Here is a 56,369-nt window from a genome sequence, read left to right as displayed (position 1 = left end):
TATTCCACCGCCTCTCGGCCGTCGCGGCGGCGCAGATAGGGATGCACCATGTCGCCCTGGATCGGGCCGGGGCGGACGATCGCCACCTCGATCACCAGATCGTAGAAATTGCGCGGCTTGAGGCGCGGCAGCATGGTCATCTGGGCCCGGCTCTCGATCTGGAACACGCCGATCGTGTCGGCCTTGCAGATCATGTCGTAGACGGCCGGGTCCTCGGCCGGGATGTCGTCGACGCCCATCGGCCGGTCATAGTGTTCGGCCAAGAGGTCCAGCGCCCTGGCGACACAGCTCAGCATGCCGAGACCCAGCACGTCGACCTTCATCAGGCCGAGCGCGTCGATATCCTCCTTGTCCCATTCCAGCATCGTCCGGTCGGGCATGGCGGCATTGTGCAGCGGCACCATCTCGTCGAGCCGCGCGCGGGTCATCACGAAACCGCCCGGGTGCTGCGACAGATGGCGCGGGAAACCCATCAGCTCGCGGGCATAGCGCAGCGTCATCGACAGCGCCGGGCTGTCGGGGTCGAGGCCGAGCTCGTCGCGCATGCGCTTGGCGTGCAGCTCCTTGTCGAGCTCGCTGGAGGACCAGCCCCACAGGCTTTTCGACAGGGCCGAGATGACGTCGCCGGTGAGGCCGAACACCTTGCCGACCTCGCGGATGGCGCCGCGCGGGCGGTAGCAGTTGACGGTGGCGGTCATGGCGGCGCGGCGGCGGCCATACTTCTCGTAGACGTACTGGATCACCTCCTCGCGCCGCTGGTGCTCGAAATCGACGTCGATGTCCGGCGGCTCGCCGCGCTCGGCCGAGACGAAGCGCTCGAACAGGAGGTCGATGCGGGCCGGGTCGACCTCGGTGATGCCGATCATGTAGCAGACAGCGGAATTGGCCGCCGAGCCGCGCCCCTGGCACAGGATGCCCTGCGAGCGGGCGAAGCGGACGATGTCGTAGACGGTGAGGAAATAGGACGCGTAGTCGAGCCCCTCGATCAGGTCGAGCTCGGTCGCCACGGCGCCGCGGATGCGCTCCGGGGCGCCGTCCGGATAGCGCGTCTTGAGGCCTTCGCGGGCCAGCCGGCGCAGGGTCTGCATCGGCGTCTCGTTCTCCCCGATCACCTCGTCGGGATAGTCGTAGACCAGCTCGTCGAGGCTGAATTTCAGGCGCGCCGCGATCTCGGCGGTGCGGGCCACGGCATCCTCGTAACCGCGGAACAGGCGGACCATCTCGTCGGGTGCCTTGAGGTGGCGCTCGGCATTGGCGGCGACGTGCCAGCCGGCTTCGTCGATGCGGACATGCTCGCGGATGCAGGTCACGACATCGGCCAGCGCCTTGCGTCCGGGGGCGTGGTAGCGCGCCTCGCCGGCAGCCACCGGGTCGAGGCCGAGCTGGGCGGCGCAGGCGGCGTGACGGTGCAGGCGTTCGCCGTCGCGGCCGTCGAAATGGCGGATCAGGGCGAGCCAGGTGTCGGCCTTGCTGGCGGCCAGCAGGTCGCTGATGGCGGCCATCCAGCCGGTGCCGCGAATGGCCTCCGGATAGTCCGCGTCGAGATCGAGGCCGAGCCCGGCGGGCGGGACGAGGATGAAGACGTGGTCGTCCGACAGGGCGACGACCTCGTCGATCGCGAGGTCGCAGCGGCCTTTCTCGGCGCGGAAATTGGCGTCGGTCAGGGTGCGCGTGAGGCGGCCCCAGGCGGTGCGGTTTTTCGGGTAGGCGGCGATCTCCAGGCCGCACTTCGTGACCAGGCGCACGCCGGGGAAGAAGGGCAGGCCGGTCTCCTTCGCGGCCAGGTGACCGCGCACCAGCCCGGCCGCCGAATTGCGGTCGGCCAGGCCCAGACCGGCCAGGCCCAGACCGGTCGCCTGGGCGACCATCTCGTCCGGGTGCGAGGCCCCGCGCAGGAAGGAGAAATTGCTGGCCGCGAGGAGTTCGACATAGCTGGTCATGACGCTCCCCTGCTCTGCGGGGGAGCTGGCGGGCGACAGCCCGACTGAGGGGGCAAGTGGCGGTGGATTTCACGCACCACCCGATCCAGATCATCCAGCACTTCAACATTGCGAAACCGGATCACCCGCCAGCCGGCCTGGCGCAGAATCCGGTCGCGGACGATGTCGTGCTGGCGCGCCTTCGGCGTGTCATGGGAGGGGCCGTCGATCTCGACGGCGAGGCGGGCGGACAGGCAGGCGAAGTCGAGGATGAACGCCCCCACCGGGTGCTGTCGGCGGAAGCGGAAACCGTCGAGGCGGCGGGCGCGCAGGCTTTGCCACAGGACGCGCTCGGCATAGGGCATGTCATGGCGCAGGCGGCGGGCTTTGAGAGTTGAGGTTTTGACAGTGTCACGCATGGTTTTCATCCTTTGACTTCCCCCTCCGTCGTCGCTCCGCTCGACACCTCCCCCGCTTGGCGGGGGAGGGGCTAACTCGCCCCGTGCACGAACCAGCGGGGGGTGCGGGTTTCGAGGGCGTAGAGGCCGTCGCGGAAGAGCCAGAAGCGGCGGCCCTCGACGGTCTCGACGCGGAAATAGTCGCGGGTGCGGGCGGGGCTCTCGGGACTGGCGCGCCACCAGTCGGGGGCGAGGCGTTCCGGGCCCTCGGCGCGGTGCACGAGATGGCGGACGCGGCGCCACACGAAGCTGCGCGGCGGACCGTCGGGGATCTCGGCCACGGCTTCGGCGGGTTCCGGCCGGGTGAGGACGAGCAGGGGACGCTCCGCCGTGATCGGGCGCAGGGCCGGCGGGCCGGTCTCGGCGACGGCGAGCGGCGGGCCACCGGGATGCCATCGCGCGGCACGCTCCGGCTGGTGGCTCTGGCGTCTGGCGACGCGCTGGACCTGGCGGTCGCCGAGACGGACGCTGAGCCGGTCGGTGAGCACGGCCAGGTCCTCCGCCTCGACCGCGTCGCCGCCGGTCAGGGCCGACTGGCGACCGTCGAGGCGGCGCGCCTCGCGGGCGACCAGTTCGACCGTCTCTATGCCGAAACCGATATCGATCTCGGCCCGGTCGAGCTTTTCCTCGAACAGGCGCGAGACGTGTTTCGCATCGCGCGCCGGGGCGGCCAGGCCGAGGCTCAGGAGATGGGTCTTGCCGTCGACGCGGTAGAGGTGGAGCTCGACGCGCAGCAGGCCGAGCCCGTGGGTTTCGAGCAGGCGGGCGAGGTCCCCGGCAGTGTTGGCCACGGCCTGTTTGAGACCGTCGAGCAGGAGCAGGGGTTCGGCGAAGTGGAGGCGGGCGCGCAGGGCGGTTTTCGGCTGCAGCGGGGCCAGGCTCTCCGCTTCCGAGCCGCGGGCCTGGTCGAGCCGGCGCACCAGTTCGCGGCCGAAGCGGCGGGCCAGCTGGGCGCGCGGAATGCGGGCGATATCGCCGACCCGGCGCAGGCCGAAACGGTGCAGCCGGGCCGCGGTGTCGCCGATGCGCAGGCCTTCCACCGGAAGCGTGTCGAGCACCGGCTGGACGGTGTCGGTGAGGACCCATCCCTCGGCCCGGCGCGGCGCCGCGTGGCGGGCCAGGGCCCAGGCCAGGCCGAGGGTCGGAGCGATGGCGGCGTGGGCGCTCAGGCCCTGGGCCCGGCAGCGCGCGATCACTTCGGCCAGCAGGGCCGGCTCGCCGCCGAACAGATGGGCGCAGCCGGTCACTTCGAGCAGCACGCCGTCCTCGCCCGGCGCGCCGGGATCGGGTGCGGTCCAGGGCGACCAGCGGCCACAGCCGCGGGCGAAGGCGGCGAGCAGGCGGCGGTCGGTCTCGGGGGTGGCGCTGTCGATGACGAGGGTCGGTTCGATCGCTTTGGCCGAGGCCAGGGCCTGGCCGAGTGCGAGGCCGCGCCGCGCCGCCTCGGCGTCGAGCGCGTACAGGCGCTCGCCGCCGGCCGTGCTGTGCACCAGGGCGAAGGGGCGGGCCGGATCATCCGGTGCGGCCGAGCCGGTGCAGCGTGGCGCCGCCGGTGCCCTGGCCGGGGCGGGACGTCGATGCCGCCGCTCGGTCGGCCACAGGGGCAGGCTCAAGGACATGAAGCGTTTCATTCTTCCACTCGATTTCGAAGTCCCGCGGGCGGTCGCCGCGCATGCGTTCCAGGGCGGCATGAAAGCGCGGCGGTCCGAGCCCGGGCAGGCCGCTGGCGCCCATCCAGGCCTGCGCCGCCGAGGGGCGGGCGGCGATGCGCCAGCGGGTGCGGGCGGCGGACGGCACGACGCCGTCATGGCTGCGCAGCACGAGGACCAGGCTGTCGCGCGCCCGGGCGGCGCGGTCGAGGCGTTTCGAGGCGGTCAGGTCATAGCGCGCCGAGCGACCGGTCTCGCCGACCACCCAGGCCCCGGCCCTGAGCCCCTCTTCCATGGCCCACAGGGCCTGGCCCGGATCGCCGGCCTCGACCAGGAGGACGCTGTCCGGGTCGAGCCCGAAAGCCCGGAGGGCCGGCGGGTAGGGGCGGCCGAAATCCTGTTCCGGCGCGCCGGCCGGCGGCACCACCCAGACCAGCGGCCGCGGGGTCTCGCACCGCCGGGCGTGAACCGCCATCAGGGCGGTCTGGAAGAGCAGCGCGGCGGGGGTGTCGAGATAGCTGGCCGGGCAGGTTTCGTGCAGGCCGCTGGCGATCTGGGGCAGGCGCGCTGCAGCGCCCCGGCCGGAGGTTTCAAAGGGGCTGTGAGCCTGCGCAGCGCCGCCATCCGCCGCCCCGCCGGATGCGGGGGCGACGCTGGCGTCACGGCCCTCGAGGGCCTTGATCTGGCGGCGCAGTTCGTCCAACTGCGACCGCCCCGTGGTGGGTGCCGGTACAGCACGCATGCTCAGACCTCATCAGGATGTTCTCCTAATGTTCCGGTCTGGGCGGGCAAGAGTCAAGCGGCGAATCCGGGGGGCACGGTGTGCTAGCCCGCCGTCTCCGCCTGGCGTTCGAAGAAGTCCTTCACGCCCGGATACTTGTCGTCATAGATCGGCTTGATCGCCGCCATGTGACGCCAGAAGAAAGGCGGCTCCTCGTCATTGAGGCGGGCCAGCAGCACGTCGAGATGGGCGTGCCAGCCGATCGAGACGTCCTTCTTGCCTTCCGGGCCGGACAGGCGCTCGTGGGTCAGGGTGAGGCGGACGCGGCTGTCGACCGCCTCCAGCTGGAAGGTGACCTGCGAGGTGTCGCTGGCATCGCCGTCCTCCGGCTCGCTCCAGGAAATCACCAGGCGGTGCGGCCTGTCGACCTCGAGCACGGTGCAGGGATGGGCGCCCTCATAGTTCTGGTGCTCGGGCCTGGGCGGTTCGGCCGAGAGCTCGGAGTGCTTGAAATAAAACTTGAAATGGCTGCCCTCGGTCTCCTCGATATCACCGCCGGCCAGCCAGGTGCGGCGCTTTTCGCCGTCGACCAGGTATTGCCAGACGCGGTCGATCGGGCCGGGCAGCAGGCGCTCCACGCGGACACTGTCCGGGCCGGTTTCGTGGACCGGCTCAGCCGGTCTTGTCTGGGTCGTCTCCATGATGCTGATCCTCTTCCAGGAGCACGGTTTCCAGCCGGTCCAGCGCGTCGCTCCAGAAGGCGCGCTGGCGGTCGATCCACTGCCCGGCCTGCTCCAGGCCGGCCGGGTCGGCAGAGAGAAAATGCTCGCGTCCGGCGCGCCGCCGCCTGACCAGGCGGGCGCGCTCGAGGATGCGGATATGCTTGGACACCGAATTGAGCGAGATCTCGAAGGGCGCCGCCAGCTCGGTGACCCGCGCCTCAGCCCCCGGATCGCGCGCCAGGCGGGCCAGGATGGCCCGCCGGGTCGGGTCGGCGAGCGCCAGGAAGGCGTGGTCGAGATCGGGGGCGGGCTGTGGCTGCATTCATATTCACCTTTGAGGGTGAATATCTGCCTGGCGGACCAGAGAGTCAAGCTGGACGTCGCGTGCCGGGGCGTTAGGCTGGCCGGCATGTGTGGACGCTACGCCCTCGGCAAGCTGGAATGGTGGATCCTGCAGCAGAGCTTCAAGCTGCAGCAGGGCGCGCTCAATCTCGAGCCGCGCTGGAATATCGCGCCGACCCAGATGGCGCCGATCATCCGGCGCGAGGACGGCCAGTCGGAAGCGGTCATGGCGCGCTGGGGACTGGTCCCGGCCTTCTGGTCCAAGCCGCTGAAAGAGATGAAATTCTCAACCTTCAACGCGAAGGCCGAGACGGCGGCCGAAAAGCCGTTCTTCCGCGGACCCTTCCAGCGCCGGCACTGCATCGTGCCGGCCATCGGCTTTTACGAATGGACCGGGCCGAAGGGCGAGAAACAGCCCTGGTTCATCTCGCTGGAAGGACAGGACTGGTTCGGCTTTGCCGGGCTCTGGGACACGGCGGAGGTCGAGGGCGAGACCATCGACAGCTTCACCATCCTGACCACGGCGCCGAATGCCGCCATGGCCGAGATCCACACCCGCATGCCGGTCATGCTGGGACCGGAGGATTTCGAGGCCTGGCTCGACCCGCAAAGCCCGCAGAGCGAGCTCCTCCTGCAGGGCCCGCCGGCCGAGGCGATGCGCATCCGCGAAGCCAACAAGGCGGTCGGAAATGTGCGGGCCGAGGGCGAGTGGCTGACCGAGCCCGGTGACGGGCCGCAGCGGGCGCTGGTCTAGGGGCGCTTCCAGGGCGCATTGGCGAAAACGGGGAAAACTTTCGCTGTATCCCCGGGAGTTCAGAAATTATTTATCGCTAATTCAATGGCTTGTGATTCTTCTGGTGCGAACAATCCGACGGGGTCTGTCCGGGGTTAGACTCGGGCAAGGTCGAGAAGTCTGCAGCGGCGGGGGCACTATGGAAGCCAGGACACGCGTCGGGCCGGGAGGGGGCGGTCGAGAGTGCGGACCCGGGCTCAATCGCACTCGAAATCGTCGGCCCCGAGCGGCCGGCATTGCGGCGGAAAGCCGTGCTGTCGCCAATAGGGGTGAACATTGGCGACCTCGAGCATGCGGTGGCGGGCGGCACTGGAGGCCAGGCCCGGATAGCCCGGTGCCCACCACCAGGGCGCCTGGCCGCTGCCGAGCTCCGGCAGACGGTGATAGGCCCGGAAAGCCAGCAGATAGGCGGAGATCAGATAGGGATCGCCATAGGCTCCCTGGCCCTCAAAGCCCGCTAAGCGGGCCTCGAAACGGTCAAGCGCTGCCGCCCGGTCATAAACCTCGTCGCTGAGCGCACGTCGCAGATCATGGACCATCCAGCGTGCATTCGGACTGATGAGATCGGCCATCTCGCGCAGCATCAGGGTCAGCAGGACTTCATCGCCCTGCGCGGCCGCGCCGCCAAGCATGGTCGGATAGGCCTCGGTGTGGCTGGTCGCGTAGACCGCCAGCAGATGGGCTGTCGCGGTCGGGTAATCGCCCTGGAACAGGTCGGCCTCGGCGCGGGTGAACAGGCAGACCGGGTAATCCGGATCGATGGCCAGGCAGGCTTCCACCGAGGCCTGCGCCCGGTCGAAGAAACCGAGATTGCGCCAGGCCTGGCCGAGCCAGAGATGGGCCGTGGTGGCTTGCGGATCGGAGGCGATGGCGTTCTGGAAGGCTTCGATCGCCGCGTTGTAATCGGCGACATCGGCGAATTCGTGGAGCACACCCATGGCCGTGAAGGCGTCGGCATTGTCCGGGTCGATGGCGAAGGCCCGGTTCGCGGCGTCCTCGGCCAGCGTGTAATAGGGACGGTCGACGAGACCCCATTGCGGTGCGACCACATAGGCCATCGCCAGCACGCCCCAGGCGCGGCCGAAGTCCGGATCGAGCTCGACCGCCTGCTCCAGTGCCGTGATCGACAGGCGCAGGTTGTCGTAATTGCGGTTGATGAAGAGCGTGCGTCCTTGCAGATAGGCCTCATAGGCGCTGACCTCGCTGGTGCCACCGGCAGCGGGGCCGGCCGTCGCCGTGACGGTGATGCCGAGGCGCTGGGTCAGCTGGGCGGTGATCGCGCTGGCGATCTCGTCCTGGATGGCGAACACGTTCTCGGCCGTCAGGGCCCGGTCATAGGTCTCCGACCAGACATGGGTGTCGGACGCCGCATCGATCAGCTGGGCGGTGACGCGGATATTGCCGCCGGCGGTGCGGATCGAGCCTTCCAGCACATGCCGCACGCCGAGAATTTCGGCGATGTCCGGGATCGACAGCGCGCTGTCGCTGCGGAAGGCGAAGGCGGAGGTGCGCGAGGTCACGTCGAGCACCTCGATGCGGGCCAGAACGTTGAGGATTTCCTCGGCAATGCCGTCGCCGAAATACTGCTTGTCGCCGTCGGCCGACAGGTCGGCGAAGGGCAGGACGGCGATCGACGTGTCGAGGGCACCGGCGATGCGCGAGCGGGTTTCGGTGGTGCCGCCCGGGCGGTCGGCGATCTGCGGGCCGGGGGCCGCAGGGCTGCCGGTCAGGGCCTGGACCGCCGCCACGGCGAGCACGACCGCCACGCCGGCCATGAGCACCCAGTCGCTGGGGCCCAGCGGCTTGAAGCCGGCGGCCGCGCCGGACGCCTCGGTCTGCTTCAACCCGTCGGGGCTCAGCTCGAAGGCCCAGGCGATGAAGAGCACGATGGGAAAGCCGGTGAGGAGCAGGATCAGGGCGAAGCTGTCGGTCCAGTCGGGCAGGCCGGCGGCGGTGCCGATGGTGGCGACGACCTGCATGATCAGCCAGCCGGCCACCAGGTAGGCGGCGGCGACGCGGAAGATGCTCCGACGCCGCAATTCCCCGATCAGTTTGTTCATGTGGCCTCCCGCCTCGGGCGAAGCTACATGGTTTCGTGGGCGAACGGGAATTATTTGGCGCGAGCGCGGGCAGGGGTTTTGGTCCCCACGCTCCGGTCGGCCTGTGCAAGTCATGCGGCCGGATTGGCAATACTTGAGACGTCTCGCGCCGGGCGCGGAGAGGACCATTGATCTCTTGTCGGCTAGCGGGCCTCAGAGGGTTCATTGTGTCAAGGGCGCGCAGCGCCGCTACGCGGTTGAAACCCTTGACACAATGGACCCTCTGAGGCGGACTCTCGGCAAGAGATGAATGGGCAGGAGCGGGCGCTGGCGCGTCCGCTTGTTCGGAGCGGCAGACGGTCCGGTGACGGGCCAGAGAAGGGCCGGCCCGGCGCGTCCCCTCACTCTGCTGGCGGCGCGGTCTCCGGCGGCTGGCAGGGTCGGCGCGTGGTGTCGGCCAGGGCGTCGCACATGGCCTGTGCCGCCTCCAGCGTTTCCCGGGTCCAGTCGGTGACGGCGCGCTGGGCGTTATTGCCGAGCAGCAGGCGCTGGATGAAGGCCTCGTCGCGGCTCAGGGTTTCGTAATCGAACTCCCAGCGGCGTTCCCGCACGGTGCCGGGTCGATAGACCACGCGGGCGCCGGGTTGTCCGACCACAAGCGGGTCCTCGATGCGCATCCGGATATAGTCGATCTGCGCCTGCAGGAAGGTCAGCTGGGACTGGTAATGGCCAATCGCGCCACGCAATTCCGGTGAACCGAGCTGCGCGAACTCGCCATTGCTGATCAGCTCGTCATAGACCGAGCGCGGCGGATAGGCGGCGGGCAGGATGCCGACCGAATTGAGCCCCTGCGCCATGTCGCCCCGGTCCGCATCGGCCCAGTCATTGGCGATCAGGCGCTCGATGGCTTCTGTCCGCAGTGCATTCATGTCTTCGTGCAGGCGGACATGCCGCTGGTGATAGGCGACGACCTGTTCGGCCTCGCCATGCAGCCGTTCCAGCGCCGCCTCCCGGCGCTCGGCGGCGGCCCGGTCGTCCGCCCACTGCGCGATCTGGAAACCGATCACCACGCCAGCGATGACGATCACGAATTCGAGGACGACCGCGAACCAGTTCTGGGTCCGGATGGCATGGGTGATGCGGGCGAGGATCATGGTGCGCTCCCGGTTTCCGCGAGGGCGGTTTCGGCGTGGTCGCGGATGTCCTGCAGCGTGACGAGCAGTTCCAGGCTGTTGAAGCGCACCAGGGTCAGGCCGTTGCGGATGCGCTGGCTGGAGCGGGCGCGGGTGACGATGTCGGGTGTCAGGGCCGGGCGGTCGGGATTGCCGGTCCAGGCGTCGATGGCGAGCTGGAAGTCGCCGATGTCGGCATAGGTCTCGTAGAGATAGGCCCACAGGTCCTGGTAGAGATGGTCCTGGGTGAACTGGAGGTCGGCATAAAGCACCTCGATGTCGAGAATCTGGGTGACCAGCCGGTCGTTCGACAGGAGGCCGAAATCACCCGAGCTCTTGAGCGCCTCGACCGAGCTGTAGTTCGGCCGGTGCGGGGCGAAGTAGAGGACTTCCAGCAGGTCGCTGTAATAGGCCGCGAGGTCGGGCAGCGCCTCGGCCTCGTGATAGGCAATCATGCGCTCCGCGGCGGCGGCCTTGTTGCGGATGCGGGCCATGTAGGCGTCGATCTGCGCGATGTCGTGCCGCAAATCGCCCGCGAGGCGGGCCAGATAGGTGTGCTCGCGCGCCTCGGTCTCGTGGTCGGCCTTCCAGGCGGTGACCTGGAAGGCGAGCAGCACGCCGGCCACGACGATGACGAATTCGAGGGCGACGGCGAACCAGTTCTGCTGGCGCACGGCGCGGGTCAGGCGTGACAGGATCATGGCAGGCGGCCCCCCTTTCGGCCCTCCGCCCGGGCCCTCATCCGGCCCAGTTGTCACAGCATGACTTGAAACCCGGCCAGTCCCAAGAGGAAACCGGGTGTCCGTTTTCCCGCATGGTGGCGGGATTGGCCCCTCAGGGCTTTTCGTAGAGGGCTTCCAGGGCGGCGACGACCGGGGCCCGGATGATCTGGGCCGCGGTGAAGCGGAAGACGCGGGCGATCGGCGCGTCTTCGACCAGCTCCATCAGGTGGGCCATGCCGGAGGTCTCGCCGGGGCCGAGCTCGACATAGCTGGGGTCGCCGGTCAGCACGATGCGGGCATTCTGGCCAAGCCGGGTCACCGCCATGCGGGTCGTCGGCACGCTCATGTCCTGGGCCTCGTCGATGATCACGAAGGTGTTCTGGAAGGTGCGGCCGCGCATGTGGCTGACCGGCATGATCTCGAGGCGGTGCGCGGTTTTCAGGCTGCGCACCTCGTCGGCGCCGACCAGGTCGTGGAGCTCGTCGCGGATGGCCGCGTAATGCGGGTCGAAAGAGGTGTCGGGTGTGTCGCCGGGGGCATGGGCGCCGCCCGGCCGGGCGATCACGAGATGCTTGTAGCGGCCCTCATTGAGCATATCGATGCCGGCGGCAAGGGCGAGGTGCGACTTGCCGGTGCCCGTCGGGCCGGCGGCGATGAGCACCGGGGGCTCGCGGTCCAGCAGGGCCGCCATGAAGGCGTGCTGCATCATGGAGCGCGGCCGCACGGCCTGGCGCAGGCCGGCCACCCGGAAGGCGAGGTCGCGCTGCAGCGTGTCGGCAATGGCCTCCGCCACGCGGCCGGGCGCCCAGGCCGCCTCGGCATCTGCGCTCTCCGTCCAGGCCGCACCGGCGGCCAGGATGACATTCTGCAGGACGCGGACCGCGGCTTCGTCACCGGCCAGTTCGAGGCGCGTGCCGGCCAGGCGCAGGGCGGCATGATAGGGCGCCACACGGGGCATCAGGAAGGCGGAGAGGCGGCTGTGCTCGGCCGCGAGGTGAGCGGCGAATTCCGGTGACAGGTCGAGGGCGGAGCGAAAGCTGTCCGGCGCGCTGAAGGGGGAGGTGTCTGACATGCGGCGAGGGCCCCTCGGTCTGGTTCGGGGGAAAGCATGGCAGTGACAGGGTTAAAGGCGCGTTCAGGGCGACCGGACGGTGGCGTGGGCGCCGGGCTTCACCCCTTCCGGCCCGGGGCCTTGCCTCGGCCCACTTTCCCATCAAGGGGAAGGGCCTGGGGTGGCGCTTGGTCGAGGCGGGGCTAGTGGTACCTGCCCTGTCATCCCGGCTGTCGCCGGGACCGGGGGATGGCGACGGTGTAAAGTGATCGCGCGCGGCGCGGAGAGAGTCATTGATCTCTTGTCAACCAGCGGGCCTCAGGGGGAAGTCCAAGTCAAGGCCGCCTTCGGCGCCGCGTAGCGGGCATGCGCCTTGACTTGGACTTCCCCCTGAGGCGGCATCTCGGCAAGAGATGAATGGATAGGTGCGGGCGCGGTGCGTCCGCTTCATTGCAATAGCCACCGCCAAGGCAGAGGCAGTATCCCCGTATAAGCACCGTTTCCCCCGGCGCATGCCGGGGCCTTCAATCCGGCCCGCAAGCCAGTCGCCCGCAGCGTTTCGGGCTCCAACCGAGCCATACTCCGGCTGCCATTTCCCGCGGAACAAGCGATCACAGGCCCCGCCATGAAGGCGGGGGAAACGGGTGGGTGGGAAGAGGGAGGGGCCTCAGTCCTGTTCGTGCAGCCAGGCGGCGTGCTTGGGGGCGCGCTTGGTGACGCTCCATTCCTCGATCATGGCCGGGGCGACCTCCTTGAGCTGGGCCATCTGCTCGTCGGTGGCGGTGTTGGCGGCCAGTTCGAGGCGGTGACCGTTCGGGTCGAAGAAGTAGATCGACTTGAAGATGCCGTGATTGACCGGGCCCAAGACCTCGATGCCCTCACCCTCGATGTGCTCCTTGGCGGCCATCAGGGCGTCCATGTCCTCGACCTCGAAGGCGATGTGCTGGACCCATTCCGGCGTGTTGCCGTCGCGGCCCATTTCCGGCGAGTTGGGCAGTTCGAAGAAGGCCAGGACATTGCCCGATCCGGCGTCGAGGAAAACGTGCATGTAGGGGTCGGGCGCCTTGGTGGAGGGGACCTCGTTCTCGGCGATGGCCAGCTTGAAGTCCATGTTCATGACGCGCTGGTAGAACTCGACGGTCTCCTTGGCGTCCTTGCAGCGATAGGCCACGTGGTGGATGCGGGACAGCTTGACGGTCATGACGGGACTCCGGTGAGGCAGGTGGAGGGGCAGGGCGCCGGGCCGAAGCCCGGCGCAGGTCGGGTTACGCGTCTTCCTTGGTCTTCAGGACGCCGCGCTTGATCTGGTCACGCTCGATGGACTCGAACAGGGCCTTGAAATTGCCCTCGCCGAAGCCCTCGTCTTCCTTGCGCTGGATGAATTCGAAGAAGATCGGGCCGATCGCCTTGGCCGAGAAGATCTGCAGCAGGAGACGCGGCTGGCCGCCCTCGGTGGTGCCGTCCAGCAGGATGCCGCGCTTCTTCAGCTCGTCCGCCGGCTCGCCATGGCCCGGCAGGCGCTCGTCGAGCATCTCGTAATAGGTCTCCGGCGGAGCAGTCATGAACTCGACGCCGAACTCGTTGAGGCGGTCCCAGCATTCCAGGAGATTGTCGCAGGAGAAGGCGATGTGCTGGATGCCTTCGCCCTTGTACTCGCGCAGGTATTCCTCGATCTGGCCGACGCCATCGGATTTTTCCTCGTTGAGCGGGATGCGGATCAGGCCGTCCGGGGCGGTCATGGCGCGCGACAAGAGGCCGGTATACTCGCCCTTGATGTCGAAATAGCGGATCTCGCGGAAGTTGAAGAGGTCCTCGTAATACTTGGCCCAGTAGTCCATGCGGCCCTTGTAGACGTTGTGGGTCAGGTGATCGATGACATTGAAGCCGGCGCCCTTGGGATGGCGCTCGACGCCGTCGAGGTATTCGAAATCGATGTCATAGATCGACTGGCCGTCCTGGAAGCGGTCGATCAGGTAGACGGTGGCGCCGCCAATGCCGCGGATGGCCGGCAGGCGCAGCTCGGAGACGCGGGTCTCGGTCACGACCGGCTGGGCGCCCTTGGACAGGGCCAGCTCGTAGGCGTCCTGGGCGTCCTGGACGCGGAAACCCATGCCGGAAGCCGACGGGCCGTGCTCGGCGGCGAAGAAGGCGGCCGGGGTGTTGGGCTCGTAATTGATCAGGAAATTGATGTCGCCCTGGCGCCACAGCTCGATGTCCTTGGAGCGGTGATTGGCCACGTGGGTGAAGCCCATGGTCTTGAACACCGGCTCGATGATGCCGCGCTCCGGGGCGGTGAATTCGACGAACTCAAAGCCGCAAAGGCCCATCGGATTCTCGAAAAGGTCTGCCATGGAAAGTCTCCTGGATCGGGGGTGGCGGCCGGCGGGCCCGGGGGTAGCGGCCGAATTCAGCGTCTCGGTAACATTATGGTTGCTATTGCGTCAAGTTGTGATTGCAACTAAAATGCCGAAGTCAGTGCCGTGTCGGGCCCGGGGCCGGACTCCAGCGCGGCGACTGACGAAGACCGCCCTGATATAGACGAAACGGCCACGAACGCCAGCACCGCCGAACCCGAAGAGCCGAGACCGCCATGACCCCGCCCGAGCCCGATACCGCCAGCCAGACCGACGTCGCGACGCCGCGCGCGGTGATCCGTCTGGACGCGTACTGGCCCTATCAGGTCACGGTCCTGGCCGAGCTGGTGGCCCGACGCACGGCGGCGATCGTGCGCGAGCAGGGTGATCTCAACCTGTCACAATGGCGGGTGCTGGCGGCGGTGGCCGAGCGCCCGGGGCGCACCGCCAACGAGGTCGTGGCGATGACGCCGATGGACAAGGGCATCGTCAGCCGGGCCACCAAGGGCCTGCTGGAAGCGGGGCTGGTGGTGCGCCGCGCATCGCAGTCGGACGGCCGGGTCAGCCATCTCTTCCTGACCGAAAAGGGGGCGCGTCTCTACCAGACCCTGCGCCCGGCAGTCGAGGCCGTGCCGATGCCGGCCGATGCGCTGCTGAGCCCGGCCGAGCAGGCGCAGTTCTGCGCCCTGCTCAAGAAGCTGGCCGAGGCGATGCCGCGCAACGACTAGCGGCTGGCCCCGAAGCCCGCATGATTTATCACTACATCCGGCGGGCAAAGCGGCTATACGAGCGGGTTCAGGTTTCAGGATCCGCGTACGTGACATCCAGGCAAATTTTCGTCATCGGCTTGCATGTCGCCGTTACCGCGGCGCTGGCCACCGTATCGGCCCTGGCGGGCTATGTGATCCTGTTCGAGGCGCTCAAGTCGGAACGGGTCGGTGTCCTGCAATCCTATATCCGCGTGCGCGCCGAGCGCGAGCAGATCCTGTTTGACGAGGCGCTGGCGTTCAACGAAGCCGCGACACTGGCCTTTCAGCGGCGGGTAGCAGCGCTCGATGACGACGCCCTGGTCGCCTCGCAGTTCGACGCCCTGTATCCGCATTTCGGGGACGGCACGCGGCGCAGCGCGCCGGGCCTGTACGACGGCATGACCCTGCCCGGTGGCGATCATGTCTATGGCGTCGGGGCCTTCCTGGCCGACGCGGGGATGATGACACTCGAGGACAAGCGGCACTTCCTCGCGGCCTTCCACACCGTGCGCACGGTCGGCGAAGCCCATCTGGCCCGCTTCACCAGCCTCTACTACTTCACCCCGGACAGCCGGGCGGTGCTGTTCGCGCCGCTGCGCGAGGACCGGCTGGAGTATTACCGCCTCGAAGCGCCGTCCGATTTCCGCCTCGTGGCGGACGAGGATCCGCGCCTGTTCGGCGCGGCCACCAATCCGCAGCGCGCCATGCAGTGCACGCGCCTGTCGCGCTATGTCTATGCCGACAATGGCGAGCGGGCGGCCACGGCGTGCCGGCTGCCGATCTATGAGGGCGATCGCCTGATCGGGGCCTTCGGCACCTCGATCCAGATGAATGACCACATCACCCATGCCTTGAGCGCGCCGCCGCGCGACGGCGTCAACCTGCTGTTCGACCGGGAGGGCCAGGTCATCGGTCGCGGCGAGCCGGCCGGGCGCGAGCTGGTACCGGTCGACCCGCGCGAGGTGATGGCCCTGCTGGCCGATGACCCGCGCCCGAACGGCGTCGTCATGGGGCTGGACTCCGGCCATGTGCTGGCGTTCAGCAGGGTGGCCGGCCCGGACTGGTACTTCGTGTCGGTGGTCAGTCTGGAAGCGCTGCGGGGGACAGCCGGGCGCTGGGCCTGGGCGCTTTTCTTCACCGTCTTCTTCGCCTCCCTGGTATTCGCCTCGGTGCGCGGTGTGCTGAGCAATTGGCTGCCGATCGCCGCGAATGGCTTCAACGGCCGGGCCCGACCCAGCGAGACCTGATCCCACCAGCCGCCCGCCGCTCGCGGAATAAGGGGTGGCCACAACGCGCGTCCCGGCGTAAGAGGGCGCGCCTTTCACTACAGGAATGATCCCATGAGCGCGTCCCTCGACAAGCTGCGCAATATCGCCATCGTGGCCCACGTTGACCACGGAAAGACCACGCTGGTCGACCAGCTGCTTCGCCAGTCCGGAACGCTCGGTGACCGCGCCGACGCGTCCGAGCGCCTGATGGACTCCAACGACCTCGAGAAAGAGCGCGGGATCACCATCCTGGCCAAGAACACGGCCGTGACCTGGGGCGACTGGAACATCAACATCGTCGACACGCCGGGCCACGCCGATTTCGGCGGCGAGGTGGAGCGCGTGCTGTCGATGGTGGACGGCGTACTGCTTCTGGTCGACGCGGTCGACGGCCCCATGCCGCAGACCTCTTTTGTCACCAAGAAGGCGCTGGCCCGCGGCCTCAAGCCGATCGTGGTGATCAACAAGGCGGACCGCCCCTCGGCCCGTCCCGACTGGGTGGTTGACCAGACCTTCGACCTGTTTGACCGTCTCGGCGCCACAGAGGAACAGCTCGACTTCCCGGTCGTCTACGCCTCGGCGCTGCAGGGCTGGGCCGCCAGCGAGGCCGGCGAGATCGGCACCGACATGACACCGCTGTTCGAGATGATCACGGCGCACACGCCGAAGCCGGACGTCGATCCGGACGGCCCGCTGCAGCTGCAGGTTTCGGCGCTGGACTATTCCAGCTTCACCGGCGTCATCGGCATCGGCCGCGTCGCCCGCGGCCGGGTCAAGCGCAACCAGCCGGTCACCGTGGCCAAGGCCGACGGCCGCCAGGTCAAGGGCAAGGTCCAGCAGATCTTCGGTTTCCACGGCCTCGAGCGGGTCGAGCGCGAGGACGCCCAGGCCGGCGACATCATCACCTTCACCGGCATTGACGAGCTCAAGATCTCCGACACGCTGTGCGATCCCGATCATGTCGAGGCGCTGCCGCTGCTGTCGGTCGACGAACCGACCCTGTCGATGACCTTCCAGGTCAATGACAGCCCGTTCGCCGGCCGCGAGGGCAAGTTCGTGACTTCGCGCAATCTCAAGGAACGCCTCGACCGCGAGCTCATCCACAATGTGGCGCTGAAGGTCGAACAGCAGGACAATCCGGACAAGTTCACCGTGTCCGGACGTGGCGAGCTGCACCTGTCCATCCTCATCGAGACGATGCGCCGCGAGGGCTTCGAACTGGCCGTGGGCCGGCCGCGCGTGGTCATCAAGGACATCGATGGCGTGCCCAGCGAGCCGTATGAGAGCCTGACCGTCGATCTGGAGGAAGAACACCAGGGCGGGGTCATGGAAAAGCTCGGCCAGCGCAAGGCCGAACTCAAGAACATGGTGCCGGACGGGCATGGCCGGGTGCGCCTGGACTATGTCATCCCGACCCGCGGCCTGATCGGCTTCCGCTCCGAATTCCTCACCCTGACCTCGGGCTCCGGCCTGATGTTCCACACCTTCGACCACTACGCCCCCAAGACCGGCGGCGAGATCGGCCAGCGCCACAACGGTGCCATGGTGTCGATGATCGACGGCAAGGTGCTGGGCTTCGCCCTGTTCAACCTGCAGGAACGCGGCAAGCTCTTCGTCGGTCACGCGGTGGATGTCTATGAAGGCATGATCATCGGCGTGAATGCCCGCGAAGAGGACATGATCGTCAACCCGACCAAGGGCAAGAAGCTGACCAATATGCGCGCCTCGGGCACCGACGAGAACATCGTCCTGACCCCGCCGGTCAAGCTGACCCTGGAATACGCGCTGGAATTCATCAATGACGACGAACTCGTCGAGGTGACCCCGCAGTCGATCCGCATCCGCAAGGTGTTCCTGAAGGAGCACGAGCGCAAGAAAGCGTCGCGCGGCTAGGGCTGCCGACGGCTTGTGCGAGTATCGAATGGCCCGGTTCGTCCGGGCCATTTTTTGCGTGGAGCTGGCTGCAATGAACCCGCTGTCATCCCGGCCGGATGCCCTGCGGATGCGGGGCGGAGGGCCGGGACCTATACGCGCCGACGCCGGCCGATTGGAGCTCGATGCGGCGCACTCCGGGAAGATGGGTCCCGCACTTTCGCCCCGCCTGCGCGGGGCATGCATGCGGGATGACAGGCAGAGAAGCCTTTCGAGAACAAGCGCAACCGGCGCGGAGAGAGCCATTGATCTCTTGTCAGCCAGCGGGCCTCAGTCAGCTTTCCAGGTCAAGGGCGCGCACCGCCGCTTCGCGGTCAGGACCCTTGACCTGGAAAGCTGACTGAGGCGGCATCCCGGCAAGAGATGATTGGGGTGGTGCGGGCGCGGCACCCCGTTTTCTCACAGGCTCTATCCATGTTTTCCCCGCCTTCATGGCGGGGCCTCGAAACCTGTCAGCTCCAAAGATGGCTGCCGCCTCGAATGCGAAACCAGATCAGAGGCCCCGCCATGAAGGCGGGTAAAACGGATTGGAGCGGTGGGCAATTGCGGGCGGCCTATTTGCCTGCCTGCGCCGCTGATGGCCCGCACTGAAGCCTGCTTGGCCACACTTGCCAAGCCGCATGCGACGTCAGGTTTCAGGGTGAAATCAGGCGCGCGTCAGGCCGCGCCCCTCACAGCGCCGCGCGCACCACCTGCGCCACATTCAGCACCACCGCCGCGTTGAACAGCAAACCCGCTGTGGTCATGGCGGCGGCGAAGGCGGCGACGAGGGTGAGCAGGACGGCGCGGATCGGCAGCATGGCGAGGGCGCGCAGGCGGTCGGCGCGGGTCCAGCGCGGGCGGGTCAGCTGTTCGACCAGGTCGGTAAAGCCGCCGCGCCACAACGAGACGCTGATCAGCAGCCACAGGGCGGCGGCCACCACCGGGGCGGCGCGCAGGCTCCAGGACATGCCCGGAACGGCCAGCAGGGCAGAGATGTCTTCCACGCGGCAAGGGTCCCGTTTCGTGCCGGCCCCGCGCCGGCAGTGCGTGTGCCGTGCAGATGGCGTGCCATGGCGGGGATACCTGCTGAACGGGTTGGATTTGAGCTTGCCCCGTCGCGCCCTATTGTCGTCCAATGAACCGCAGGGAGGTGCGTGGACGGGCTGAATCGCCGGCGACGGAAAAGTCGCGCAGCAGCGTTCAACCAACGTGCTTTCAGACCGTCAGCCGCGCCGCGCGAGGATAGTGCATGTCGAGATTTCTCAAACCGGGCCTGGCCCTGGCGGGGCTGGTGGTCCTGGTTGTCGCCGCATGGTGGATGTTTGGCCGCGGGGCCGGCGATGGCGGCGAGGTGGTGGTCGAGACCGAGACCGTGGCGCGCGGCGAGGTGCGGCGCACGGTGGCGGCGTCGGGCGCGGTGCGGGCGCTGGTCACGGTCGAGGTCGGCTCGCAATTGTCGGGACAGATCTCCGAGCTGCTGGTCGATTACAATGACCCGGTTGAGGCGGGCCAGGTGATCGCCCAGCTCGACCCGCAGAGTTTCCAGATCCGGGTGCGCGAGGCGGAGGCGTCGCGGGCCACGGCGGCGGCGACCCTGGCCCTGCAGCGCGCCAGCCTGGCCCGGGCCCAGGCCAATGCCCGCGAGGCGCAGGCCGAGCTCGACCGGGTCAGGACCTTGCAGGAGCGGGGCATTGCGGCCCAGTCAGCGCTCGACACGGCACAGGCCGGCTATGACGCCGCGCAGGCCGATCTCGGCGTCGCCCGGGCCCAGATCCAGAACGCCCAGGCGGTGCTGCAGCAGCGCGAGGCGACGCTGGAGAATGCCCGCGTCGACCTCGAACGCACGACGATCCGGGCGCCGATCAGCGGCATTGTCGTCGACCGGGCGGTCGATGCCGGCCAGACCGTGGCCGCCTCGATGTCGGCCCCGACCCTGTTCACCATCGCCCAGGATCTCGGCCAGGTGCAGATCGATGCCCAGGTCGACGAGGCCGATATCGGCCAGATCCACGAGGGCCAGAATGTGCGCTTCACCGTCGATGCCTTCCCCGGGGTCGAACTGACCGGGCAGGTCGAGCAGATCCGCCTGGCGCCGATGACGCTGAACAATGTGGTGACCTATACGGTGGTGGTGTCGGCGGCCAATCCGGGCCAGCGCCTGCTGCCCGGCATGACGGCCAACATGGACATCATCACCGGCGAGCGCAGCGATGTCCTCGTGGTGCCGAACGGGGCGCTGCGTTTCCGGCCCTCGCCGGCGCTTGCGGCGCGCAGCCGGCCGATCGAGGACGAGGCGGGTGGCGCGCGCGGCGGCCAGGGCGGGGGCCCGGGTGGCGGTGGCATGATGGGGCGCCTCATCGAGGAGCTCGAACTGAGCGACAGTCAGGCCGAACAGGCCCAGCAGGTCCTCCGCACGGTGTTCGGCCAGGCCCGGGCCCGTGCCCAGGCCGGCGGCGAGTTTGACCGCGACGCCCTGCAGGCGGACATCCAGCGCGGCCTGCAGGCCGTGCTCAGTGACCAGCAGATGCAGCGCTATCGCGAGATGCAGCGTGAGGCGCGCGAGACGCGGCTGGTCACGGTCTGGGTCGAGGAAGCGGATGGCGTGCTGGCCGAGCGGCGCGTCCGGGTCGGTATCGGCGACACCCAGACGACCGAAGTCGTCGGCGGTGACCTGGAGGCCGGCGACGCGGTCGTGACGCGGGCCCGCGAGGTGCGCGAGTGAGCGGGCTGATCGAATGCCGCGACCTGGTCAAGACCTATACCATGGGCGGTCAGACGATCCGCGCCCTGGACGGCGTGTCGCTGACCATCGAGGCGGGTGACTACGTGGCCATCATGGGCGCGTCCGGCTCGGGCAAGTCGACGCTGATGAACCTGATGGGCGCGCTGGACCGGCCCAGTGCCGGCGAGATCCGTATTGCCGGGCAGGATATCGGTGCACTGAGCGGCGATGCGGTGGCCCGGTTTCGCAACAGTACGATCGGCTTCGTGTTCCAGCAGTTCAACCTGCTGGCGCGCACCACGGCGGTCGAGAATGCCGCCCTGCCGCTGGTCTATTCCGGACTGCCGCACGACGAACGGGTGCGCCGGGCCCGGGCTCGGCTCGAGCAGGTCGGGCTGGGCGAGCGCATGGACCATCATCCCTCCCAGCTCTCCGGCGGCCAGCAGCAGCGCGTGGCGATCGCCCGGGCGCTGGTCAACGACCCGAAGATCCTGCTTGCGGACGAGCCGACGGGGGCGCTCGACAGCCGCACCTCGGCGGACATCATGGGCATTTTCGACCAGCTCAACAAAGACGGCATCACCATCATCCTGGTGACCCACGAACAGGACGTCGCCGACCATGCACGGCGCCAGATCGTATTCCGCGACGGCCGCATACTGGAGGACCGCCGATGACCCTGCTGGCTTCCATACGGGTTGCGCTGACGGCCCTGCGCATCAATGCGCTGCGCAGCGCGCTGGCCATGCTGGGCGTGATCATCGGCGTGGCTTCGGTGATCGTGCTGGTGTCGATCAGCGAGGGCACCAAGCAGGCGGTCGAGGCGCAGATTGCCAGTTTCGGCGCCGACCTGCTGATCATCCGGCCGGGCTCGAGCATGTTCGGCGGACGTCGCGGCGGAGCCGGGAGTGCGACGCCGCTGACCGATGCTGACGTGACGGCGATCCGGGACACCGTGCCCGGCCTTTCCGGGGTGTCCGGTGAGGTCAGTGCGAGCGCGGTCAGCGTGTTCGGCGGGGTCAACTGGTCGTCGCGCATCAGCGGCGTCAACCCGGACTATTTCGAGGTGCGCGGCTGGGTCATCGACAGCGGACGCAGTTTTTCCGCGGCCGAGGAGCAGTCCTCCCGGCGCTATGCCATCATCGGCCAGACCCTGATCCGCGAGCTGTTCGACGGGGCCGATCCGGTGGGGCAGACGATCCGGGTCAGCGGCCAGCCCTTCGAGGTCATCGGGACCGTGGCCGCCAAGGGCGAAACCTCATGGGGGCAGGACCAGGACGACATCATATTCGCGCCGCTGGGCACCGTGCGCCAGCGCTTCGGGGCCGGCACGACGGCAACGGTGCGCGACCCCGTGCAGACGGTCTATGCGGCGGTCGGACCGGGGGAATCGACGGACCGGGTCATTGCCGACATCGAGGACCTGTTGCGGGTCCGGCGGGATGTGGCGCCGGGTGCCGAGGACGATTTCTCGGTTGGCAACCTGGCCGAGTTCATCCGGGCCCGCAACGAGACGGAGAGCCAGCTCGGCCTGCTGCTGGCGGTTGGCGCCGGCATCGTGCTGCTGGTCGGCGGCATCGGCATCATGAACATCATGCTGGTCTCGGTAACCGAGCGCACGCGCGAGATCGGCCTGCGGCTGGCCGTCGGGGCGCGCCGGCGCGACATCCGCAACCAGTTCCTCATCGAGAGCATCGTGCTGTGCGTCATCGGCGGCCTGGCCGGCCTGGTGGTGGGGATTGGCGGGACGCTGGTCTATGCCGAGGTCGGCGAGCTGGAGATCGCGGTCAATCCGTTGATCGTGGCCCTGGCGATCGGGGCGTCGGCGTTGGTCGGCGTGTCGTTCGGCCTCTACCCGGCGCACCGGGCCTCGCGGCTCGACCCGATCGAGGCGCTGCGCTTCGAATAGCTCAGGCGGTGCCGTGTGACAGCGCCTTGGAGATCGAGAAGTAGAACGTGCTGCCCCGGCCGGGCTCGGATTCGACCCAGACCCTGCCGCCCATGCGTTCGGCGGCCTGGTGCATGATGGCGAGGCCGATGCCGGTGCCGCGATACTCCTCGCGCGTGTGAAGGCGCTGGAAGGGGGCGAAGATCTTGTCCTTGAAGCGCATGTCGAAGCCGATACCGTTATCGGCGACGCTGAACTGCCAGCTATCGCCGGTATCGACAGCCTCGATGCGGATGTGCGGCGTCGCCGGCCCGCGATATTTGACGGCATTGCTGACCAGGTTCTGGAAGGCCTGGGTGAGCAGGGTGCGGTCGGCCTCGACCTGGGGCAGGCCGGCGCTGTCAATCCGGGCCCCGCTCTCATTGATCGCGGATTCCAGGCTCTCGCGCACATCGTCGATGACTGCGTTGAGGTCGAGCGTTTCCAGCTTGAGCTCCTGATTGGCCTGGCGGGAATAGACCAGAAGGTCCTCGACCAGGCGCTGCATGCGGGCGGCGGCATCGACCAGGAAGTCGAGACTGCGCACGCCGTCAGCGTCGAGCTGGTCGGCATAGCGCCGCCGGATCAGTCCGGAGAAGGCGGAAATCTTGCGCAAGGGTTCCTGCAGGTCGTGCGAGGCGACGGTGGCGAAGCGGTCGAGTTCGCGGTTGGAGCGCTCGAGCTGTCGATTGACCCGGTGCAGGGCTGTCACGTCGGTCATCACGGCGTAGCTGAACAGCGGATTGCCGTCGCTGTCGCGTTCCAGGAAGGAGGACAGGAGGACGTCGATGAGGTGCCCGTCCTTGTGCCGGAACCGGTAGGGGACATTGTTGTTGAACCCCTTTTCGAACAGATGCGGCAACTGGACCTTGACGGCGCGTTCGCGGGATTCATCGTCAAGGAATTCGACCGACCGGCGGCCGATGACTTCGGAGCGGTCATAGCCGAGATAATTCAGCCAGTAGTCACTGACCTCGATGATCCGGCCTTCGGCGTCGATGGAATGCATCATGGCCGGTGTCGCCCGGTAGATGTGCTCGAAGCGCTGACGCTGGACCTGCATGGCGTCCTCGAAGCGCTTGGCAGGGTCGATATCCCACATCACGCCGCTTGAACGCAGGGCGCGGCCCGCCTCGTCGCGTCGCACGACGCGACCGGTGACCCGGTACCAGCGCCATGAACCGTCACGGGCACGCAGTCGGCAGCTGATGTCGGAGCCTTCGCGGTCTCCGCGCAGGATCGACAAATTGGTCGCGGTCAGTTCGGCCATGTCGTCCGGGTGGACCTTCTTGAACCAGTCCCGGGCGGACAGCTCGATCTCCGTCAGGTCGGAAAACAATTCCGCCACGACCGTGCCGCGAAGGAATAGCCGGTCCGAGGGGATATCGATGCGCCAGGTTCCCATGGCAGCGGCGTCCACTGCTTCGGCCAGCTGGCGTTCTCGGGCGGCAAGGCGCTCCTGGGTCTCCAGTCGTTCGGTAATGTCGGTGACGAAGCCGGAAATGGTGCGCGGCCGCCCGGCCGGGTCCCGGTCACTAATGCCGCCACGAACGTGGTAGCGACGCCAGCCTTCGAAGGCGTGATCAAACCTGACCGTCATGTCGATGGAGTCGCGTTCCTGGTTGCGCACCGCGTCGAAGGCTGCCTGAACTTCGTCGCGTTCGGCGGGATCAACCCGGTCGAGCCAGTCCGCAACGGCGATGCGGATGTTACTCGCCGGCAGGCCCATCATGCGCGCGATGACTTCGGATGCCTCGACAATGCCGGAGCCGATCTCCACGCGCCACGTGCCTTCGCCGACGGCAAGAAGGGTCTCGCGCAGCAAGCGCTCGCTGTCTTCAAGAGCGCTTTTGAGCCGATGCTCCTCGGTAATGTTGCTCATCGTGCCGGCGAGGCGTCTGGGCCGGCCATCCTCGGTCCACTCAACGATCCGCCCGCGCGTGCGCACCCAGACATCCGTTCCGTCCGGCTGGCGCATCGGGAAGTCGCCGAACAGGGCATTCAGGAGGTCCGGGTCGGAGCCGCGCTGGGCGGCCTTGAGCCGGTCGGCGACGGCCCGCGCCCGCGCCCGGTCGTCCGGCGGAGCGTGGTCGAGCCATTCATCAAAGCTGATATCGATTTCATTGCTGCCGAACCCGAGGCGCTGGGCGGGGAAACCGGACAGGGTCAGCCAGTCGCGTTCCAGGTCCAGTGACCAGGCGCCGTCATTGGCGCTTTCCAGGGCTTCGCGCAGGCGCATGTCGCTCTCCACGATACGCGCTTCGAGCTGGCGCAGCTCGGTAATGTCCACAACCTTGCCGTTGAGCCGCAGGGGGTGGCCGTCGCTGTCGAACTGGCTGACCTTGCCGCGCAATTGCAGCCAGCGCCATTCCTCGTCCTTGCGGCGGGCCTTGACGATCAGGTCCAGGGCATCGGTTGGCTTGCGCCGCAAATGGTCGATGGCGTGACGGAATTCCGAACGCATGTCGGCGTGCAGGACCTCGACCAGGCGATCCAGCGTGAAGGTCGCTTCGGTCTGGGGCAGGCCCATGAAAGAATTGATGAAACCGCGCGCCGCGCCGAGCCCGGTCTCGAGGTTGATCGAGAAAGTGCCCTCATTGGCCGACGCCAGGGTCGCGCTCAGCTGCATTTCGCGCGCTTCCAATTGGGCCTGCAGCTCCATTTCGCGGGAGACATCGCGAACGGTCAGGAGGATGGGCCCGCCGCCATCGCCGGGAGACAGGCGGGCAAGGGCGGCTTCGCCGATGAAGGTGCGGCCTGTCGAAGAGCGGAAGCGGACGCGCTGGTGATGCTGGCGGGGACCGCTCAGGTCGCGCGCCTTGGCCAGCAATTCAGCCGCTTCTCCGGCAGACTGGCAGATGTCGGCGAGGGTGCTTTCGTCAAACGCCTTGGCGGATTCGTGGAACAGGAAGCGGGCGGCAGGATTGGTTTCCAGGACCCGACCGGATTCTTCCAGGATCACCGCGGCCAGGGGCAAGTGCCTGAAAAGCTCTTCCAGCTGTGTAATGCGGCGTTCCGGCATGCATTTGTATGACGCTAGACAAGAGGGTCCGCCTCCCAGCCCGCATTCGCCTTTTCGATCCATTGCCCTCCCCTTTTTTAGTGGGCTTCTTGCCGGGTCAGGTCAATGCTGCGGGCCTTCATATTCCATGCATGGACAAGTGATCTCCGGGGCTTCGGGCCGTGCCGTAGCACCCGGCGATGAGGTCGGTACTGGTCATATGCGAATCCGTCGATATGCTCCGCCGGGCCGAGTTTTTGGAGGAGTTTGCTTGTGTCGAAACCGGGGAGCACGCAGGACGCCAGCGCGCCGATTCTGCAGGTCAGTGATCTGAATGTGAGTTTCGACACGCCGGACGGGACGGTGAACGCGGTCAAGGGCGTGTCGCTGGAGATCGCGGCCGGGGAATGCCTGGCGGTGGTCGGTGAATCCGGATCGGGCAAGAGCCAGACCTTCCTCGCGGCCATGGGCCTGCTGGCCTCGAACGGCCAGGCCACCGGGTCCATCAAGTATCGCGGCCAGGAAATCCTCGGCCTGCCGGCGTCCAAGCTCAACCGCGTGCGCGGCCGCAAGATGACGATGATCTTCCAGGACCCGCTGACCTCGCTGACACCGCACATGCGGATCGGCGACCAGATGCAGGAAGTCCTGGGCATTCACATGAAGATGAAGGGCAAGGCCGCCGAGGCCCGGGCCCTGCAATGGCTCGAACACGTCCGCATCCCGGAAGCGCGGCGTCGTCTCAAGCAGTATCCGCACGAGCTGTCCGGCGGCATGCGCCAGCGCGTCATGATCGCCATGTCGATGCTGTGCGAGCCCGACCTCCTGATCTGCGACGAACCGACCACGGCGCTCGATGTGACAGTGCAGGCCGAAGTGCTCGACATCATGGACGAGCTGAAGCGCGAGACCGGTGCCGCGCTGGCCCTGATCACGCACGACATGGGTGTCGTCGCGCGCATGGCCGACCGGGCCCAGGTGATGAAGAACGGCGTCTATGTGGAAGGCGGCGACATCGACAAGATCTTCCACGACCCGCAGGACCCCTATACGCGCATGCTGCTCGACGCCATGCCGCGCCTCGACCAGCCCGACCGGCCCGGTCACACGCCGCTCAAGCCGGTCGCCGACCCCGAGGCCGACCCGCTGCTGGAAGTCGATGACGTGCGCGTCGAGTTCCCGATCCGGGTGACCGGCGGGCTGCGCCCGACCTACCGGCCGCTGCGTGCCGTCGACGGCATCAGCTTCAACCTCAAGCCCGGCGAAACGCTGGGCATTGTCGGCGAGTCCGGCTGTGGCAAGTCCACCCTGGCACGCGCCGTGCTGCGCCTGGTCGAAGCCGAGGGCGGAGCGGTGACCTGGCTCGGCAAGGACCTGCTCGGCCTCAAGAAGGACGCGATGCGCAAGGCGCGCGAGGATTTGCAGATCGTCTTCCAGGACCCGCTGGCCTCGCTGGACCCGCGCATGACGATCGGTGCCTCGATTGCCGAGCCGCTCAAGACGTTCCGGCCCAAGATGAAAGCGGCCGAGCGCCAGGACGAGGTGCGCGGGATGATGAAGCGGGTCGGCCTCGACCCGGACATGATCAACCGCTACCCGCACGAATTGTCCGGCGGCCAGAACCAGCGTGTCGGCATTGCCCGCGCCATGATCCTCAATCCGCGCCTGGTCATCTGCGACGAGGCGGTGTCGGCGCTCGACGTGTCGATCCAGGCCCAGATCGTCGAGCTCCTGATCAAGCTGCAGCAGGACCTCGACCTGTCCATGCTGTTCATCTCGCACGACCTGTCCGTGGTGCGCGAGGTCTCGCACCGGGTCATGGTGCTGTATCTCGGGCGCATCGTGGAAATGGCCGATCGCGACCAGATCTACGAGGATGCGCGGCATCCCTATACCCAGGCGCTGATTTCCGCTGTGCCGGTACCGGACCCGGATGTCGAGAAGAAGCGCAAGCGGGTCAAGCTGGACGGGGAATTGCCGTCGCCGATGGATACCCGGGCCCAGCTGCGCTTCATGCAGTCCAAGCTGGTCGACGACCCCGATGCCCAACAGTACCGGCCCCAGCTGATCGAGGTGTCGCCGGGCCACTGGGTTGCGGAACATGACCCGGTGGACAGCGCCGTCGCCTGATTTTTCCGTGCCTTGCCGAGGTTTCACTCGACTTGCCGGCGCGCGCAATTAGGTTCGGGCGCCTGACGCTATTGGAGACGCCCCAGATGTTCTTGTCCCGCCCGGTCCACGCCGTCGCCTTGCTGACTTCCCTTGCAGCCCTGATCCTCGCCGGCTGCCAGGACACGGGCGATGTCGGCGTCCGGAATGGCGCGGCCGAACCCGCCTTCGTGCACGAAGTCAGCGACCTGCCGGCCGACCCGGACGTCACCTACGGGGTTCTGGATAACGGCATGCGCTATGCCGTCATGGCCAATGACACGCCGCCAAACACGGCCGCCGTGCGGCTGGTCTTCAATACCGGCTCGCTGGCCGAGGCCGACGATCAGCGCGGTCTGGCGCATTTCATCGAGCACATGGCATTCAACGGTTCGACCGACGTGCCGGAAGGCGAGATGGTGCCGCTGCTGGAGCGTTTCGGACTGCAATTCGGCCCGGATACCAATGCCTTCACCGGATACGACACGGTGGGCTATCAGCTCGACCTGCCGGAAACCGATGACGAGACCATTGATACCGGCCTGTTCCTGATGCGCCAGACGGCCAGCGAGTTGCTGCTCGACGCCGAGGCCATTGATCGCGAGCGCGGCGTGATCCTGTCGGAGGAGCGCGTGCGCAACACGCCGATCCGGCGCTGGAACAATGCGCTGTGGCGCTTCCGCCTGCCCGATACCCTGGTGCCGGAACGCGATGCCATCGGCACGTCCGAGGTGATCGAAACGGCCCAGCGCGAGCGCTTCGTCGACTATTACGAGAATTATTACGTGCCCGAGCGGGCCTTGCTGGTCGTGGTCGGGGACATCGACCCGGCGGACATCGAGGCGCGCATCGAGACGGTGTTCGCCGACTGGACGCGTGATGAGGGGCGCGGCGATCCGGACGTCGGTGCGGTGGCGGAGGACCGGCCGCTGTCGACCGGCTATTTCCATGATCCCGAAATCTACACCATCTTCACCGTCGACGCGGTGCGCCCGCATGTCGAGCGGCCGGACACGGCCCGTACTCGCTTCGAGGACAATCTGGCCCGGCTCGGCAATGCCATCCTGTCGCGCCGCTTTGCCACGCTGACCAGTTCGGGCACCTCGCCCATCATCCAGGCCTCGGCGTCGTCGTCGACCGATTTCGATGTGGCCGACCGGACCACCGTGCTGGCCATCCTTCGGCCCGACCAGTGGGCCGAGGGCGTAGCCCAGGTCGAGCAGGAATTGCGCAGGGCGCGCGAGCACGGTTTCACCGAGGCCGAGCTGGCCGAACAGATTTCCAACCTGCGCACGGCGCTGCGCGACCAGGCCGATCAGGCCGGCACCCGCACCAGCACCAATCTGGCCGACCAGATCTGGTCGAACTGGCGCGCCGAGCAGGTCTTCACGACGCCGCAGACCATGCTGGAGCGGTTCGAAGCATCGCTCGGGGATGTCACCGTGGAGGCCGTGAATGCCGCCTTCCGGGCCCAGTGGGCCGACGTCGAGCCGCTGCTCTTCCTGGCCTCGCCGCAGCCGATCGAGGATGCCGAGAGCCGTTTGCGCAACACTTGGGATGACAGCGTGTCGGTGGCCGTCGAGGCGCCGTCCGCCGATGTCGACAGCGAATTTGCCTATCACGACTTCGGGCCCGCCGGCACGGTCGCCGAGCGCAGCGAGGTCGAGGACCTCGGGCTGGTTCGCTGGCGTTATGAAAACGGCGTCGCGGTGACCTTCAAGCCGACCGACTTCGAGGACGGGCGCGTGCGCGTGCGCATCGATTTCGGGCGGGGCGAACTGGAACCGCGGGCCAAGCCGGCGGTCGACGTGATCACCGGTTCGGTATTCACCAGCGCCGGCCTGGGCGAGCACAGCCAGGACGATCTGTCGCGCCTGTTGGCGGGCCGCAATGTCGGCGCCGGATTTGGCGTCGGGGATCAGAGCTTCACCTTCTCCGCCGCCACCACGCCGGGCGATCTGCGTGTCCAGATGGACCTGCTGACAGCCTACATGACCGATCCGGGCTGGCGCCAGGAAGGGCTCGACCAGTTCCTTGCCATCATCCCGGAAGTGCGACGCAATCTGCTGTCGACCCCGAATGGCGTGCTGCAGGCGGAAGTGGCGCGGATGATCCATGGTGGCGATACGCGCTACGGCCTGCCGAGCGAGGCGGAGATCGCCGCCATCGAGATGGCCGATATCCAGGCCTTCATGACCCCGGCACTGGAGGCCGGACCGGTCGAAGTGACGATCGTCGGCGATGTCAGCGAGGCCGAGGTGCTGGACGCCGTGTCGGCGACCTTGGGCGCGCTGCCGGCCCGGGCGGAGAGCTGGCCGGACTACCAGGAAGCCCGCACTGTGCGCTTCCCGGAGCCGAATGACGAACCGCTAGTGCTCTATCACAACGGACCGGCGGACCAGGCCATGGTCAATGTCTACTGGCCGACCTTCGACGACAGCGACGCGCGCCGGGCACGCACCCTGTCGCTGCTGCGGGCGGTGTTCGACCTGAAGCTCACCGAACGCCTGCGCGAGGCGGAAGGGCTGACCTATTCGGCCTACAATTCCGACACCACCTCGGACACCTATCCGGACTATGGCTATCTCTATGCCGGGGCGGACGTGCGCGCCGAGACGGTCGATGCGGCCTATGCGGCGATTATCGAGCTCGCTGCCGACCTGGCGGCGGGCGAGATCAGCGAGGACGAGGTGCTGCGCGCGCGGCGGCCGATTCTCGAGCAGATCGAGAATGCGTTCGAGAATAATGGCGCCTGGATGAGCTGGTTGCCGCTGAGCTGGGAAAATCCGGACGAGCTGGACCGGATTCGCAGCCTGGACAGCGATTTCCGCGACATCACGCGCGAGGAGCTGGTTGAACTCGCGGCGGAATACCTGCGTCCGGAGCGCAGCTGGCGTGTCACCATCCTGTCCCGGAACGCCGAATGAGCTGGTGCGTTTCACCGTCACGTGAAATCGCGTTCTTACTTTGAGGAAGACACATGACCCGCATTGCATTGCTCACCGCTGTCTGTGGCCTGGCCCTGGCGGCCTGTTCCGGTCCGGATACCGCCACCGACGAGGACGATGTCGTTGAGCAGCCCACCGATCGTCCGTCCGCGGAGATGACCGAGGACGAGGCGGCCAGGATCGATCCCAGGGTCCAGGCCGAGCGCCAACAGGCCGAGGCCGTAGCGGCCATCGTCGCCGAAGCCCGTGCGTGCGACCTGCCGGCTGACACCGAGATCGTTCTGGTTGGACCGCCGGAAGGACCGATCCAGGCCGACGCGAATGCCGAGGCCTCGGAGGCCTACATTGCCTCTGTGCTGGAGCAGGAGTGCGTGTTCGAACTGCCCAGCGGGCTGGTCTTCCGCATCGTCGATGCCGAGCAAGAGGGCCTGTCCCCGATGCCGGGCGACCTGGTTACCGTGCATTATCGCGGTCAGCTGCCGCACGGCGAGGTGTTCGATTCATCCTATGATCGCGGCCAGCCGGAAACCTTTCCGTCGGATCGCCTGATCCGCGGCTGGGTCGAGGCACTGCCGCTGATGCATGTCGGCGAAAGCTGGGAGCTCTACCTGCGCCCGCGGCTCGGCTATGGCGAGCGCGGTACGCCGGACGGTCCGATCGGCCCGAACCAGGCGCTGATCTTCGAGATGGAATTGCTTGACGTGCCGAGTGCGGCCGACCGGCAATAGCCTGATCCGGCGGCCTGGCCGGTCTAGCGCGAAATGCGCAGATTGGTCAGGTCGCCGGCGATCATCTCGAAGGCATCGCGCAGCGCCGAGCTCGACGGAGAGTCGAAGTAGAGGCTCGGATTCGACGCGCACTCGCGCATCAGCTGGCGGGTCGAGCTGGAGCTGACCTGGAAGGTGATGGTGTAGACGCGGATCCCCTGGCGCTTGGCGTATTCGCAGGCAGCTGCGGTGCGCGCATTCATGGCATTGATGACCTGGGAGCGGCTCGACGAGGTGACGCCGAGGCGACCGGTTCGAATGTAACCGTAGCCGGAATAGTCGCTATGGGCGAAATGGCTACCCCGGGTGGAGATGTAGTTCTCGCCATCGGTCAGGACGACCATGGCCTTGACCACCTCGTCGTCATCATAGGGCACGCCCTCGGTGTAAGGTGCCTGGGGCGACAGGACGCGGACCCCCCAACTGACGCCGAGCGGTATATTTGTGGTCCCGCTGGCTTCCATCTGCGAAATGGCGCGGTCGACCGTGCGTTCATTGTCGGTCAAAGGGGTGATCGGGCGGGCGGTGCAGCCTTCGTTCGGGCCATTGCCGTTGCGCGGGCGTCCGTTGCGGTACTTGCCGATATTCATCAACCGTTCCCAGACGCTGCCGCGAAGGCCGTCATTGAGATAGTTATTGTTGTACCGGCCGCCGCGATCCGGTTCGTCCGGCGCGAAATAGGGCATGAACAGGGTTTCCGGGCGACCCGGATTAGGCTCGATGTCCTCGATGTCGAACGGAATGGCGCGCGCCTCCACGCAGCCTTCCCAGCTTGTGCGTCGAAGGTCGTCGAACAGGTCCCAGCGATTGGCCGGTTGATCGAACCACTCCGAATGCAGCGGATTGCGACCATCCGGATCCATCCACCAGACCGCTTCGTTGGCGGTGCCCACATTGACGGTGGAGGCAAAGGGGACGAGGCCGATCTTGACGTCGCCGCGCTCGTCCGCAGCGTCGAACAGGATCTCGTTGAGCAGGGCAGCGCTGTCGCGCAGATTGCGGATCTTGGAGCCGCTCATCGATCCGGTATTGTCCAGGACCATGGCCAGCTCGAGGCGCTGGCGGGCCCGCTGGACCTCGCTCTCCCAGCCGACGGTGATGGTATTGATGCCGGCGAGGCCGAGCAGGGTGGTCCGCACTTCCGCCTCACCGGTAACGATCACCGTGTCGGTGACATCGTCGATCGAGACCCGGACATTCTGTACCGTCCCCAGCTCACGACCGGGATAGTTGGCGGCTATGAAGCGCGCCGCCACGTCCGCAGCATCCGCGTCCGACAAATTGGTGTTGGACCCGACGGCCAGGGCGGCCGCATCCAGCGCCTGGGACAGGCGGGAGCGGGCATTCATGGCCTGGTTGAAATCGATGGCCCCGCCCGACAGCAAGGTGACCGGCAGCACGGCCAGGGCAAAGATCATCGCCACGTTGCCGCGCGTCTGGCGGGCAAAGCGCCGGGTCAGGTCGATGATTCTGGCATGCAGCAACATGGCTCGGATCCAATCTGATCGAAGCAGTCTAGAGCCGGTCCCTTAAGGTGCTGTTGAAAAGCATGGTTATCGAAAGCTGAACGCTTGCGGTGGGATGGCTGATTTCCCTTGGTCAGCAAGCCGTGTCAGGCAACCGGTCGCCCGGTCAATCGGCGCCTCCGGCCAACTCGTGAAAATGCTCTGAAAACTTGGCGAAAACTGTGCCGCGCGCCTTCACGCCTGGCGAATATGTCGACGCTCTAATGCGGGCCAGACACGTCACCAAGGGGACTGCATGCTCGCCCGCTGGCTTCGCGATCGCTCCGCCAACACCACAGTGATATTTGCCCTGTGCCTGCCGGTCCTGATCGGGTTCACGGGTCTGGGTGTGGATGTCGGATTCTGGCAGTTTCGCCAGCGCCAGGCCCAGACCGCGGCCGACCTCGCCGCGTATGCCGGCGCGGTGTCACTGCGCAATAACGAGCCTTCCAGCCAAGCCCGCGAGGAAGCCGAGGCCGAGGCCAGCCTGCATGGCTATGACGCCGTCACCGGAACGCTCGCCACCTTTCACCCGCCAGAGAGCGGCGCCTACAGGAATGCACGCTCCATGGAGGTGGTGATCCGCCAACAGGTGCCGCGCTTCTTCTCCGCCGTCATGGCCGATGCCCCGCTGGAGATTTCGGTCCGTGCCGTGGCCACGTACGAGCAGGAGTCAGATGCCTGCCTTCTCGCGTTGAGTCCGGAGGGCAATGCGGCCATCGATTTCTTTGGCTCCTCGAGCGTGTCGCTCCTGAAGTGCGAGATCATGTCCAACTCGATCGCCGAGGACGCCGTGCTGCTGCGCGGCAGTACCGAGGTCGAGGCACCGTGCATCAATGCGGTCGGCGGCTTCCAGGTTGGCGGAGGCAGCGCCGATTACACGCTGACCGGCTGCCCGGCGCCGCGCACCAACCTGCCCCGGGCGCTGGACCCTTATGCCGAGCTGGACGCGCCGGTGATGCCGTCGTCCTGCAGCAATCTGAATGGCGGCGGGCGGAAATCCGGGCCCACCACGATCGCTGCCGGGCCGGGTGGCGTGAAGCGGTTCTGCAACGGCCTGTCGCTGTCGGGGGAGGTGGTGTTCGAGCCGGGTGTCTACATCATCGATGGTGGGGATTTCCGCATCAATGCCAATACCAGCGTGGTGGCGGAGGGAGTGACCTTCTACCTCACCGATGGCGCGCGGGCGCGGTTCAATGGCTCAGCCGACATCCGGATTTCGGCCCCCACCACCGGGGAGTACGCAGGCCTCGCGCTATTCGGTGACCGGGACGATTTCGGGGTCGAGCACACCTTCAACGGCAGCGCGGACTCGCTGATCACCGGCGCGATCTACACGCCATCCAGCGACATCAGCTTCCTCGGCAATTTTTCCGGCCAGAGCGGCTGCATGCAGCTGGTCGGCTACACCATCGAGATCGGCGGCAACGCCCATATCAGCACCGACTGCACCGGCTACGGGATGGAATTCCCGCAAGTGCCGAGTGATGTGAGACTGGTGGAGTAGGACATGGACCCGGTCAGAACGCTTCTTGCCTTTGTCACCTGTCGACGCGGCGCGGCGGCGGTCGAATTTGCCGTCATCGTTCCGGTTCTCGCCGCCCTCCTGCTGGGCGTGTTCGATCTTGGCCGGCTGGCCCATGATCGCACCGACCTGCACGGCGCGGTGCGAAATGGCGCCCAATACTTCATGGCGGGCGGTGATGATCCCGACGACGCGGTGGCGATAGTCGAACAGTCCTGGACCAGCCGGCCGGAGAACTCCATGGTTCGCGTCGTGCGGTGCTGCAAGTGTGCCGAGGTCGACGCGCCGTGCGGGCAATTGTGCGCGGACGGATCGGTGCCGGACATCGTCCAGCAGATCGAGGCCTCGGCCTATTATGCCGGCCTGTTCGGCGAGTACGAGGTCAGCGTGACGGAGATGGTCCGTGCGCGGTGATGTGAGACAGCTGCCGCGCCGATTCCGGCGCGATCGCGGCGGGGCCAGCGCGCTGGAATTCGCCCTCGTGGCTCCGGCCCTGATATTCATTATTGTCGGCGTTCTGCAGATCTCGCTGGCGCTGTACAAGGGGGCAACCGTGCAATGGGTGACCGAGCGCAGCCTGCGCGTCGCCATGCTGGATGCCAGTGTCGATGCCGAGCGGCTGCGTCAGGACATCGAGGCCGAGCTAGCGGCGCTGGGACAGGATCTGGTGATTGATCTGGACTTCGCGGTCGACCACTCCGGAGCCGTACCGGTCGGGCGGGTCCAGGTGGGCTATACCCATGCCGTTCACCTCCCCTTGATGGAGCCGATCCAGGCCCGCTTCAGTGTGGATTCCAGTGTTCCGATGCCGCGTGGCAGTTAGGCCGAGATTTCCGTTGACGCCGAGCCTGCGTGGCGCCAGACCGACGCCATGACCCAGCTTGCTTCCGCCATCGCTCACCTGCGCGACCTGGTCGCTTTCGACACCACGTCACGGCACTCCAATCTCGCCCTGATCGAACATGTCGAGACGCAGCTCTCCTCCCTCGGCGCGCGATGCGAGCGCATTCCCAGTGCCGATGGCACCAAGGCCAATCTGCACGCCGTGTTCGGACCGGCTGTCGATGGCGGGGTGATCCTGTCGGGGCATACCGATGTGGTGCCGGTCGATGGCCAGCCCTGGACGTCTGACCCGTGGGTGCTGACCGACAAGGGCGATGGCCGCCTGTACGGGCGCGGCACGTGCGACATGAAGGGCTTTGCCGCCGCCATCCTGGCGCTGGCCCCTCGGATGGCGCAGGCCGACCTCGAGCGGCCGATCCACATCGCCCTGTCGCATGACGAGGAGGTTGGCTGTCTCGGCGCGCCGGCGCTGATCGAGCGCATCATGGACGGACCGGTGAAGCCGGCCCTGGTGATCGTCGGCGAGCCGACGGACATGAAGGTGGTGACGGCGCACAAGGGCCTGTTCTCGGTCGTGGTGACACTGCGCGGCCGCGAGGCGCATTCCAGCCTCGTCCATGACGGGGCCTGCGCGGTGACCCACGCGGTGCCGCTGATGCAATACCTGGTCGACGCGGCGGCCCGGATGCGCGCGGCGGCGCCCGATGACAGCCCGTTCGATCCGCCCTTCGGGACGCTCACGGTGGGCCAGATGTCCGGCGGCACGGCCCTCAACATTCTGGCGCTCGATGCCGAGTTCGGGGCGCTGGTCCGGCCGGCTCCGTGGGACGACATGGCGGCGCTGGAAGCCGGCCTGGGCGAGCGTGCGGCGGCAGTCGAGGCGGAGATGCGGCGGTTTGCGCCGGAAGCTTCGGTGACCGTTCGCGTGCGCTCAAGCGTCCCGCCGCTGGCGCCGGAAGCCGACGGCGCCGCCGAGCGCCTGGCGCGCCAGCTGACCGGTGACAATGCCAGCCGCGTAGTCAGCTATGGCACCGAGGCCGGACAGTTCCAGGCGGCGGGCCTGAGTGTCGTGGTGTGCGGGCCGGGCTCGATCAGCCAGGCGCATCAGCCCGACGAATTCCTGGCGGTGGATCAGCTGGACGCGTGCTGTGGCTTCCTGGGGCGGCTGGTGGAGAGACTGTCCCGCGATTGATTGTCCCGCGGGGCCGGGGGCCTCCCCTCATCCGCACCTTGGGGGCCCGTTCTCCCCAGGGAGAAGGGGTGAGCCGGGTTCTGAACCTGAACAAAAAAAAGGGCGCCCCGTGAGGCGCCCTTTTCGTTGGGATGTGAGGCAGAGGCTTAGCCCGCCACCTTCAGATCACTCGCCGGCGCGGCCGTCGTTGCCGCGTCCTCGCGCTGCTTGCCCCAGTAGGACACGCAGGGAATCTTGGTCTTGTCGCAGCGGTCGGCATACTTGCGCGCGATCTCGGTGACTTCCTCCATCAGGCCGTCGGCCAGGGTGGTCGGCTTGAGGCCCATCCTGAGGAAGGTGTCGTTCTCGACATGCAGGTCGTTCTCGTCCGCCTCGTTGCGCGGGTTGGGCACCAGCTGGACCTCGGTGCCGGTGAGGTCGCCGATCATCTTGGCCAGGTCGCGGACCCGGTGGGTCTCGGTCATCTGGTTGAGGATCTGGACCTTGTCGCCGGCCGCCGGCGGGTTCTCGATGGCCAGCTGGATGCAGCGCACCGTGTCCTGGATGTGGATGAAGGCGCGGGTCTGGCCGCCGGTGCCGTGCACCGTCATCGGGTAATTGACCGCGGCCTGCATCAGGAAGCGGTTGAGCACGGTGCCGTAATCGCCGTCATAGTCGAAGCGGTTGATCAGGCGCTCGTCGCGCTTGGTCTCTTCGGTCTGCGTGCCCCAGACGATACCCTGGTGGAGATCGGTGATCTTCACCTTGTCGTTCTTGTTGTAGAAATGGAAGAACAGCTGATCCTGGGTCTTGGTCATGTGGTAGATCGAACCCGGATTGGCCGGATAGAGGATTTCCTGGTCCTTCAGGCCTTCCTCGGTCTCGATCTTCACCTTGAGATAGCCCTCGGGAATCTTCATGCCGGCGGTGCCGTAGCCATAGACGCCCATCGTGCCGAGGTGGACGAGGTGGATGTCGCGGCCGGTCTCGACGATGGCGGCGAGCACGTCATTGGTGGCGTTGAGATTGTTGTCGACGGTGTAGCGCTTGTGGCGAGCCGATTTCATCGAGTAGGGCGCGGCGCGCTGCTCGGCGAAATGCACGATGGCATCCGGCTCGTGCGCCTCGATCAGGTCCACCAGCTCCTGGTAGTCCTTGCCGATATTCATGTTGACGAACCCGATGTCGCGACCCGACACCTCTTTCCACGCCGCGAGGCGTTCGCTCATCGGCCGGATCGGCGTCAGGCTGTCGACCTCGAGCTCGATGTCGATCTTGCGACGCGACAGATTGTCGACGATGACGACGTCGTGTCCGAGATTGGAGAGATGAAGCGCGGTCGGCCAGCCGCAGAAGCCGTCTCCGCCGAGTACGATGACTTTCATGATCGTGACGCCTGCCCTTGACGTTAAATACCTAGCGCTTGGTTCTGGCAGGGGGGCGGGGCCATTGCAAGACCTTCGCCTGCGCACGGGCAGAAGAGCGTGGGGCCGTGCCCGGAGCCGCCGAATGAAAAATGTCTGCCGATTGGTGGACGCCAGCCGGAAAGGCCGGTAAATCCGCGCCCGACGAGCCGGATGCCTGCGATCCCGGCCGGACTGCAAGGAGACACGAGTATGGCCCTTCGGGTTGCGATCACCGGTTTTGGCCGCATCGGCCGCCTGGCCCTGCGTGCGGTGCTGGAAAACCAGCGCTGGAATGACGTTGAAGTCGTCGCCATCAACGACAGCTCGACGCCGGAAACCAATGCCCACCTGCTCAAGTATGACAGCGTGCATGGCCGCTATCCCGGCGAGATCAAGGTCGGCGATGACTGGATCGATGCCGGCTTTGGCAAGATCCGGAAGGTTTCCAACCGCGATCCGCGCCAGCTGCCCTGGAAGGACATGGGCATCGACATCGTGCTGGAATGCACCGGCGCCTTCAATTCCAAGGAAGGCTCGATGGCGCACATCGAGTCCGGCGCCAAGCGGGTGCTGTGTTCGGCTCCGGCCAAGAATGCCGACAAGACCATTGTCTACGGCGTCAATCACGGCGACCTGACGGCCGACGACATCATCGTCTCCAATGCCTCGTGCACGACCAATGGCCTGGCCCCGGTGGCCAAGGTGCTGAACGACGCGGTCGGCATCGAGCGCGGCCACATGACCACGATCCACGCCTATACCGGCGACCAGCCGACACTGGACCGCAATCACAAGGACCTGCACCGCGGCCGCGCCGCCGCCATGTCGATGGTCCCGACCTCGACCGGTGCCGCCAAGGCGGTCGGCCTGGTGCTGCCGGAACTGGTCGGCAAGCTGGACGGCTCCGCAGTGCGCGTACCGACCCCGAACGTGTCGCTGATCGACCTGGTGTTCACGCCGGGCAAGGCAACCACGAAGGAAGAGATCGCCGCCGCCGTGAAGGCCGCGGCCGATGGTCCCATGAAGGGCGTTCTGGGCTATGATGACCTGCCGCTGGTCTCCATCGACTACAACCATGACAGCCGGTCCTCGGTGGTCGCCCTCGACAAGATCAATGTCGTCGACGAGCGCCTGGTGCGGGTGATGACCTGGTATGACAATGAGTGGGGCTTCGCCTGCCGGATGATCGACACCACGGTCGCCATGGGCAAGTTCCTCTAGCCCGCTCCAGAAAGACGAGGCCCGCAGATGACCGATATCCGCCGCATCCAGGACGTCGACGTGAAGGGCCAGCGTGTCCTCGTCCGCGTTGATTTCAACGTGCCGATGAAGGATGGCGAGGTCAGCGACGACACGCGCCTGCGCGCGGCGCTGCCGACCATCGAGCATCTCGTGGAGGCCGGCGCCAAGGTGGTGCTGCTGTCGCATTTCGGCCGTCCCAAGGGCCAGGTCGTGCCCGAGCTGTCGCTCGAACCGGTGTGCCAGCCGCTCAGCGACCTGCTCGGCAGCCCGCTGTATTTCTGCACCGAGACGGTCGGCGCGCATGCGGCCGAGGCGGTGTCGGACCTCGCCGAAGGCGATGTCCTGCTGATGGAGAATACGCGCTTTGACGAGGGCGAAGAGGCCAATGATGCCGACTTCTCCGAGGCCCTGGCCGAGCTCGGCGACCTTTATGTCAACGACGCGTTTTCCGCGGCACACCGGGCGCACGCCTCGACCGAGGGCGTGACGCACCATTTGCCGTCCTTCGCCGGTCTCGCCATGCAGAGCGAGATCGACCATCTGGTCGCGGCCCTGGAAGCGCCGGAACGCCCGGTCATCGCCCTGGTGGGCGGGGCCAAGGTGTCCACCAAGATCGATCTGTTGCGCAATCTGGTGAAGAAGGTCGACGTGCTGTTCGTCGGCGGCGGCATGGCCAACACGCTGCTCCACGCCAAGGGCGTCAAGGTCGGTGCCAGCCTGTGCGAGAAGGATCTCGTCGATACGGCGCGGATGATCCTCGTGGCCGCCGAAGAGGCCGGCTGCAAGCTGATGCTGCCGAGCGACGTGGTGCTGGCGACCGAGTTCAAGGCGCATCCGGTCACACGCCTTGCGGCCGTGACCGACGTCAGGGACGACGAAATGATCCTCGATTGCGGGCCGGCCACAGTGGTCGCGCTGGCGGCGGCCATGGACAGTGCCAAGACGCTGATCTGGAACGGCCCGCTGGGCGCTTTCGAAACCCCGCCCTTCGACACGGCGACGGTCGCGGCGGCGCGCCAGGCCGCCGATCTGGTCGATGCCGGCGAGCTGGTCGCGGTGGCCGGTGGCGGCGATACCGTGGCAGCGCTCAACCAGGCTGAAGTGAGCGAGCGTTTCAGCTTCGTCTCGACTGCTGGCGGGGCCTTCCTGGAATGGATGGAAGGCAAGCCCTTGCCCGGCGTTGCCGTCTTGCGCAACGAGCCGGAAGCAGTAGCCTGACCTTGAAACCGATTGGTCCGCGGCCGGGCCGGACACAGACACAGACACGCTAAGACAGCTGGGGAATTGAGATGGATCTGGATCTTCTGAACGAAACCGCCTGCGCCATGGTGGCCCCGGGCAAGGGTATCCTGGCGGCCGACGAGTCGACGGGCACGATCGGCAAGCGCTTTGCCTCGATCAGCCTCGACAACACGCCGGACAACCGGCGCGACTGGCGCGAGATGCTGTTCCGCACCGAGCCGGCCATGAGCGAGCGGATCTCCGGCGTCATCCTGTATGACGAGACCATCCGCCAGAGCGCCAAGGACGGCACGCCGCTGGTCAAGCTGATCCAGAAGGCCGGCGCCATTCCTGGCATCAAGGTCGACGCCGGGGCCAAGCCGCTGGCCGGCGCCGAGGGCGAGATGATCACCGAGGGCCTCGACGGCCTGCGTGATCGCCTGGCCGACTATTTCGAACTGGGCGCCCGCTTCGCCAAATGGCGTGCGGTCATCAATATCGGTCGCGGCAATGACGATGCCATGCCGAGCCAGTATTGCATCAACACCAACATGCACGCGCTGGCCCGCTATGCCGCGCTGTGCCAGGAAGCCTCGATCGTGCCGATTGTCGAGCCGGAAGTCATCATGGATGGCGATCACTCGATCGAGCGCTGCTACGAGGTCACCGAGTTCGCCCTCAAGACCCTGTACCGCGAGCTGTTCGACCAGGGCGTGATGCTGGAAGGCACCATCCTCAAGCCGAACATGGTGATCTCCGGCACCGAGGCGTCCGACCGCGCCGGGGTCGAGGAAGTCGCCGACATGACGGTGCAGTGCCTGGCCAATTGCGTTCCCGCCGCTGTGCCGGGCATCGCCTTCCTGTCCGGCGGCCAGTCCGACGAGGAGGCCACCGCCCATCTCAACGCCATGAATGCCGGTTACGACCTGCCCTGGCCTCTGACCTTCTCCTACGGCCGTGCCCTGCAGGCCGCTCCGCTCAAGAGCTGGGCCGGCAAGTCGGACAATGTCGATGCCGCCCAGGCCGCGTTCAACCACCGGGCGCGCATGAACGGCCTCGCGGCCACCGGCGAGTGGGATGAGAGCCTCGAGAAGCAGACGGCATAAGCCGGGATTTCCCGTCACGGCGACCATGAAAAAGGCCCCGCAGCAAGCTGCGGGGCCTTTCTCTTTGGCGTCCTTGCCGAAGCTGGCCTCTAGCCGCCCAGTTCGGAGATGATGATGGTCGCGGGCGCCAGGTCGCTGCCGCTTCCATAGGTGCCGATCCAGATGTCGTACTGGCCGCTCGGCGGGTTGCCCCAGGTCAGCAGCGGGTCGAGATCGCCACCGCTGTCATCATCGCAATACCACTGGCCGTCCGGGCCGTTGATGATCAGGGTCGTGTCGGCATCGGAAATGGCGCCGATCGACAGCGGATAGCTGCCGGCCGAATACTGAAGGCGGAAATCCGGCGCGTTGGCGACCATGCCGGCGCAGCCATTGCCCCACTGGCTGGCGTCGATATTGCCGCCGGCGGTGATGTTGACGGCGTACGGGTCGGGCGTGAAGCCGGCCGACAAGTTGGCGCTGCCGAAGGTTGGCGCCTGGGTGTAGTCCTGGGCCAGCGCCGTGCCGGCGATCGCGACCAGCGCGGCCGATGCCGCAAGCGTGAATTTCATCATTTGAGTCAGTCCCCTTGAATGCCCTGTGGTCGCCGGAAACCAGTTTTGCGGCGCCTGGTGCCATGGATACTCGGTGTCACATGAAGCAGGCATGAACATGCTGATCGCCGAGGCGAGCTGTATCGGGCCCGTCGCGTCGATTTGCAACCTGAATTCGAGCGCAGGGTAGAGGCTTGTCGTTTGGGGGTGGCGCTGCCAGAAGGAGGCATGACCCAGCTTTACCTGATCACTCCGCCCCGCATTGATGACGGCTTCGCCGAGCGTCTGGCCGAGACCCTGGACGCCGGCGCGGTGGCAGCGCTGCAGATCCGCCTCAAGGACCACGACCGCGACGAGATTCGTCGCCTGGCGCCGCCCCTGATCGCCTGCGCCCAGACGCGCGGCGTGGCGGTGCTGATGAATGACGATGCCGAACTGGCGGTCGAGCTGGGCTGTGACGGTGTGCATGTCGGCCAGGACGACGGGCCGGTGAAGGCGGCGCGGGCGGTCGTCGGCAAGGAGCGCAGCGTGGGTGTGACCTGCCACAACTCGCGCCATCTGGCGATGACGGCCGGCGAGGCGGGCGCGGACTATGTCGCCTTCGGTGCCTTCTACCCGACCGGGACCAAGGCGACGAGCCATGTTGCCGAGCCGGACCTGATCGCCTGGTGGGTCGAGCTGTTCGAACTGCCTTGCGTGGCCATTGGCGGCATCACGCCGGACAATGCGGCGCCCCTGATCGAAGCCGGTGCCGATTTCATCGCTGTCTGCGGCGGCGTGTGGCAGCACGCTGACGGTCCGGCCGCGGCGGTACAGGCCTTCAACCGGCTGTGCGGCGAGGCCTGAGCCGGATGACAATGCTTTCAGACAGGGCCCGCCAGCCTTGACCTTGCCGCAATCACGTTGCTCTAGGAGGGCATGATGATTGTTCGCCACAGCCTTGTCGCCCTTTTCGGCCTTGTCGCAACGGCCCCAGGCCTGTCCCAAGTGCTCCCCGAGGACGCGGTATCGGAACCGGACAGCCTGGCTTTTCCGACCGAGCTCGTACGCCTGCCGGACAGTGTCCAGCAGGCCGCGGGCGACGGGCTCGATCCTGCCGAGGCGGCGGTTCCCACCGGGATGTCAGCCAGTGAAGAGGCCTGGTATCGGGCCCAGATCGCCTATCTGGGCGAGAACTGGGATGTGGCGCTGGGTTATGCCGAGACGGCGGCTGCGGCTGGCGAGATTGACGCGGCGCTGCTGGCCGGACTGCTGGCCAGCGACGCGCGGCGGGGTCGATATGACCTCGCGGCAGCGGTGCGCTGGTTCCGGCGCGCGGCGGAGCAGGATCAGCCGGTGGCGCTCTATCAGCTCGGCCTGCTGGCCCGGCTCGATGATGACAATCTCGAGCTTGGCCTGCCGCGGCGCTGGTTCGAGCGCGCCGCGCGGGCCGGCCATGTCGGCGGCATGCTGGCCTTTGCCGGCGAGCTCAAGGCCTCGCCGGTGCCGCAGGACCATATCGCGGCGCGCAGCTGGGCCGAGCGCGCTGCCCAGCGCGGTTCGGCGGAAGGCATGTTCCTGACCGCCCAGATGCTTGATGCGGGCCAGGGCGGTGAACGCGACGCGGCCGGGGCGCGGCTGTGGTATGAGCGGGCCGGCCGGGCCAATCTGGCGGAAGCCGCCTTCCAGGCCGGAATGATGTGGGCCGGGGGCGAGGGCGGCGAAGCCGATGACGACGTCGCCCGGACCTGGCTTCGCCAGGCCGCCGAGAGTGGTTATGGGCCGGCCCAGGGCCAGTTGGGACTGATGATCTACCAGGGGCGCGGCGGTGCCGCCGATCCGGTCGAGGCGGCGCACTGGTTTGGCCAGGGGGCCCGCGGCGGCGATCCGGAGAGCCAGTTCCTGCGGGCCTTCGTGCTGGCGCGCGGCGAAGGCGTCGAGCAGGATCTCGAAACGGCCTATTTCTGGACCCTGGCGGCGGCGCAGGACATTGACGGCGAACCGCGCCTCGACCCTGATCGCGATCAGCTCCAGGCCGCCCTCGAGCGTGCCCTGACCCCGGAGCAGCGCGCCGCGGTGCGCGAACGCCTGGCAGCGGCGCGCTGAGCGGTCGGGCAGGCGCCTGCGCTTGCGGTCCTTCCCCGCCGCTGATAGGAGAGCGCGACTTGCGGCAGCGCGGCTCCGCCTCCCCCATTGCAGGGCCCCGACCGGGCCAAACAGGTGAATGATGAAAATCAACGGTAACGAAATCCGTCCGGGCAATGTGCTGATGCACCAGGACACGCTCTGGGTCGCGGTCAAGACCGACCACGTCAAGCCGGGCAAAGGCGGTGCCTTTGCCCAGGTCGAGCTGAAGAACCTGCTCGACGGTCGCAAGCTCAACGAGCGGTTCCGTGCCGCCGACAAGGTCGAGCGCGTGCGCCTCGAGCAGAAGGACCACACCTTCCTGTTCGACAGCGGCGAGACGCTGACCTTCATGGATGCGGAAACCTACGAGCAGATCGAGCTGCAGAAGGATTTCGTCGGCGAGGACCGGGCCGCCTACCTGACCGACGGCATGACTGTCGTCGTCGAGTTCCACGAGGATCGTCCGATCGGCATTTCCCTGCCCCAGCACGTGACCCTGGAAGTCGCCGAGACCGAGCCGGTGGTGAAGGGCCAGACCGCGGCCAATTCCTACAAGCCGGCCATCCTCTCCAACGGCGTGCGCTCCTCCGTGCCGCCCTTCGTCGGCGTCGGCGAGAACATCATCGTGGCGACCGAAGACGGTTCCTACGTCAAGCGGGCGGACTGATCCCTTGGGTACGCTGTCTCCCCTCCTGACCGTGATGACCGACGTCGCCGCGCGCGCCGGTCGCAAGCTGAACCGCGATTTCCGCGATATCGAGCACCTGCAGGTGTCCCGCAAGGGTCCGGCGGACTTTGTCTCGGAGGCCGACCACAAGGCCGAGGAAATCATCTATGACCGCCTGAGCCAGGCCCGTCCGGGCTATGGTTTCCTGATGGAAGAGCGCGGCGTCGTCGAGGGTACGGACCGCTCGCACCGCTGGATCGTCGACCCGCTCGACGGCACGCTCAACTACCTGCACGGCATGCCGCATTTCGCCGTCTCGATCGCGCTCGAGCGCGAGGGCGAGCTGGTCGCCGGGGTGATCTACAACCCGGCCACCGACGAGATGTTCCACGCCGAGAAGGGTCGTGGGGCCTGGCTGGCCGACCGGCGCCTTCGCGTGGCCGAACGCAAGCATTTCGACGAGGCGGTGATCGCCACCGGAATGCCCTATGTCGGCCGCACCGGGCATGCGCGTTTCCTGAAGGAGATGCACGGCATCATGCCGCATTGCGCCGGCATCCGGCGCATGGGTTCCGCCGCGCTCGACCTCGCATGGGTCGCGGCCGGCCGCTATGACGGGTTCTGGGAACGCAATCTCAAACCCTGGGACATCGCCGCCGGCATCGTCCTCGTGCGCGAGGCGGGCGGTTTCATCGGCGAGATCGACGGCCAGGACGGTGTGCTGGAGACCGGCAACATCATGGCTGGCAACGAGCTCATGCTCGGTGAGCTCGAGGCCCGCCTGAAGAAGGCCGCGAGCTAGCCGATCCGGGCGCTGCCGAGATAGTCGTAGGCGACGATCTTCGGCGTGCCAGGAACGTATTCCGCGTCCAGGCGGGTGATGTCGAATCCGGCCTCGCGGATCAGCCGGTCCATGGGCCGGGTCAGGTGACAGCCGCCGGCGACGCGTTTCCACACCGGTTCCAGCCGGCGCTGCCAGCGCGCCACACCGGCGTCCGGCGCCAGTCCGTGCTCGCAGAACAGCAATTCCCCGTCCGGTTTGAGAACCCGCCGCATCTCCGCCAGGGCAGCCTGGCTGTCGGGGATGGAGCACAGGGTGAAGGTGAGCACCACGGTGTCGACGCTGTCATCCTCGAGCGGGATGTGTTCGGCCGGCGCGTCGACCAGGTCGACCTCCAGGCCTGACGCGGCGATCAGCCGACCTGCCTTGCGCCGCATCCCGGCGGACGGTTCCAGAGCGATGACGCGCTCGATCCGCGACCTGTCGTAGACCTCCAGGTTCGGGCCGGTTCCAAGGCCGATCTCCAGCACCCGACCGCGCGCCTGCGGCACGATGCGCTGGCGCTGGCGCATGATCGGTGAGATCGAGCAGCTCGAGCCGATCAGGCAGGGCAGGATGCGGTCGGCGTAGAACCCCATGCGCAGTTCCTCAGTGCGTGCGTTCGAAGTGGAGAAGGGTGTCGCGGGTCCCGCCCTCCGGTGTGCGCACCCGCAGGGTGATGCGGTAGGCGTCGGGGCCCCGGGGTTCGAGGACCAGGCCGTCGAACACGATCTGCTCGGGGCTGGCCGAGACGAAGGCGAAGGTGACGCGCTCCTCGGGGGCTTCCCACGGCACCATGTCGGCGCTGAAATGTTTCACGTGATAGCCCGCCTGGCCGCCGGCCGTGCCGATCAGCATCAATTCCGACATGTCCAGTGCGCCGCCGCGGCTGAGCTGGAAGGCACCGACCAGCTGGCCGTCGGCGGTCGGCGTCCAGCATTCCGAGATGGTGCCGCCAAAGCCCTCGCTGTGCCAGCATCCGGCGAGCCAGGCGGCAGCCGACAGGTCCGGCGTCCTGGCTGGTGCGGGCTCGGCGGTTTGCATGGCCAGGGTCAGGGCGATGAGTGTCAGCATGAAATCTCCTCCCACCGGCACGCTAGCGAAGCAGGCTTGACTTGCCCACTGCCGTACGGCCATGCGGAGGGATGGACAGGATCACATTGCCGAGAGCCCGCGAGCTGTTCGTCGAGAGCGGAATCCACCACAGCCTGGCGGGGCACGATCCGCGCTGGGTGGGCTCGATCCCGCTCGACGTGCACGGGCCCGGCGCCGATATTGACATCTGCTGCACCGGCGGGTCCGATCTGGCGCGCTTTGCCGCGACGCTCGACAAAGCGCTGGGGCGGTTCGGAGCGCGGGCTGTGCACAATCTCCATGCCGGTGAGGCCTCGATCATCTCGCGCTTCGAGATCGGCGGCGTGGCGTTCGAGGTGTTCGGTCGGGCCCGCCCGGTGGAAACCCACGAGGCCTGGGTGCACTGGAAGGCGGAGGACCGCCTGCTGTCGCTGGCCGGCGAAGCGCTCAGGGCAGATGTGCGCGCAGCCAAGCGCTCCGGGCTGAAGACCGAGCCGGCTTTCGCGCAATGCCTGGGCCTGGGCGGCGACCCGTATGTCGAGCTCCTGAAACTGGCGGCGGCCGGCGACGAGGCGCTGCGCGGACTGCTGGCGCGGGCGGGTTATGCCGGGCCCGGGTCCTCGCCGCGGCGTAGCCAGCCGGTGACCGAGTAGCGGGCGGCCCGGATGCGGGGCCGGACCGGGGTGACCTCGTGCGGCTGCGGCACCGAGAACAGCGACAGGGTGTTGGGCCGCGGCGTGAACCGCGCGGTGCACGTGCCGGAGGCATCGAGGAAGTCGAGCGTGCCGCCCCAGCTTTGCTGCCAGCGCTCCGACAGGCTCAGGACATAGGCGGCGACGCGGTTCTTGCCGGCCACGCCGTCATCATGGGTCGACAGGAAATGGCCGGCCCGGTAGCGGGTCAGCTGGGCGTCGGCGAAGGCGATGTCGTGCGCGCCTGTCAGTTCGCGCATGGGGTCGAGGAATGTGTCGGAATTGAGTAGATCGAAGAGGTCGGCCAGGGCCGGGCTCTCCGCGCGCAGCACGCCGGCATGGGCCTTGTCGTAGATCGGATAGGTCTCGTAGAGATAGGTGAAGCCGGCCTCGGCGGCAGCCGCGACCTGGCGGGTGAACTCGGCCTTCTGTGCGGCGGGAAGCGCCTCCATGGCGGCGGCATCGAGATCGAGATGCTTGCCGGCGAGGCGGGTCACGAGGGTCCAGCGCGGCAGATCCTCGATGGCGCGGCGCACCCGGCCGAGAGCGTCCTCGCCCAGCACCGGCGCCAGCTGGGTCCGGCCCTGCTCGGCAAAGCGGGCGCGTGCGGCTTTGAAGGGGGCGTGGCTGGCCAGCTCCAGACTCATCGGGCGCACTCCGTACACAGGGCAATGGCCGGGTCGAGTTCGATGCGTCGCGCCTCGATGGTCTCGCCGCACTGGGCACACCAGCCGTACTCGCCCGCGTCCAGGCGCTGCAGGGCAGCCTCGATGCGGCGCACTTCGCCGGCCCGCCGGGCGTCGGCCGCCTTGGCCATGGCCTGGACCTGCAGCGAGTCCTGGCGCGACAGCCGTCCGACGGACTGCTGGTCGAGCTCGACCGGGCGGCGATCGGAAGCGGCCGCCTGGCTGAGGGCCAGCAAGTCCTGCTTCAGGGCGGTCAGGCGCTCGCGGATGACGGCGGTTTCGGTCATGGTCCCACTATCGCCATCGCGACACGCCTGTCCAAGGTCGCGTCGCAGCCTGTGATGCAGGGAGGGACGCGGCGGCGCTGCAATACCGGTGGCCCGGCGCGCCGGGCCTGCATAAGCTGGCGGCAAATCAGCATGGGGCATGGCATGAGCGAGACAATCCTGGCGCTTGAAGGCGTCAGCAAGGCGTTCAAGGGCAAGCCGGCGGTCCAGGGGCTCGATTTCGCCGTCAAGCGCGGCCAGATCACCGGCTTCCTCGGTCCCAACGGCGCCGGCAAGACAACCAGCCTGCGCATGTCGCTGGGCATCCTGGCCCCAGACCGGGGCCAGGTCAGCCTGTTCGGTGGACCGCCGCGGGCGAGCGCCCTGGAACGGGTCGGCTTCCTGCCGGAAGAGCGCGGCATCTATCGCAAGATGAAAGTGCTGGACGTCATTGTCTTCTTCGCCCGGCTCAAAGGCGTCGAGGCGGCGACGGCGCGCCAGCGCGGCCTCGACATGCTGGAGACCTTCGGTCTTTCGGACGTCGCTGACAGCAAGGTGAAATCCCTGTCCAAGGGGATGGCCCAGAAGGTCCAGATCATCTCCACCCTGGTGCACGAGCCGGAATTCATCATTCTCGACGAGCCGTTCTCGGGGCTCGACCCGGTCAACCAGAAGGCCCTCGAACTGGTCGTTCGCGCCCAGGCCGATGCCGGGCGCACCATCCTGTTCTCGACCCATGTCATGGAGCACGCCGAACGCCTGTGCGACCAGATCGTGCTGCTGGCACGCGGTCGCAAGGTGTTTGACGGCACGGTCCCGGCGGCGCTCGGGGAAGTGCCCCGGCGGGTGCTGCTGGAAACCGCGGCCGGCGAGGATCTCGCCGCCGTGCTCGCCGGCATGGGCACGGTCACGCAGGCAACCGGGCCGGACGGCGTGGTCTGGACGGTCGAGCTGGCTCCGGGCGTGGATGCCCAGACCGTGCTCAAGGCCTGTGTCGACAAGGGGGTCCGCCTGAGCCGGTTCGAGCCGGTGCGGGCGCACCTGCATGATGCCTTCGTGCACCTGGTCGAGGAGCGCCACATCGCGCCGGCCACCGAAACCGAGGAAGGACTGGCCTGATGCGCGCCATTTACCTGATCGCCCGCCGCGAATTCCTGTCCTATGTGGGCACCTGGGGGTTCTGGATCTCGCTGCTCTCCGTGCCGGTCATCATGACCGTGTTCGGCGGCCTGCCGGTGCTGATCGAGAACTCGCAGCCGGACCGCTATTACGTGCTGGTCGACGAGACCGGCGGCGAGCTGGCGGCGGCCTATGAGGCGCGGCTGGAACAGCAGCGCGCCGAGATGCGCGCCGAGATGACCGAGGCCATCACAGAGATGGCCGGCGGCGAGGGACCGCTCAGCGATGCCCTGGTCGAGCAGGTCGACCTGCCGAGTGACCGCTATGTCCGCATCGAGGCGCCGGAGACCGAGCTGGACCGGCTGCGGCCCTACCTGCTGGGCGAGGCCCAGGTGGACACGCCGGACGGTCCGCGCGACCTGTTTGCGGCGGTCTATCTCGACCGCACGCCGGACGGCGAGATCGAGATCGAGTACTGGAGCACCAACCTCACCGATGGCGGGCTCAAGTCGGAGATCCGCAATGCCATGCGCGAGCAGTTGCGCCTGGGCTATTTCATGGACAATGGCGTTGACCCGGTGCTGGTCGAGGAGGCGCGCGAGCTCGACGCCGTGGTGCGCGAGCTCAATCCGGAGCGCGGCGGCGACGCGGCGGAAGTCACCACCGGCGAGCGCCTGCCCCTGGTCATCGGCATCGCCATGGCCTTCGGCCTGTGGATCGTCATCTTCTCGGTCGTCAACATGCTGTTGACGGCGATGATCGAGGAGAAGGGCAACAAGGTGCTGGAAATGATGCTGGCCTCGGCCCGGCATCATGAGATCCTCACCGGCAAGCTCTTGGGCGTGGCCGCCGTGTCGGCGACCCTGCTGGTGTTCTGGGGCACGCTGGCGGCCCTGGGCGGCCTGGCGGCGCAGCAGCTGGCCTCGGCGGCCGGCCTGCCGATCGGCGAGATCCTGGCCACGGTGCTCGATCCGGGCCTGATCGGCGCGGCGCTGTTCTACTTCATCGTCGGCTATCTGATGTACGGCGCCATCTTCCTGGCCATCGGCTCGCTGTGCGACACCATCCAGGACGCCCAGTCGCTGATGAGCCCGATGATGATGGTGATGATGCTGCCGATGATCCTCGTGGTCATCGCCATCGACGCGCCGGACTCGCCCTTCATCGCCATGGCCAGCTGGGTGCCGCTGTGGACGCCCTTCCTGATGATGGTGCGCCTGCCGCAGGATGTCGGCATGGTGGAAATCCTGGCCACCAATCTGGGCATGCTGGCGACCGCCGCCTTCGTCATCTGGGGCGCAGGCCGGGTGTTCCGCATGGGCGCCCTCAACCAGGCCAACCAGGACACGGTGAAGGGCTGGTTCAGCCTCGGCGGCAAGGGCAGGGCGAAGGGATAGGGCTAGGGCCCTCCCGGCCGCCCCCCTACTCCGTTTTCCCTGCCTTCATGGCGGGGCCTCCAGTCGGTCATCGAACGAAAACCTGCAGCCGATTTAACAGCCGACAGGATTCGAGGCCCCGCCATGAAGGCGGGGGAAACAAGCAGCTGGATTGTGGGCAAAAAAATGGGCGCCCGCAGCGCCCCACCTCACCATTCATCTCTTGCCGAGAGTCCGCCTCAGAGGATGAAAGCTGTCAATGGTTTCAACCGCATAGCGGCCCTTCGGGCCCTTGACAGCTTTCATCCTCTGAGGCCCGCTGGCTGACAAGAGATCAATGGATCATTGCGCGCCGGGCGCGCGTATTCAGGCGAAATGAAGGGGCGGACTCTGGTCCGCCCGGCGCTTCGTCATGCCCGCCCTGTGCCAATCCCATCCGCACACACGAAAACGCCGCGCTCCCCGGTCAGGGAGCACGGCGGTTTTCGCGACGTCTGTCGGTCAGGTCCTGGCGACCCTAGCGGCGTCCACCACCACGCTTGGCGACGAGGCCTTCACGCTGCGCCCGCTTGCGGGCCAGCTTGCGCGCCCGGCGAATGGCTTCGGCCTTCTGGCGCGCCTTCTTCTCCGAAGGCTTCTCATAATGGTTGCGGCGCTTCATCTCGCGGAAAGTACCTTCCCGCTGCATCTTCTTTTTCAGCGCGCGGAGCGCTTGCTCCACATTATTATCGCGCACGACGATCTGTACGATGGCTCTCTCTCCATAGGTTGGACGCGAGGGAGCATCCTCACGCCGCGGGTTCGCCAGAGGCGGGGCTACTACCAGAGCCGGGGGGGTGTGTCCACACTGTCCGCACAGCCGCGGGCAGCATTGGCGCGGACGCGGGATGACGGATGGCATGGTCTGCTCTAGATAGGATGCATGACCGATACCGATCCTGCAGCCCCGTCCGGCTATGATAGCACACGTGATCCGCTTTTACAGGCCATGCTCGGCCACGCGGTGTTCGACGGCTGGAACGCCGCCAGTTTCGCGCTCGCCTGCGAAGACACGGGCATCGCGCCGGGCACCGCACTGATCGCCTGCCCGCGCAAGGAGCTGGACCTGATCGCGCACTGGTCGCGCCAGCTCGACGCCGAGGCCGACACGGTGATCCGCGGCGCCGACCCGGCCCCCACCAAGATCCGCGACAAGGTGCGCGAGGCCGTGCTGGCCCGCCTCGCCGTCCTGGAACCGCACGAGGAAGCCGCAAGGCGCGCCCGCGCCCGCCTGCTGCTGCCCGACGCCGTGCCCGAGGGCGCTCGCCTGCTGTGGGCCTCCGCCGACATGATGTGGCGCGCCATCGGCGACACCTCGACCGACGGCAATTTCTACTCCAAGCGCACCATCCTGTCCGGCGTCTACGCCTCCACCCTGGCCATCTGGCTCGGCGAAACCGACCCCGCCAAACCCGACGCCCGCGCCTTCCTCGACCGCCGCATCAGCGATGTGATGCAGTTCGAGAAGGTGAAGGCGCAGCTGCGCGGCGTGACGGGGAAGTTGCCGGATGTGGCGGGGCTGCTGGGAAAGTTTAGGTATGGGCCGGGGCCGCGGGTTTAGGAGGCTGCGGGTGCCGCACTCTCATTGCGCTTCAAAGAATTGCTACCCTATTTCCTTTATCCATTGGCGTTTCACCGGAGTAGAGGTGCCATGGTACCTCACAGCCTTCTGCAAAGGGGGGTGCATTAACCGCACCTTCCCGTAAAGCGGGAATTATGCAAACCTATTGGAATGGCATTCCGATTCGTTCACACCGCAGATTGGCAGCTCGGTCGATCATTCAAAAATTTTGAGCCGGAATTGGCGGCGCAACTTGCGGCTGCAAGGCTCGACGTTATCGAGACCATTGGTGCAGTCGCTGAGAAGGAAGACGCCAAGCATATTTTCGTCGCTGGTGATGTCTGGGACATGGCCGCGCCATCCGACAAGCTTTTGCGCCAACCACTAGACCGCATGGCAGCCTTTAACAGCGTCATTTGGTGGCTCTTGCCGGGAAACCATGACCCTGCTCAGAAGCACGGGCTCTGGGACCGGCTGAAATCAATTGGGCTACCTGAGAATGTAAAAACACTTACAACGCAGAAAGCGGTCTATCCGGAGCCCGGGGTCGCTGTATTACCCGCGCCTTATCATTCCAAGAACCCAGGGCGAGACCTCACTTCAGATTTTGACGCCATGGAAGTGGAGGAGGGCTGCGTCCGTATTGGGGTGGCCCATGGTGGTGTCGAAGGGTTTTTCGACCAGTCTCATCAGTCCGCGGTGATCGACAGGAACAGGGCCGACAGCGCAGGTCTCGACTACTTGGCGTTGGGTGATTGGCACGGCAGGGCACAAGTAAATGAGAGAACTTGGTATGCCGGCACCCCAGAACCCGACCGCTTTCCAAACAATGATCCAGGCTGGGTACTGGTCGCTGAGGTGGAACGCGGCGAAACGCCCTCGGTTAAGCCAGTCCGCACCGGAAAGTTCACGTGGACTAGAGATCGGGTTGATTGCATAGAAGGCATTGATTTAAAAGAGAGAATATCCGCAGTTCTGGATGCGCATGGCTCGCGGCACTTGCGACTGTCTAGGCTGGAGCTTTGTGGCGAGTTGAGGTTGCAGGATCGGATGGAATTGTTGGCGTTCGTGGAAAAGGAGACAGCCAGCCTAGCCCATCTGCGAGCGAGGTATGAGGGCCTATCCACGGTGGTTGACCACGAAAGCCTTAGTGACATTCTCCCTGATGGCGCATTGCGTGATGCAGGAAATGAAATCGCTGCCCGGATCAATGCAACGGACGCCACTGGCGACGAAAAGGCAGTAGCAAAACGGGCATTAGATCTGCTTGCAACGTTCTCCCAGAAGGAGGAAATCCGATGAAGTTGCGCTCGCTTAGAGTGCGTAATATCGGCCCTTTCGGTCAAGAAGGGTGCGTCCTCGACGGATTTACGGATGGCTTGAATGTGGTGCGGGAAGGCAATGAGGCCGGAAAGACTACGCTTTACCGGGCGTTGGAGCTCATTCTGTTCGATGCCTACAGCAGTAAGAAGAAGCATATCAAGGATCTTCGTTGCGACCGTAGCACCGAAGGTCTCTATGTCGAGTTGGATCTCGAGATCGATGGTCAAGGCTTCCGGTTAGCGAAGCAATATTTAAAAGGCGAAATGGCCGCTGTCAGCGAGCTGACCACCAATCGCGTTATTGCCGAGAGCAAGGACGCTGAGGCCTGGATCACCGACAAGTTAGGAACCGACAACCTCGAAACCAGCTCACCAGGTTTGCTGTGGGTCCGCCAAGGTGCGTCACTCCTACAACCGTCATCGCAAGGTGGAGCTGGCCACGAACTGTTTGGCTCGCTGGAGGGCGAAATCGAAACCGTGGTGGGGGGCGATAAAGCAAACGCCGTGCTTCACCTCGCTAGAGACAAGCTCTCTGAATACCAAACCGACAGAGGTAAGCCGCGCCTTAAATTGAAGGACGCAATGGATGAGGTCCAGAAGCTTCGCGTCAAGGTGCAGGAGTTGGATGAACAAGTTTGCCAATCCGAGGCCGCGCGGGCCGAACTTATAGACGTTGAGAGCAAGTTGGACGGCTTGAGCAAGGTAAGCGAACTTGAGCACAATAAAAAGCTTGCGGACGCTCGGAACGCGCTCAATGAGGCCATTCAGGCCGAGGAAAAAGTAAAATCACTTCGTGTGGCTAGGGAGGCCGCGGTTGCAAACGCCGCGAACGCAAAAGCTGAACTTGAGAGATTTCAAGACCGATTGCAAGACCTCGCAGGTCTCAACGAGAAGCGAGAAGCTAAAAGAGCGGAAGCGGCATCCGTTCGCAAGCAAATCGACGCGTTGGATCAAGAGCTAGCGCCGGACCGAGAAAAAGTCGCAGCCTTGAAGCAATCCTATGAGAACGCCAAATCGGCCTTGGCAGATGCGGAGGAAACAACGAAGAAAATAAAAGCGATTTCGCAGCGCCGTTCGATAATCAAAGCACTGAATAAGGCACGTGAGATTACAAGAAGTTTGGTAGCCGCACGGAAAAGCGCCGCGGTACCGCTGCCGGAACTGGATGAAATAAACGACGCGCACGAGGATCTGATTAAATGTCGTTCAGAAGCGGCTGCTACACGCCCCAGTTTGCACGTCAAAGCTGCTTCCGCGGAGGTCCTACTAAACGAGTCACAGATCCGCAAAGGCGATCCAGTTCTCCTTTCTGGTCTCAGCAAGCTGACATATCAAGATCTCCAACTAACCATCGAGACACCAGACCGCGAAGGTACCGAAAGCGCACTCGCAGTTTCGCAGGAAAGGCTCGATGCACTGCTCAAGGCATGCGGTGTCGAAGACGTGGCCGCCGCGCGCAAGCTTCACGAAGCTCGCAAATCCGCGGCCAACGCAGCCGAGCGCTTAGAAAACGAGCTAGCTGAGGTCGCTCCAGATGGTGTGGACGCACTGGAAGCCGCGCTTGATTCCCTGCCGTCAAATCCTGCGGAAGATGATGGCAATCTCGAGCCGCCGAATGTCACGGACTTATCCGATGCTCGCAACCGCGCTGAGGCCGACTTTGTCCAAGCCAATAGTGAACTAGACGCGGCCGAACGTAACCTGAGAGATAAGCGGGCGGAGGCTCGTCGCGTCGAAGATCAGGTCAGACAGTTGACCGAGCAACTCGGGCCGATCGAACAAGCGCTTGGTTCAGAAAAAGAGCGTGCTGAAAAAGAAAATTCCTTGACCCTAGCGCATGACCGTAGGCTCACGGAGATGGCTGCCGCAAAAGAGACGTACGAGGTGGAAGCAGACAGGCAGCCTTCAGTAGAAGTAGCCCAAGAGCGCGTAAAGCGACTGGAGCAAATCGCGCAAAACCGATCCCAAGAGATCGCTCGCCTTTCAGAGGAGCTGGGAAAGCTCAAAGGCCAGCTTAAACAGGCAGGTCAGGCTGGTGCCGAGGAAGAGCTCGCTAATGCCCAAGCGGAGCTGGCGAAAGCAGAGTCGGAAGAGGCGGCTTTATTGAGGGAGGGCAACGCTCTGCGGCTACTGGTTGATGCCTTAGATGATGGAATATCGAAGCGTCGGCAACAGTATTTTGAGCCGGTCAAAGCGGTGGTAGACCCCCTCATTGCTCAGGTTTTGGGTGGCGCTTCTGTGTCTTTCAATGATGATTTTGGCCCAGCAGAAATCGAACGCAAGGGGATAAGGGAGAGCTTGGACCGCCTGTCTGGTGGCACCCGAGAGCAGATCGCCATTCTTACTAGACTTGGGTTCGCGAAGGTCATGGCAGCGCAAGGCGTACATGTTCCGGTGATCCTAGATGACGCCCTGGTCTTTTGTGACGACGACCGTATCGAAAAGATGTTCGACGTAATCAACGTGGTTGCGAAGGAGATTCAGATTATCGCGTTCTCATGTAGGCAAAGAGCATTCGAACAACTCGGGGGCACTCACATCCATAAAGCGACATTTAAGAACACGTTTGAGCAAGCCTGATTTACTGGCCATTTCGGTCCGTCATTTTTCTGCGCCGCCCCCGGCGCACACCCCACCATACATCTCTTGCCAGCCAGCGGGCCTCAGACGCTTCGTCGCGTCAAGGGCGCCGGAGGCGCCGCT

At 66.3% G+C, this 56,369-nt stretch carries 49 protein-coding genes (1 of these 49 running past the window's edge); 27 read left to right on the top strand and 22 right to left on the bottom strand.

Going from position 1 to position 56,369, the window contains the following annotated elements; genetic code table 11:
- The 6 genes from ACXYMR_RS03530 to ACXYMR_RS03505 all read right to left on the bottom strand — a co-directional run.
- Positions 1 to 1,940, bottom strand: partial view of an error-prone DNA polymerase gene (locus ACXYMR_RS03530; RefSeq protein ID WP_458941372.1) — the 5' portion only. Its footprint begins 1,324 nt before the window's first position; the window shows 1,940 of its 3,264 coding nt (coding positions 1-1,940); it begins with the start codon at positions 1,938 to 1,940; its stop codon lies off the left edge, out of view.
- The gene (locus ACXYMR_RS03525; RefSeq protein WP_458941371.1) at positions 1,937 to 2,338 is read right to left on the bottom strand and encodes an endonuclease domain-containing protein; all 402 of its coding nucleotides are present in this window, start codon (positions 2,336 to 2,338) and stop codon (positions 1,937 to 1,939) included. Before ACXYMR_RS03525 ends, ACXYMR_RS03530 begins: the two co-directional genes overlap by 4 nt.
- A 71-nt stretch (positions 2,339 to 2,409) precedes the next feature.
- Entirely contained in the window at positions 2,410 to 4,008 is a 1,599-nt protein-coding gene (locus ACXYMR_RS03520; protein ID WP_458941370.1) for a DUF6504 family protein, read from the bottom strand.
- Positions 3,890 to 4,768 carry an ImuA family protein gene (locus tag ACXYMR_RS03515; RefSeq protein ID WP_458941369.1) on the bottom strand — a complete coding sequence of 293 codons (879 nt, stop codon included), beginning with the start codon at positions 4,766 to 4,768 and terminating at the stop codon, positions 3,890 to 3,892. Before ACXYMR_RS03515 ends, ACXYMR_RS03520 begins: the two co-directional genes overlap by 119 nt.
- An 83-nt stretch (positions 4,769 to 4,851) precedes the next feature.
- Positions 4,852 to 5,448 (bottom strand): SRPBCC family protein, encoded by a 597-nt coding sequence (locus ACXYMR_RS03510; RefSeq protein WP_458941368.1) that lies wholly within the window; start codon positions 5,446 to 5,448, stop codon positions 4,852 to 4,854.
- Positions 5,420 to 5,791 (bottom strand): ArsR/SmtB family transcription factor, encoded by a 372-nt coding sequence (locus tag ACXYMR_RS03505; RefSeq protein WP_458941367.1) that lies wholly within the window; start codon positions 5,789 to 5,791, stop codon positions 5,420 to 5,422. Before ACXYMR_RS03505 ends, ACXYMR_RS03510 begins: the two co-directional genes overlap by 29 nt.
- A gap of 87 nt (positions 5,792 to 5,878) precedes the next feature.
- Between ACXYMR_RS03505 and ACXYMR_RS03500 the strand changes: the two genes are divergently transcribed.
- Positions 5,879 to 6,565 (top strand): SOS response-associated peptidase, encoded by a 687-nt coding sequence (locus tag ACXYMR_RS03500; RefSeq protein WP_458941366.1) that lies wholly within the window; start codon positions 5,879 to 5,881, stop codon positions 6,563 to 6,565.
- Between the two features lie 236 nt (positions 6,566 to 6,801).
- Here the strand turns inward: ACXYMR_RS03500 and ACXYMR_RS03495 are convergent, their stop codons facing one another.
- The 6 genes from ACXYMR_RS03495 to hppD form a co-directional block, all read right to left on the bottom strand.
- A complete protein-coding gene (locus ACXYMR_RS03495; protein WP_458941365.1) occupies positions 6,802 to 8,664 on the bottom strand; it encodes a tetratricopeptide repeat protein in 1,863 nt (620 codons plus the stop codon).
- Between the two features lie 380 nt (positions 8,665 to 9,044).
- Positions 9,045 to 9,797 carry a hypothetical protein gene (locus tag ACXYMR_RS03490; protein WP_458941364.1) on the bottom strand — a complete coding sequence of 251 codons (753 nt, stop codon included), beginning with the start codon at positions 9,795 to 9,797 and terminating at the stop codon, positions 9,045 to 9,047.
- Positions 9,794 to 10,516, bottom strand: a complete 723-nt coding sequence (locus tag ACXYMR_RS03485) for a hypothetical protein (RefSeq protein WP_458941363.1) — start codon at positions 10,514 to 10,516, stop codon at positions 9,794 to 9,796. The genes ACXYMR_RS03490 and ACXYMR_RS03485 overlap by 4 nt, the downstream gene beginning before the upstream one ends.
- Positions 10,517 to 10,649: 133 nt before the next feature.
- The gene (locus ACXYMR_RS03480; protein WP_458941362.1) at positions 10,650 to 11,609 is read right to left on the bottom strand and encodes a PhoH family protein; all 960 of its coding nucleotides are present in this window, start codon (positions 11,607 to 11,609) and stop codon (positions 10,650 to 10,652) included.
- 646 nt (positions 11,610 to 12,255) lie between these two features.
- Complete coding sequence (locus tag ACXYMR_RS03475) at positions 12,256 to 12,789, bottom strand: VOC family protein (protein WP_458941361.1); 534 nt, start codon at positions 12,787 to 12,789, stop codon at positions 12,256 to 12,258.
- Between the two features lie 64 nt (positions 12,790 to 12,853).
- Positions 12,854 to 13,939 (bottom strand): 4-hydroxyphenylpyruvate dioxygenase, encoded by a 1,086-nt coding sequence (gene hppD / locus ACXYMR_RS03470; protein ID WP_458941360.1) that lies wholly within the window; start codon positions 13,937 to 13,939, stop codon positions 12,854 to 12,856.
- Positions 13,940 to 14,178: 239 nt separating this feature from the next.
- On the opposite strand from hppD, the gene ACXYMR_RS03465 reads away from it, so the two are divergent.
- The 3 genes from ACXYMR_RS03465 (at position 14,179) to typA (ending at position 17,852) form a co-directional block, all read left to right on the top strand.
- Positions 14,179 to 14,670: a MarR family winged helix-turn-helix transcriptional regulator gene (locus ACXYMR_RS03465; protein WP_458941359.1), complete on the top strand. Its 492-nt coding sequence runs from the start codon at positions 14,179 to 14,181 to the stop codon at positions 14,668 to 14,670.
- Between the two features lie 89 nt (positions 14,671 to 14,759).
- On the top strand, positions 14,760 to 15,938 hold the full coding sequence (locus ACXYMR_RS03460; protein ID WP_458941358.1) for a hypothetical protein: 1,179 nt from the start codon (positions 14,760 to 14,762) through the stop codon (positions 15,936 to 15,938).
- A gap of 93 nt (positions 15,939 to 16,031) precedes the next feature.
- On the top strand, positions 16,032 to 17,852 hold the full coding sequence (gene typA, locus ACXYMR_RS03455; protein ID WP_458941357.1) for a translational GTPase TypA: 1,821 nt from the start codon (positions 16,032 to 16,034) through the stop codon (positions 17,850 to 17,852).
- Positions 17,853 to 18,562: 710 nt separating this feature from the next.
- Here typA and ACXYMR_RS03450 read toward each other — a convergent pair.
- Positions 18,563 to 18,877 carry a hypothetical protein gene (locus ACXYMR_RS03450; RefSeq protein ID WP_458941356.1) on the bottom strand — a complete coding sequence of 105 codons (315 nt, stop codon included), beginning with the start codon at positions 18,875 to 18,877 and terminating at the stop codon, positions 18,563 to 18,565.
- 245 nt (positions 18,878 to 19,122) lie between these two features.
- Between ACXYMR_RS03450 and ACXYMR_RS03445 the strand changes: the two genes are divergently transcribed.
- The 3 genes from ACXYMR_RS03445 to ACXYMR_RS03435 are packed head-to-tail and all read left to right on the top strand — an operon-like array spanning position 19,123 to position 22,504.
- On the top strand, positions 19,123 to 20,595 hold the full coding sequence (locus tag ACXYMR_RS03445) for an efflux RND transporter periplasmic adaptor subunit (protein WP_458941355.1): 1,473 nt from the start codon (positions 19,123 to 19,125) through the stop codon (positions 20,593 to 20,595).
- Complete coding sequence (locus ACXYMR_RS03440) at positions 20,592 to 21,272, top strand: ABC transporter ATP-binding protein (RefSeq protein ID WP_458941354.1); 681 nt, start codon at positions 20,592 to 20,594, stop codon at positions 21,270 to 21,272. The genes ACXYMR_RS03445 and ACXYMR_RS03440 overlap by 4 nt, the downstream gene beginning before the upstream one ends.
- A complete protein-coding gene (locus ACXYMR_RS03435; protein ID WP_458941353.1) occupies positions 21,269 to 22,504 on the top strand; it encodes an ABC transporter permease in 1,236 nt (411 codons plus the stop codon). The genes ACXYMR_RS03440 and ACXYMR_RS03435 overlap by 4 nt, the downstream gene beginning before the upstream one ends.
- Before the next feature lies 1 nt (position 22,505).
- Here the strand turns inward: ACXYMR_RS03435 and ACXYMR_RS03430 are convergent, their stop codons facing one another.
- Entirely contained in the window at positions 22,506 to 25,544 is a 3,039-nt protein-coding gene (locus ACXYMR_RS03430; protein WP_458941352.1) for a PAS domain-containing sensor histidine kinase, read from the bottom strand.
- Positions 25,545 to 25,796: 252 nt separating this feature from the next.
- On the opposite strand from ACXYMR_RS03430, the gene ACXYMR_RS03425 reads away from it, so the two are divergent.
- From ACXYMR_RS03425 to ACXYMR_RS03415, 3 genes are all read left to right on the top strand, one after another.
- Entirely contained in the window at positions 25,797 to 27,653 is a 1,857-nt protein-coding gene (locus ACXYMR_RS03425; protein ID WP_458941351.1) for an ABC transporter ATP-binding protein, read from the top strand.
- Positions 27,654 to 27,739: 86 nt separating this feature from the next.
- Positions 27,740 to 30,598 (top strand): M16 family metallopeptidase, encoded by a 2,859-nt coding sequence (locus ACXYMR_RS03420; protein ID WP_458941350.1) that lies wholly within the window; start codon positions 27,740 to 27,742, stop codon positions 30,596 to 30,598.
- A 53-nt stretch (positions 30,599 to 30,651) separates the two neighbouring features.
- A complete protein-coding gene (locus ACXYMR_RS03415; RefSeq protein WP_458941349.1) occupies positions 30,652 to 31,347 on the top strand; it encodes an FKBP-type peptidyl-prolyl cis-trans isomerase in 696 nt (231 codons plus the stop codon).
- Between the two features lie 23 nt (positions 31,348 to 31,370).
- Here ACXYMR_RS03415 and ACXYMR_RS03410 read toward each other — a convergent pair whose 3' ends face one another.
- The gene (locus ACXYMR_RS03410) at positions 31,371 to 32,873 is read right to left on the bottom strand and encodes a TadE/TadG family type IV pilus assembly protein (RefSeq protein ID WP_458941348.1); all 1,503 of its coding nucleotides are present in this window, start codon (positions 32,871 to 32,873) and stop codon (positions 31,371 to 31,373) included.
- 274 nt (positions 32,874 to 33,147) lie between these two features.
- On the opposite strand from ACXYMR_RS03410, the gene ACXYMR_RS03405 reads away from it, so the two are divergent.
- Genes ACXYMR_RS03405 through argE form a run of 4 tightly spaced genes read left to right on the top strand, consistent with a single transcriptional unit; the run spans position 33,148 to position 36,451 of the window.
- Positions 33,148 to 34,398 carry a pilus assembly protein TadG-related protein gene (locus ACXYMR_RS03405; RefSeq protein ID WP_458941347.1) on the top strand — a complete coding sequence of 417 codons (1,251 nt, stop codon included), beginning with the start codon at positions 33,148 to 33,150 and terminating at the stop codon, positions 34,396 to 34,398.
- Between the two features lie 3 nt (positions 34,399 to 34,401).
- Complete coding sequence (locus tag ACXYMR_RS03400) at positions 34,402 to 34,830, top strand: TadE/TadG family type IV pilus assembly protein (protein ID WP_458941346.1); 429 nt, start codon at positions 34,402 to 34,404, stop codon at positions 34,828 to 34,830.
- Positions 34,820 to 35,239 (top strand): TadE/TadG family type IV pilus assembly protein, encoded by a 420-nt coding sequence (locus ACXYMR_RS03395; RefSeq protein WP_458941345.1) that lies wholly within the window; start codon positions 34,820 to 34,822, stop codon positions 35,237 to 35,239. The genes ACXYMR_RS03400 and ACXYMR_RS03395 overlap by 11 nt, the downstream gene beginning before the upstream one ends.
- A 48-nt stretch (positions 35,240 to 35,287) precedes the next feature.
- On the top strand, positions 35,288 to 36,451 hold the full coding sequence (gene argE / locus ACXYMR_RS03390; RefSeq protein ID WP_458941344.1) for an acetylornithine deacetylase: 1,164 nt from the start codon (positions 35,288 to 35,290) through the stop codon (positions 36,449 to 36,451).
- A gap of 146 nt (positions 36,452 to 36,597) precedes the next feature.
- On the opposite strand, the gene ACXYMR_RS03385 is transcribed toward argE, so the two are convergent.
- Entirely contained in the window at positions 36,598 to 37,815 is a 1,218-nt protein-coding gene (locus ACXYMR_RS03385) for an NAD-dependent epimerase/dehydratase family protein (RefSeq protein ID WP_458941343.1), read from the bottom strand.
- A gap of 231 nt (positions 37,816 to 38,046) precedes the next feature.
- Here ACXYMR_RS03385 and gap point away from each other — a divergent pair, with 231 nt between their 5' ends.
- The 3 genes from gap (at position 38,047) to ACXYMR_RS03370 (ending at position 41,405) form a co-directional block, all read left to right on the top strand.
- Positions 38,047 to 39,057 (top strand): type I glyceraldehyde-3-phosphate dehydrogenase, encoded by a 1,011-nt coding sequence (gene gap, locus ACXYMR_RS03380; RefSeq protein WP_458941342.1) that lies wholly within the window; start codon positions 38,047 to 38,049, stop codon positions 39,055 to 39,057.
- Positions 39,058 to 39,084: 27 nt separating this feature from the next.
- Complete coding sequence (locus tag ACXYMR_RS03375; RefSeq protein ID WP_458941341.1) at positions 39,085 to 40,296, top strand: phosphoglycerate kinase; 1,212 nt, start codon at positions 39,085 to 39,087, stop codon at positions 40,294 to 40,296.
- 71 nt (positions 40,297 to 40,367) lie between these two features.
- Positions 40,368 to 41,405 (top strand): class I fructose-bisphosphate aldolase, encoded by a 1,038-nt coding sequence (locus tag ACXYMR_RS03370; protein ID WP_458941340.1) that lies wholly within the window; start codon positions 40,368 to 40,370, stop codon positions 41,403 to 41,405.
- An 89-nt stretch (positions 41,406 to 41,494) separates the two neighbouring features.
- On the opposite strand, the gene ACXYMR_RS03365 is transcribed toward ACXYMR_RS03370, so the two are convergent.
- Positions 41,495 to 41,959 (bottom strand): peptidase S1, encoded by a 465-nt coding sequence (locus ACXYMR_RS03365; RefSeq protein ID WP_458941339.1) that lies wholly within the window; start codon positions 41,957 to 41,959, stop codon positions 41,495 to 41,497.
- Between the two features lie 207 nt (positions 41,960 to 42,166).
- Between ACXYMR_RS03365 and thiE the strand changes: the two genes are divergently transcribed.
- From thiE to ACXYMR_RS03345, 4 genes are all read left to right on the top strand, one after another.
- Positions 42,167 to 42,784: a thiamine phosphate synthase gene (gene thiE, locus ACXYMR_RS03360; protein WP_458941338.1), complete on the top strand. Its 618-nt coding sequence runs from the start codon at positions 42,167 to 42,169 to the stop codon at positions 42,782 to 42,784.
- Positions 42,785 to 42,859: 75 nt separating this feature from the next.
- On the top strand, positions 42,860 to 44,023 hold the full coding sequence (locus tag ACXYMR_RS03355) for a tetratricopeptide repeat protein (RefSeq protein WP_458941337.1): 1,164 nt from the start codon (positions 42,860 to 42,862) through the stop codon (positions 44,021 to 44,023).
- A gap of 121 nt (positions 44,024 to 44,144) precedes the next feature.
- Positions 44,145 to 44,711 (top strand): elongation factor P, encoded by a 567-nt coding sequence (gene efp, locus ACXYMR_RS03350; RefSeq protein WP_458941915.1) that lies wholly within the window; start codon positions 44,145 to 44,147, stop codon positions 44,709 to 44,711.
- Positions 44,712 to 44,715: 4 nt separating this feature from the next.
- Positions 44,716 to 45,513, top strand: coding sequence for an inositol monophosphatase family protein (locus ACXYMR_RS03345; protein ID WP_458941336.1), 798 nt, complete (start codon positions 44,716 to 44,718; stop codon positions 45,511 to 45,513).
- Here the strand turns inward: ACXYMR_RS03345 and ACXYMR_RS03340 are convergent.
- Together ACXYMR_RS03340 and ACXYMR_RS03335 are read right to left on the bottom strand one after the other, a co-directional pair.
- Positions 45,510 to 46,130 (bottom strand): class I SAM-dependent methyltransferase, encoded by a 621-nt coding sequence (locus tag ACXYMR_RS03340; protein WP_458941335.1) that lies wholly within the window; start codon positions 46,128 to 46,130, stop codon positions 45,510 to 45,512. The two genes, ACXYMR_RS03345 and ACXYMR_RS03340, sit on opposite strands and share 4 nt — an antisense overlap.
- Before the next feature lie 10 nt (positions 46,131 to 46,140).
- A complete protein-coding gene (locus tag ACXYMR_RS03335; protein ID WP_458941334.1) occupies positions 46,141 to 46,605 on the bottom strand; it encodes a DUF6265 family protein in 465 nt (154 codons plus the stop codon).
- Positions 46,606 to 46,691: 86 nt separating this feature from the next.
- Between ACXYMR_RS03335 and ACXYMR_RS03330 the strand changes: the two genes are divergently transcribed.
- On the top strand, positions 46,692 to 47,258 hold the full coding sequence (locus ACXYMR_RS03330) for a DUF4269 domain-containing protein (protein WP_458941333.1): 567 nt from the start codon (positions 46,692 to 46,694) through the stop codon (positions 47,256 to 47,258).
- Here ACXYMR_RS03330 and ACXYMR_RS03325 read toward each other — a convergent pair.
- Both ACXYMR_RS03325 and ACXYMR_RS03320 read right to left on the bottom strand, forming a co-directional pair.
- Positions 47,207 to 47,944 carry a 2OG-Fe(II) oxygenase gene (locus ACXYMR_RS03325; RefSeq protein ID WP_458941332.1) on the bottom strand — a complete coding sequence of 246 codons (738 nt, stop codon included), beginning with the start codon at positions 47,942 to 47,944 and terminating at the stop codon, positions 47,207 to 47,209. The two genes, ACXYMR_RS03330 and ACXYMR_RS03325, sit on opposite strands and share 52 nt — an antisense overlap.
- Positions 47,941 to 48,270 carry a TraR/DksA family transcriptional regulator gene (locus ACXYMR_RS03320; protein WP_458941331.1) on the bottom strand — a complete coding sequence of 110 codons (330 nt, stop codon included), beginning with the start codon at positions 48,268 to 48,270 and terminating at the stop codon, positions 47,941 to 47,943. The genes ACXYMR_RS03325 and ACXYMR_RS03320 overlap by 4 nt, the downstream gene beginning before the upstream one ends.
- A 144-nt stretch (positions 48,271 to 48,414) precedes the next feature.
- Between ACXYMR_RS03320 and ACXYMR_RS03315 the strand changes: the two genes are divergently transcribed.
- Both ACXYMR_RS03315 and ACXYMR_RS03310 read left to right on the top strand, forming a co-directional pair.
- Entirely contained in the window at positions 48,415 to 49,368 is a 954-nt protein-coding gene (locus ACXYMR_RS03315) for an ABC transporter ATP-binding protein (RefSeq protein WP_458941330.1), read from the top strand.
- Positions 49,368 to 50,765, top strand: coding sequence for an ABC transporter permease (locus ACXYMR_RS03310; RefSeq protein ID WP_458941329.1), 1,398 nt, complete (start codon positions 49,368 to 49,370; stop codon positions 50,763 to 50,765). Before ACXYMR_RS03315 ends, ACXYMR_RS03310 begins: the two co-directional genes overlap by 1 nt.
- Before the next feature lie 496 nt (positions 50,766 to 51,261).
- Here the strand turns inward: ACXYMR_RS03310 and rpsU are convergent, their stop codons facing one another.
- Entirely contained in the window at positions 51,262 to 51,495 is a 234-nt protein-coding gene (gene rpsU, locus ACXYMR_RS03305; protein ID WP_458941914.1) for a 30S ribosomal protein S21, read from the bottom strand.
- A gap of 171 nt (positions 51,496 to 51,666) precedes the next feature.
- On the opposite strand from rpsU, the gene ACXYMR_RS03300 reads away from it, so the two are divergent.
- From ACXYMR_RS03300 to ACXYMR_RS03290, 3 genes are all read left to right on the top strand, one after another.
- Complete coding sequence (locus ACXYMR_RS03300; protein WP_458941328.1) at positions 51,667 to 52,344, top strand: COQ9 family protein; 678 nt, start codon at positions 51,667 to 51,669, stop codon at positions 52,342 to 52,344.
- 171 nt (positions 52,345 to 52,515) lie between these two features.
- On the top strand, positions 52,516 to 53,646 hold the full coding sequence (locus ACXYMR_RS03295) for a metallophosphoesterase family protein (protein WP_458941327.1): 1,131 nt from the start codon (positions 52,516 to 52,518) through the stop codon (positions 53,644 to 53,646).
- Positions 53,643 to 56,246, top strand: coding sequence for an AAA family ATPase (locus ACXYMR_RS03290; protein ID WP_458941326.1), 2,604 nt, complete (start codon positions 53,643 to 53,645; stop codon positions 56,244 to 56,246). The genes ACXYMR_RS03295 and ACXYMR_RS03290 overlap by 4 nt, the downstream gene beginning before the upstream one ends.
- Positions 56,247 to 56,369 lie beyond the last annotated feature (123 nt).

Source organism: Maricaulis sp. CAU 1757, from assembly GCF_054482675.1.
The sequence above is the reverse complement of the archived record's forward strand: the minus strand, read 5'-3'. Positions and strand labels throughout refer to the sequence as shown.

What these genes read in the sequence shown, in the direction of transcription:
- ACXYMR_RS03525 (WP_458941371.1), bottom strand. Translation starts at nt 2,338, where the DNA reads ATGCGTGACACTGTCAAAACCTCAACTCTCAAAGCCCGCCGCCTGCGC.
- ACXYMR_RS03520 (WP_458941370.1), bottom strand. Translation starts at nt 4,008, where the DNA reads ATGAAACGCTTCATGTCCTTGAGCCTGCCCCTGTGGCCGACCGAGCGG.
- ACXYMR_RS03515 (WP_458941369.1), bottom strand. Translation starts at nt 4,768, where the DNA reads ATGCGTGCTGTACCGGCACCCACCACGGGGCGGTCGCAGTTGGACGAA.
- ACXYMR_RS03510 (WP_458941368.1), bottom strand. Translation starts at nt 5,448, where the DNA reads ATGGAGACGACCCAGACAAGACCGGCTGAGCCGGTCCACGAAACCGGC.
- ACXYMR_RS03505 (WP_458941367.1), bottom strand. Translation starts at nt 5,791, where the DNA reads ATGCAGCCACAGCCCGCCCCCGATCTCGACCACGCCTTCCTGGCGCTC.
- ACXYMR_RS03500 (WP_458941366.1), top strand. Translation starts at nt 5,879, where the DNA reads ATGTGTGGACGCTACGCCCTCGGCAAGCTGGAATGGTGGATCCTGCAG.
- ACXYMR_RS03495 (WP_458941365.1), bottom strand. Translation starts at nt 8,664, where the DNA reads ATGAACAAACTGATCGGGGAATTGCGGCGTCGGAGCATCTTCCGCGTC.
- ACXYMR_RS03490 (WP_458941364.1), bottom strand. Translation starts at nt 9,797, where the DNA reads ATGATCCTCGCCCGCATCACCCATGCCATCCGGACCCAGAACTGGTTC.
- ACXYMR_RS03485 (WP_458941363.1), bottom strand. Translation starts at nt 10,516, where the DNA reads ATGATCCTGTCACGCCTGACCCGCGCCGTGCGCCAGCAGAACTGGTTC.
- ACXYMR_RS03480 (WP_458941362.1), bottom strand. Translation starts at nt 11,609, where the DNA reads ATGTCAGACACCTCCCCCTTCAGCGCGCCGGACAGCTTTCGCTCCGCC.
- ACXYMR_RS03475 (WP_458941361.1), bottom strand. Translation starts at nt 12,789, where the DNA reads ATGACCGTCAAGCTGTCCCGCATCCACCACGTGGCCTATCGCTGCAAG.
- hppD (WP_458941360.1), bottom strand. Translation starts at nt 13,939, where the DNA reads ATGGCAGACCTTTTCGAGAATCCGATGGGCCTTTGCGGCTTTGAGTTC.
- ACXYMR_RS03465 (WP_458941359.1), top strand. Translation starts at nt 14,179, where the DNA reads ATGACCCCGCCCGAGCCCGATACCGCCAGCCAGACCGACGTCGCGACG.
- typA (WP_458941357.1), top strand. Translation starts at nt 16,032, where the DNA reads ATGAGCGCGTCCCTCGACAAGCTGCGCAATATCGCCATCGTGGCCCAC.
- ACXYMR_RS03445 (WP_458941355.1), top strand. Translation starts at nt 19,123, where the DNA reads ATGTCGAGATTTCTCAAACCGGGCCTGGCCCTGGCGGGGCTGGTGGTC.
- ACXYMR_RS03435 (WP_458941353.1), top strand. Translation starts at nt 21,269, where the DNA reads ATGACCCTGCTGGCTTCCATACGGGTTGCGCTGACGGCCCTGCGCATC.
- ACXYMR_RS03430 (WP_458941352.1), bottom strand. Translation starts at nt 25,544, where the DNA reads ATGCCGGAACGCCGCATTACACAGCTGGAAGAGCTTTTCAGGCACTTG.
- ACXYMR_RS03420 (WP_458941350.1), top strand. Translation starts at nt 27,740, where the DNA reads ATGTTCTTGTCCCGCCCGGTCCACGCCGTCGCCTTGCTGACTTCCCTT.
- ACXYMR_RS03415 (WP_458941349.1), top strand. Translation starts at nt 30,652, where the DNA reads ATGACCCGCATTGCATTGCTCACCGCTGTCTGTGGCCTGGCCCTGGCG.
- ACXYMR_RS03410 (WP_458941348.1), bottom strand. Translation starts at nt 32,873, where the DNA reads ATGTTGCTGCATGCCAGAATCATCGACCTGACCCGGCGCTTTGCCCGC.
- ACXYMR_RS03405 (WP_458941347.1), top strand. Translation starts at nt 33,148, where the DNA reads ATGCTCGCCCGCTGGCTTCGCGATCGCTCCGCCAACACCACAGTGATA.
- ACXYMR_RS03400 (WP_458941346.1), top strand. Translation starts at nt 34,402, where the DNA reads ATGGACCCGGTCAGAACGCTTCTTGCCTTTGTCACCTGTCGACGCGGC.
- argE (WP_458941344.1), top strand. Translation starts at nt 35,288, where the DNA reads ATGACCCAGCTTGCTTCCGCCATCGCTCACCTGCGCGACCTGGTCGCT.
- ACXYMR_RS03385 (WP_458941343.1), bottom strand. Translation starts at nt 37,815, where the DNA reads ATGAAAGTCATCGTACTCGGCGGAGACGGCTTCTGCGGCTGGCCGACC.
- gap (WP_458941342.1), top strand. Translation starts at nt 38,047, where the DNA reads ATGGCCCTTCGGGTTGCGATCACCGGTTTTGGCCGCATCGGCCGCCTG.
- ACXYMR_RS03375 (WP_458941341.1), top strand. Translation starts at nt 39,085, where the DNA reads ATGACCGATATCCGCCGCATCCAGGACGTCGACGTGAAGGGCCAGCGT.
- ACXYMR_RS03370 (WP_458941340.1), top strand. Translation starts at nt 40,368, where the DNA reads ATGGATCTGGATCTTCTGAACGAAACCGCCTGCGCCATGGTGGCCCCG.
- ACXYMR_RS03365 (WP_458941339.1), bottom strand. Translation starts at nt 41,959, where the DNA reads ATGATGAAATTCACGCTTGCGGCATCGGCCGCGCTGGTCGCGATCGCC.
- thiE (WP_458941338.1), top strand. Translation starts at nt 42,167, where the DNA reads ATGACCCAGCTTTACCTGATCACTCCGCCCCGCATTGATGACGGCTTC.
- ACXYMR_RS03355 (WP_458941337.1), top strand. Translation starts at nt 42,860, where the DNA reads ATGATTGTTCGCCACAGCCTTGTCGCCCTTTTCGGCCTTGTCGCAACG.
- efp (WP_458941915.1), top strand. Translation starts at nt 44,145, where the DNA reads ATGAAAATCAACGGTAACGAAATCCGTCCGGGCAATGTGCTGATGCAC.
- ACXYMR_RS03340 (WP_458941335.1), bottom strand. Translation starts at nt 46,130, where the DNA reads ATGGGGTTCTACGCCGACCGCATCCTGCCCTGCCTGATCGGCTCGAGC.
- ACXYMR_RS03335 (WP_458941334.1), bottom strand. Translation starts at nt 46,605, where the DNA reads ATGCTGACACTCATCGCCCTGACCCTGGCCATGCAAACCGCCGAGCCC.
- ACXYMR_RS03325 (WP_458941332.1), bottom strand. Translation starts at nt 47,944, where the DNA reads ATGAGTCTGGAGCTGGCCAGCCACGCCCCCTTCAAAGCCGCACGCGCC.
- ACXYMR_RS03320 (WP_458941331.1), bottom strand. Translation starts at nt 48,270, where the DNA reads ATGACCGAAACCGCCGTCATCCGCGAGCGCCTGACCGCCCTGAAGCAG.
- ACXYMR_RS03315 (WP_458941330.1), top strand. Translation starts at nt 48,415, where the DNA reads ATGAGCGAGACAATCCTGGCGCTTGAAGGCGTCAGCAAGGCGTTCAAG.
- ACXYMR_RS03310 (WP_458941329.1), top strand. Translation starts at nt 49,368, where the DNA reads ATGCGCGCCATTTACCTGATCGCCCGCCGCGAATTCCTGTCCTATGTG.
- ACXYMR_RS03300 (WP_458941328.1), top strand. Translation starts at nt 51,667, where the DNA reads ATGACCGATACCGATCCTGCAGCCCCGTCCGGCTATGATAGCACACGT.
- ACXYMR_RS03295 (WP_458941327.1), top strand. Translation starts at nt 52,516, where the DNA reads ATGGCATTCCGATTCGTTCACACCGCAGATTGGCAGCTCGGTCGATCA.
- ACXYMR_RS03290 (WP_458941326.1), top strand. Translation starts at nt 53,643, where the DNA reads ATGAAGTTGCGCTCGCTTAGAGTGCGTAATATCGGCCCTTTCGGTCAA.